At 62.2% G+C, this 43704-nt stretch carries 42 protein-coding genes and 1 tRNA gene; 28 read left to right on the top strand and 15 right to left on the bottom strand.

Translation table 11 applies throughout. From position 1 onward, the window contains the following. Positions 1-11 precede the first annotated feature (11 nt). A tRNA-Asp gene (locus tag PG883_RS14265) sits at positions 12-88 on the top strand. A 1311-nt stretch (positions 89-1399) separates the two neighbouring features. On the opposite strand, the gene PG883_RS14260 is transcribed toward PG883_RS14265, so the two are convergent. The 5 genes from PG883_RS14260 to PG883_RS14240 all read right to left on the bottom strand — a co-directional run bounded on the left by PG883_RS14260 (position 1400) and on the right by PG883_RS14240 (position 6484). Next, complete coding sequence (locus PG883_RS14260) at positions 1400-2386, bottom strand: helix-turn-helix transcriptional regulator (RefSeq protein WP_029313511.1); 987 nt, start codon at positions 2384-2386, stop codon at positions 1400-1402. A gap of 286 nt (positions 2387-2672) precedes the next feature. Then, a complete protein-coding gene (locus PG883_RS14255; RefSeq protein ID WP_103858883.1) occupies positions 2673-3059 on the bottom strand; it encodes a SirB2 family protein in 387 nt (128 codons plus the stop codon). Next, positions 3056-4912, bottom strand: coding sequence for a monovalent cation:proton antiporter-2 (CPA2) family protein (locus PG883_RS14250; RefSeq protein WP_043154446.1), 1857 nt, complete (start codon positions 4910-4912; stop codon positions 3056-3058). Before PG883_RS14250 ends, PG883_RS14255 begins: the two co-directional genes overlap by 4 nt. A 70-nt stretch (positions 4913-4982) precedes the next feature. Beyond that, positions 4983-5582 carry an NAD(P)H-dependent oxidoreductase gene (locus PG883_RS14245; protein WP_042015286.1) on the bottom strand — a complete coding sequence of 200 codons (600 nt, stop codon included), beginning with the start codon at positions 5580-5582 and terminating at the stop codon, positions 4983-4985. 59 nt (positions 5583-5641) lie between these two features. Next, positions 5642-6484 carry a LysR family transcriptional regulator gene (locus PG883_RS14240; RefSeq protein WP_042015287.1) on the bottom strand — a complete coding sequence of 281 codons (843 nt, stop codon included), beginning with the start codon at positions 6482-6484 and terminating at the stop codon, positions 5642-5644. Between the two features lie 140 nt (positions 6485-6624). Between PG883_RS14240 and PG883_RS14235 the strand changes: the two genes are divergently transcribed. The 6 genes from PG883_RS14235 to PG883_RS14210 all read left to right on the top strand — a co-directional run bounded on the left by PG883_RS14235 (position 6625) and on the right by PG883_RS14210 (position 14849). Continuing rightward, a complete protein-coding gene (locus tag PG883_RS14235) occupies positions 6625-7347 on the top strand; it encodes an SDR family oxidoreductase (protein ID WP_045522991.1) in 723 nt (240 codons plus the stop codon). A gap of 76 nt (positions 7348-7423) precedes the next feature. After that, the gene (locus tag PG883_RS14230; RefSeq protein ID WP_010672576.1) at positions 7424-7747 is read left to right on the top strand and encodes a hypothetical protein; all 324 of its coding nucleotides are present in this window, start codon (positions 7424-7426) and stop codon (positions 7745-7747) included. Positions 7748-7792: 45 nt separating this feature from the next. Then, complete coding sequence (locus PG883_RS14225; protein WP_049637322.1) at positions 7793-8224, top strand: DUF411 domain-containing protein; 432 nt, start codon at positions 7793-7795, stop codon at positions 8222-8224. Between the two features lie 288 nt (positions 8225-8512). Next, positions 8513-10678 carry a S9 family peptidase gene (locus PG883_RS14220; protein ID WP_270807337.1) on the top strand — a complete coding sequence of 722 codons (2166 nt, stop codon included), beginning with the start codon at positions 8513-8515 and terminating at the stop codon, positions 10676-10678. A gap of 547 nt (positions 10679-11225) precedes the next feature. Beyond that, positions 11226-12197, top strand: a complete 972-nt coding sequence (locus PG883_RS14215) for a TAXI family TRAP transporter solute-binding subunit (RefSeq protein WP_029313514.1) — start codon at positions 11226-11228, stop codon at positions 12195-12197. Positions 12198-12284: 87 nt separating this feature from the next. Then, positions 12285-14849, top strand: a complete 2565-nt coding sequence (locus tag PG883_RS14210) for a TRAP transporter permease (RefSeq protein WP_125117016.1) — start codon at positions 12285-12287, stop codon at positions 14847-14849. A gap of 88 nt (positions 14850-14937) precedes the next feature. Here PG883_RS14210 and PG883_RS14205 read toward each other — a convergent pair whose 3' ends face one another. Next, entirely contained in the window at positions 14938-15096 is a 159-nt protein-coding gene (locus PG883_RS14205) for a hypothetical protein (protein ID WP_005332188.1), read from the bottom strand. Between the two features lie 172 nt (positions 15097-15268). On the opposite strand from PG883_RS14205, the gene PG883_RS14200 reads away from it, so the two are divergent. Beyond that, positions 15269-15895, top strand: a complete 627-nt coding sequence (locus tag PG883_RS14200; RefSeq protein WP_045522987.1) for a lysoplasmalogenase — start codon at positions 15269-15271, stop codon at positions 15893-15895. Between the two features lie 60 nt (positions 15896-15955). Here the strand turns inward: PG883_RS14200 and PG883_RS14195 are convergent, their stop codons facing one another. Continuing rightward, complete coding sequence (locus PG883_RS14195) at positions 15956-17509, bottom strand: DHA2 family efflux MFS transporter permease subunit (RefSeq protein WP_125117017.1); 1554 nt, start codon at positions 17507-17509, stop codon at positions 15956-15958. Then, the gene (locus tag PG883_RS14190) at positions 17509-18561 is read right to left on the bottom strand and encodes an HlyD family secretion protein (RefSeq protein ID WP_039040403.1); all 1053 of its coding nucleotides are present in this window, start codon (positions 18559-18561) and stop codon (positions 17509-17511) included. The genes PG883_RS14195 and PG883_RS14190 overlap by 1 nt, the downstream gene beginning before the upstream one ends. A gap of 97 nt (positions 18562-18658) precedes the next feature. Between PG883_RS14190 and PG883_RS14185 the strand changes: the two genes are divergently transcribed. Next, a complete protein-coding gene (locus PG883_RS14185; RefSeq protein ID WP_010672586.1) occupies positions 18659-19561 on the top strand; it encodes a LysR family transcriptional regulator in 903 nt (300 codons plus the stop codon). A 272-nt stretch (positions 19562-19833) separates the two neighbouring features. Next, positions 19834-20148 (top strand): putative signal transducing protein, encoded by a 315-nt coding sequence (locus PG883_RS14180; protein ID WP_010672587.1) that lies wholly within the window; start codon positions 19834-19836, stop codon positions 20146-20148. Positions 20149-20163: 15 nt separating this feature from the next. Here PG883_RS14180 and PG883_RS14175 read toward each other — a convergent pair whose 3' ends face one another. Further along, a complete protein-coding gene (locus PG883_RS14175) occupies positions 20164-21447 on the bottom strand; it encodes a dicarboxylate/amino acid:cation symporter (protein WP_042881904.1) in 1284 nt (427 codons plus the stop codon). 208 nt (positions 21448-21655) lie between these two features. On the opposite strand from PG883_RS14175, the gene PG883_RS14170 reads away from it, so the two are divergent. Next, entirely contained in the window at positions 21656-21901 is a 246-nt protein-coding gene (locus PG883_RS14170; RefSeq protein WP_039040405.1) for a YecH family metal-binding protein, read from the top strand. A 101-nt stretch (positions 21902-22002) separates the two neighbouring features. Continuing rightward, complete coding sequence (locus PG883_RS14165; RefSeq protein ID WP_010672590.1) at positions 22003-22602, top strand: YhgN family NAAT transporter; 600 nt, start codon at positions 22003-22005, stop codon at positions 22600-22602. Positions 22603-22662: 60 nt separating this feature from the next. On the opposite strand, the gene PG883_RS14160 is transcribed toward PG883_RS14165, so the two are convergent. Further along, positions 22663-23640 carry a LysR substrate-binding domain-containing protein gene (locus PG883_RS14160; RefSeq protein WP_125117018.1) on the bottom strand — a complete coding sequence of 326 codons (978 nt, stop codon included), beginning with the start codon at positions 23638-23640 and terminating at the stop codon, positions 22663-22665. A gap of 292 nt (positions 23641-23932) precedes the next feature. On the opposite strand from PG883_RS14160, the gene tatA reads away from it, so the two are divergent. The 3 genes from tatA to PG883_RS14145 all read left to right on the top strand — a co-directional run bounded on the left by tatA (position 23933) and on the right by PG883_RS14145 (position 26048). After that, positions 23933-24097 carry a twin-arginine translocase TatA/TatE family subunit gene (tatA, locus tag PG883_RS14155; RefSeq protein WP_010672592.1) on the top strand — a complete coding sequence of 55 codons (165 nt, stop codon included), beginning with the start codon at positions 23933-23935 and terminating at the stop codon, positions 24095-24097. 10 nt (positions 24098-24107) lie between these two features. Next, on the top strand, positions 24108-24410 hold the full coding sequence (locus PG883_RS14150) for a YfcZ/YiiS family protein (protein WP_010672593.1): 303 nt from the start codon (positions 24108-24110) through the stop codon (positions 24408-24410). Between the two features lie 216 nt (positions 24411-24626). After that, complete coding sequence (locus tag PG883_RS14145) at positions 24627-26048, top strand: lytic transglycosylase F (RefSeq protein WP_270807336.1); 1422 nt, start codon at positions 24627-24629, stop codon at positions 26046-26048. Positions 26049-26053: 5 nt separating this feature from the next. Here the strand turns inward: PG883_RS14145 and PG883_RS14140 are convergent, their stop codons facing one another. Further along, positions 26054-26218: a hypothetical protein gene (locus tag PG883_RS14140; protein ID WP_158656233.1), complete on the bottom strand. Its 165-nt coding sequence runs from the start codon at positions 26216-26218 to the stop codon at positions 26054-26056. A 72-nt stretch (positions 26219-26290) separates the two neighbouring features. Between PG883_RS14140 and PG883_RS14135 the strand changes: the two genes are divergently transcribed. Next, positions 26291-27544: a phospholipase D-like domain-containing protein gene (locus PG883_RS14135; protein ID WP_069652330.1), complete on the top strand. Its 1254-nt coding sequence runs from the start codon at positions 26291-26293 to the stop codon at positions 27542-27544. A 469-nt stretch (positions 27545-28013) separates the two neighbouring features. Here the strand turns inward: PG883_RS14135 and PG883_RS14130 are convergent, their stop codons facing one another. Beyond that, positions 28014-29132 carry a fatty acid desaturase gene (locus PG883_RS14130; protein ID WP_039040410.1) on the bottom strand — a complete coding sequence of 373 codons (1119 nt, stop codon included), beginning with the start codon at positions 29130-29132 and terminating at the stop codon, positions 28014-28016. Between the two features lie 149 nt (positions 29133-29281). Between PG883_RS14130 and fabR the strand changes: the two genes are divergently transcribed. Both fabR and PG883_RS14120 read left to right on the top strand, forming a co-directional pair. Next, complete coding sequence (gene fabR / locus PG883_RS14125) at positions 29282-29902, top strand: HTH-type transcriptional repressor FabR (RefSeq protein WP_010672598.1); 621 nt, start codon at positions 29282-29284, stop codon at positions 29900-29902. Between the two features lie 19 nt (positions 29903-29921). Further along, on the top strand, positions 29922-30287 hold the full coding sequence (locus PG883_RS14120) for a YijD family membrane protein (RefSeq protein ID WP_010672599.1): 366 nt from the start codon (positions 29922-29924) through the stop codon (positions 30285-30287). A gap of 33 nt (positions 30288-30320) precedes the next feature. On the opposite strand, the gene PG883_RS14115 is transcribed toward PG883_RS14120, so the two are convergent. Both PG883_RS14115 and rsmD read right to left on the bottom strand, forming a co-directional pair. Then, positions 30321-30635 carry a DUF1145 domain-containing protein gene (locus PG883_RS14115; protein WP_010672600.1) on the bottom strand — a complete coding sequence of 105 codons (315 nt, stop codon included), beginning with the start codon at positions 30633-30635 and terminating at the stop codon, positions 30321-30323. A gap of 108 nt (positions 30636-30743) precedes the next feature. Beyond that, positions 30744-31373: a 16S rRNA (guanine(966)-N(2))-methyltransferase RsmD gene (gene rsmD, locus PG883_RS14110; RefSeq protein ID WP_042864572.1), complete on the bottom strand. Its 630-nt coding sequence runs from the start codon at positions 31371-31373 to the stop codon at positions 30744-30746. A gap of 110 nt (positions 31374-31483) precedes the next feature. On the opposite strand from rsmD, the gene ftsY reads away from it, so the two are divergent. The 10 genes from ftsY (at position 31484) to hutH (ending at position 43558) form a co-directional block, all read left to right on the top strand. Beyond that, positions 31484-33298, top strand: a complete 1815-nt coding sequence (gene ftsY, locus PG883_RS14105; protein ID WP_125117020.1) for a signal recognition particle-docking protein FtsY — start codon at positions 31484-31486, stop codon at positions 33296-33298. Positions 33299-33520: 222 nt separating this feature from the next. Beyond that, positions 33521-34189 carry a cell division ATP-binding protein FtsE gene (ftsE, locus tag PG883_RS14100; protein ID WP_010672603.1) on the top strand — a complete coding sequence of 223 codons (669 nt, stop codon included), beginning with the start codon at positions 33521-33523 and terminating at the stop codon, positions 34187-34189. Next, positions 34189-35142: a permease-like cell division protein FtsX gene (ftsX, locus tag PG883_RS14095; protein WP_029313524.1), complete on the top strand. Its 954-nt coding sequence runs from the start codon at positions 34189-34191 to the stop codon at positions 35140-35142. Before ftsE ends, ftsX begins: the two co-directional genes overlap by 1 nt. Before the next feature lie 453 nt (positions 35143-35595). Then, positions 35596-36450: an RNA polymerase sigma factor RpoH gene (gene rpoH / locus PG883_RS14090; RefSeq protein ID WP_029313526.1), complete on the top strand. Its 855-nt coding sequence runs from the start codon at positions 35596-35598 to the stop codon at positions 36448-36450. A 127-nt stretch (positions 36451-36577) separates the two neighbouring features. Continuing rightward, a complete protein-coding gene (gene can / locus PG883_RS14085; RefSeq protein WP_010672606.1) occupies positions 36578-37237 on the top strand; it encodes a carbonate dehydratase in 660 nt (219 codons plus the stop codon). A 10-nt stretch (positions 37238-37247) separates the two neighbouring features. Then, positions 37248-37952 carry a histidine utilization repressor gene (gene hutC / locus PG883_RS14080; RefSeq protein ID WP_010672607.1) on the top strand — a complete coding sequence of 235 codons (705 nt, stop codon included), beginning with the start codon at positions 37248-37250 and terminating at the stop codon, positions 37950-37952. Positions 37953-38108: 156 nt separating this feature from the next. Continuing rightward, a complete protein-coding gene (hutI, locus tag PG883_RS14075; RefSeq protein ID WP_010672608.1) occupies positions 38109-39344 on the top strand; it encodes an imidazolonepropionase in 1236 nt (411 codons plus the stop codon). Then, a complete protein-coding gene (hutG, locus tag PG883_RS14070) occupies positions 39337-40275 on the top strand; it encodes a formimidoylglutamase (protein ID WP_048208866.1) in 939 nt (312 codons plus the stop codon). Before hutI ends, hutG begins: the two co-directional genes overlap by 8 nt. 45 nt (positions 40276-40320) lie before the next feature. Beyond that, positions 40321-42024, top strand: coding sequence for a urocanate hydratase (gene hutU, locus PG883_RS14065; RefSeq protein ID WP_049637316.1), 1704 nt, complete (start codon positions 40321-40323; stop codon positions 42022-42024). A gap of 1 nt (position 42025) precedes the next feature. Continuing rightward, positions 42026-43558: a histidine ammonia-lyase gene (hutH, locus tag PG883_RS14060; RefSeq protein WP_010672611.1), complete on the top strand. Its 1533-nt coding sequence runs from the start codon at positions 42026-42028 to the stop codon at positions 43556-43558. Between the two features lie 64 nt (positions 43559-43622). Here the strand turns inward: hutH and PG883_RS14055 are convergent. Continuing rightward, on the bottom strand, positions 43623-43704 hold an 82-nt coding region (locus PG883_RS14055; protein ID WP_244077648.1), incomplete at its 5' end, for an IS3 family transposase.

Below are 43704 nucleotides of genomic sequence, written 5' to 3'. Positions count from 1 at the left end.
TAACCGAATGCGGAGCGGTAGTTCAGTCGGTTAGAATACCGGCCTGTCACGCCGGGGGTCGCGGGTTCGAGTCCCGTCCGCTCCGCCACTAAATTGAAAGGCCTTCCCTATTGGGAAGGCCTTTTTGCTACCTGACATTTACCCAGTCTCTCATCCTCAGTAGCAGGTAGCTTGGTTGGGTTATCACCCATCCCTACGGCAATCTCCGCCCTATAGAATGGCATTCATGCTTCATTCGTGGTCACACATATAGACAGTTCAGGGATGACTCAACAATCTGCCTGGCTGAGCAGAAGTCAGTGGCCATCGTTACCTGGAGTTAGTCGCCAGGAAATATCCTGGCTTGTTGGTTGCGGCTGATCTGCTGCGTTCTGAGGGCCTAGTGGATGTCGCTGAGCATAGACGAGGGAGGGCGCAGGAAAGGTAAGGTGCGCTACTGTGGCTGAATCTGATGGGGTTATCCAGGATGCAGAGGATATCTGGTAAAAGCGTGATGTTGTAGGACCGCTCAGGCTGATTCCATTTTCTGTTGTGTCGCGAGCATGGGGTGCACAAAGAAAAGGGGACAGCAGATGCTGTCCCCTCAAGTCATTTCGTCCATTCCCTGAACTGCCATGCTCCCTGCAATCCTTGACGCTATCCTTTCCTTTGGAAATTCCCCTTCCCAATCCGTTGGGGTGTCCTGTGGCCTTCCTAGCCTGGCAATCTGTCCTGATTGCTTCACCCTCTCCTTCCTGGAGGTGTCCATTACCACATCCCGTGGTGTTCCTGCGTCATCCTGACTGATAACCATCCTTGCTATCACGCTTCATCTTGAAGCTGTTCCTGACCGCGTCTTGCGGTGTCCTTTCATCCTTGATGAGCGACAATCCGTGCCACTCAACCTCATCCCGAGGTATCCAACTACCGCATCCTGCGGTTGTCCTGTCGATCCTTGTGATAACCATCCTGGCTATCAACCCCATCCCGAGGTGTTCCTTGCCCACATCCTGCAGGCTATTCCTTGTTTATGCGCTGTTTCTGCATCCTGCCGAATCAGCTCGTCCTTGTGAGACCCATACTAAGGCAATTGCAGGCTCGAACAAGGTGTGCATTCGGCTTGGGTTCCGTGACTCGCGGTGCAGAAATGGATTGGTGTGGGATATTGTTCATTATTATCAATGCGTTAGTTAGTTTCTGTGGAAAGCATACCCAATGCGGGATGGCTTCACGTACGGTTCAACACAGAGGGGTCTTACAGGGGGAATGGCAGATCTCTTACAAGCAGAAATCGGTAGGAAAACGATGGTACAGCCGCTTCAATCAGGGGTGTAAGAGTTCAAAATTAATTGAATACTTATGCTTTAAAAGTAGACAAAAGCCGAGATAAATCTCGGCTTTGTATTGTCTGCTGGTTTCTTTAGCTGACCCTTGTCCCAGGAGTCGGGTAGGCCTTGCGCAGTGATTCGGGTGCAAGCACCTCCAGGTTGCCGCTCATGTTGTTCAGCCAGGAGCGGAACTCGGGCGTATCCTGCACTTCGGTCTCCACCACCACGCTGCGCTTGTCGTAACGGGTCATGCGCGGGTTATGCCCCGGGATTTGTCCATCGATCAGGGTCGGGCAGTTGGCATCGATGCGCCCGACGAAGCGGATCGGACCGCTGACGTCCTGATAACCCTGGTCGCGGATCAGCTTCTGGATATTGAAGTCCTTCGGCTGGGTCGCGCTGAAGTTGGTCAACTCCACGTTCTTGATGTGATCGAACGGGATGCCGTAGACCTTGGGATCCAGCTCGGAGAGGGTACAGAGCAGGATGGGGCCATCGGGTTGGTTCAGGATGCCGAGGGGATTGATGCGGTCATAGCAGAGCCAGACAGTACGCTCCTTGATGACACGCTGGATCTCGGCGCTGAATTTGCGACCACGCCAGAGGGCGTCGCGGATCAGGGTGCTGCGGCGGATCTCCGGATTGCCGGCGAAGGGGCGAGGTGACTGGTGCACGCTCTCCAGCCAGCGCTCGGCCAGTTCGCTCTGGCTGTCGCGGATCACCTGACCAGCCTTGTCGATCAGCGGGTTCAATTCGGTCAGCACGCTTGCCGGCAACAGTTGGCTTGCCTGGTCGCTCCAGGTTTTCAGGGCCACTGCCAGCGAGAGCGGCATGATGTTGGCAAAGTCATTGAGACCATGGCGCTCGAAGCACCAGCCATGAGGCTTGCTGCGCTCATCGGAGGTGAGGTCGAACAGTCCCATGCCGGACATCTCTTCCAGGTCCCGTTGCACGGTACGGAGACTGACGTGAATGCCTTCCTCTTCCAGTTTTACCTGGAGTTGGCTGGCGGTCAGCTTGTAAGGGCGGTGCGGGATGCAACGCGCCAAGGTCAGTTGTCGTAACAGCTTCTTACTCATGGTGCATGCCTTCACTGGTTTAGCGTTGAGTGTATCCTAGCCATGGCCTGCGACAGTCTATGTCGCAAGTTTTGCTGCGACAACTGTCGCCATTTTCATACATGAAGAATCAAGCCATTGATAAATAAAACAAAACAACAAGCAAAAGGGGTTGTTTGAGCCCTTTTTTTATTGAAAACAAGCCTTGCGAGAATGCTTGCGACCAGGGTGACTGGAAGGAAATGGAAGCAATATGGAGGGGGAGGTGGGAAGGAGGTGAGGGACGGGCCCCCACCTCGACACGTCGTTATGCCAGCCAGGACCAGGCTGATTTGGTGATGGCTGCGCCCACCATGTAGCCGAATACTGCGAGAGCGGCCACTCCGGCCACCAGCTTCTGACCGCGGGCAGGGCGCTTGAGCGCCATGACGCCCAGGCCGATGTAGATCACCAGGGCAATCAGCTTGGCCATCAACCAGGGCTGCTGGCCAGGGCTCATCTGCAGGGCCACCGCCAGCAGCACGCCAAACAGCAGCAGGAAGGTGTCGTTGATGTGGGGCAGCACCTTCAACCATTTCTGTTGCAGCCGCCCGCTGCCCGCCAGCGCCAGGCTCCAGCGGTAGAGGAAGAGCAGCAGGCTGACCAGGGCCAGGGTCATGTGAAGGTGTTTGAGCATGGGGTAATAGGCAATCATGTTGCTTCCTTGTCGTTGTCGGGCAGACCGCTGTTCCATTGATGGGCGTGGGTACGCTCCTGTCCTTCCTGATCGTCTTGCAGCAGGTCGGAGAGGATGTCGCGGTATTGCAGGCTCTTGTTGATATAGGTGTGCTCGTCGTCCAGGTAGTTGACCTGTTCCCGCAGCAGCCGGTTGTCATACTGCTTGAACATCTGCCCCGCACGCCAGGCCTGATTGGCCCTGAATCCCAAGAGGGTGAGTGCTTCTACCCCAAGATCCACGGCCGACCCCAGGGTTTCGCGGTGCACGCTGTCTATCCCGTGGCGCAGGATCTCGTGGGCATGGGGTCTGTCCTGGGCACGGGCCAGTATTCTGAGGTGCGGGAAGTGCTTTTTCACCATCTCGATCACTTCGAGGGAGGTGGCCGGGTCATTGAGGGAGAGCACCAGCAGTTTGGCCTTGTGGGCGCCGGCCGCGTGCAGCAGGTCGAGTCGGCTGGCATCCCCATAAAACACCTGGTAGCCGTACTTTCTCAGCATCTCTATCTGGCTGGCATCCTGCTCTAGGATGGTGGTGCCAATACCATGGCCGTGGAGCAGGCGCCCCACTATCTGACCGAAGCGACCGAAGCCGGCGATGATGACCGGGTGTTCCACCAGCTCGGGCTGTTCATGTTCGGGGGTGTCACTCTGGTTGCGGTAGTCGAACCAAGGCTGGATCACCCGATCGTTGAGGATAAGCAGCAGCGGTGTCAGCGCCATGGAGAGGGCGACGACCAGAGTCAGCAGTGAGATGGTGCTGCCCGGCAGTACCTTGTTCTGGGCGGCGAACGAGAACAGCACGAAGGCGAACTCCCCGCCCTGGGCAAGGGCCAGGGCGAAGGTCCAGCGCTGGTTCGGGGAGAGGCGAATGACAAAGCCGAGCCCCATCAGCACCAGCCACTTGAGCACCATCAGACCGATCACCAGTGACGGGATCAACAGGGGATGGGCGGCAAAGAGGCTGAAGTCGATGCCGGCACCCACCGACATGAAGAAGAGGCCGAGCAGCAGCCCCTTGAACGGCTCAATGTCCGCTTCCAGCTCGTGGCGGTATTCGCTGTCCGCCAGTACCACGCCGGCGAGGAAGGAGCCGAGGGCGGGGGAGAGGCCGACGGATTCCATCAGCACGGCGATGGCGATCACCAGCAGCAGGGCGGCAGCGACGAAGATCTCCCGCATGTGGGACTGGGCGATGGCGCGAAACACCGGCCGCATCAGGTAATGGCCACCCAGCACGATGCCGGCGATGGCGGCCACCACCAGCAGGCCGTGCTGCCAGCCTGCCAGCTCCGAACTGCCGCTGCTGGCGACCGGCGCGATGGCCAGCAGCGGCAGGATCGCCAGGATGGGGATGACGGCGATGTCCTGGAACAGCAGCACGGCGAAAGCGGAGCGGCCGCTCTCGCTCTGCATCAGTTTGCGCTCCTGCAGGCTCTGCAGCACGATGGCGGTGGAGGAGAGCGCAAGAATGAGACCGATGGCGAGCCCCTGCTGCCAGGGCAGACCCAAAAGATAACCCACCCCGGTCAGGGCGACACTGGTGAGCAGCACCTGCAGACCACCGGTGCCGAGGATGGGCCCTTTCAGTTGCCACAACAGGGCCGGGCGCAGCTCCAGACCGACCAGAAACAGCATCAGCACCACCCCGAACTCGGCGAAGTGCATCACGTCTTTCTGCTCGCCCACCAGACCAAGCAGGAAGGGACCTATGATGATCCCCGCCAGCAGGTAGCCAAGGACGGAGCCCAGCCCCCACCGCTTGGCCAGCGGGACGGCGATCACCGCCGCCGAGAGGTAGATCAGGGCATCAAACAGCAATCCATGTCCCATCAGCGGCTCCTCCTTAACATGATGAATGCCGGTGAGGGCTGGCCGGGCCTGCGCCCGGATCGAGTGTGTGTCATGGGAGTACTCCCAGCAGATCGCGCAGATAGGGGCTCTCGGCCAGCTGGGCCGGGGTCAGCTGCTCGTCCCGCAGGGCGCACAGCAGTTGGCGATAGTCCTGGCCGCAGCGGCGCAGCGCCTCGGGATCCTCGATCTTGTGGAAAGAGTGCAGCACGAAAGGGGGCAGCCAGCGCATGCCGCACAGCTGTGCGGTCTGCTGGAAGGGGAGCAGGAAGTCGAGCAGCGGGCGCTGGTTGTAGCCGGCGCGGCAGTAGGACTCCGGGCCGCCCCCCGTGGTGATGGCGCTGAGCCACTGCTTGCCGTTGAGGGCGTGGGCCTCGGGGCCGTAGGCATAGCCGTACTCCAGCACCAGGTCCATCCACTCTTTCATGATGGCCGGGCAGGAGTACCAGTAGAAGGGGTGCTGGAAGACGATGATGTCGTGCTCCGCCAGCAGGGCCTGTTCCCGTTTCACGTTGATGAACATGTCCGGATAGCGTTGGCAGAGATCGTGCAGGGTGATCCCCTCCAGCCCCTCGATGGCGTGCAGCAGTTGCTTGTTGGCCCGGGAACTCTGCAGCGCCGGGTGTGAAAAGATGACCAGAATGCGTTTCATGGGATTCCTGAAGAGGGTCTGCTGCCGGCACATGCGACAGACTGTGAGCTGAAACGTTATCAAGAAGCTCCCTGGCCCGCCAGTTCCGGGATCAGTGCGCGCAGCGCCGGATTCAGGGTCTGGTGGGCGGGGTAGCAGAGGCCGATGCGGCGGAACATCCGGGGGCCGCTCACGGGCAGGGTGCACAGGCCCGCTTCGTCCTCCACCAGCCCGTCGGGCAGGAAGCTGATGCCCACCCCGGCCAGCACCAGCGCCATCACCAGCCCCTTGCTCTCGGCCTTGGCCACCAGATTGAGGGTGAGCCGGTCACAGGCCAGCAGGCCTATGGTTTGCTGATGGGCTTCGCAGGGTGGGCACTCAATAAAATCATAATGTTGCAACTCAGCCAGCTCGATACGCGCCCTGCCCGCAAGAGGGTGTCCCCTGGGAACGCACAGCACGTACTCCTCTTCCCAGAGCGGCAGGAAGATCTCGTCCTCCCGGCGCAGGGCATCCAGGGTCAGCCGGCAGTCGGCCGGGGTGCCGTAATCGGAGAGGGTGAGATCCAGCTCGGGCAGCACCCCCTGCACCCGCCGAAGCAATCCCGCCAGCCGACGGCGGCTGAGGTCGGGCATGATGGCCATGTTGAGTCTCGCACGCGTCGCCTTCTGGCGAAACAGAGTCGGCAGGCGACGCGCCTCTTCCACCAGCTTGACGGCGTGGGGATAGAGATAGTGGGCCGGATCCTTCGCTTCTACCCCCTTCTTGCCCCGGATGAAGAGGCTGTCCCCCAGGCTCTCTTCGAGCTGGCGAAGGCCGGCGGAGAGGGAGGGTTGGCTCACGTGGCAGCGGGCTGCCGCCGCCGTGATGTTCTTCTCTTCATAGATGGCGATGAAGAAGCGCAGCAATCTCAGGTCCAGCATGGGGATACCATAGTTAATTCAGATGATAACCAGCGGAAAACTATATTTATCGCCGATGGATGTAGCGACTATAGTGACTGGGTCCCGTGCTGGCCAGCCCTTGTTTGACGCCCATTTCAACGCATCAGAAGGAAAACTCCATGTCCAAGTCCCTCGTGGTGATCACCGGCGCGTCCGCCGGGATCGGTGCCGCCATTGCCCGCGCCTTCTCCACCGCCGGCCATCCGCTGCTGTTGCTGGCCCGCCGGGTCGAGCCCATGCAGGCGCTGAACCTGCCCGATACCCTCTGCATCGGGGTCGATGTCACCGACACCGCCGCCATGAAGGCCGCCGTGGCGCAGGCGGAGGCGCAATTCGGCCCGGTGGGATGTCTGGTCAACAATGCCGGCGTCATGCTGCTGGGACAGGCCGACGTGCAGGATCCCGCCGAGTGGCAGCAGATGCTCAACATCAACGTGATGGGGGTTCTGAATGGCGTGCATGCGGTACTGGCCGGCATGAAGGCCCGCCGCAGCGGCACCATCATCAACATCAGCTCCATCGCCGGTCGCAAGACCTTCCCGAACCATGCCGCTTACTGCGCCACCAAGTTCGCCGTTCACGCCCTGACCGAGAATATCCGGGAAGAGGTGGCCGATGTCGGCGTGCGGATGGTGACCATCGCTCCGGGCGCGGTGGAGACCGAGCTGCTCAGCCACACCACGGACGAGAGCATCAAGGCGGGCTATCACGACTGGAAGGATCAGATGGGAGGCGTCATTGCACCCGAGGTGATCGCCGACGCCGTGCTCTACGCCTGGCACCAGCCGGCCAACGTCTGCGTGCGGGAGATCGTGCTGGCGGCCACCCGCCAGCAACCCTGATGCAGACGGGGGAGGGGTTGACCCTCCCCCTGGGCCAAGGGTTACCATAGGCCCTCTTTCGTCATTGAGTCGTCTCATGGTCCTGACCCGTCGCCAACTCGCTCGCGCCCGCCGCTGGCTCCCACTGTGGAGTCTGGTGCTGGTGCTGATGTCGTTTGGCAGCCGTGCGGCCACCGATCTCTGTACCCTGACGCCCCATTGCAGCCAGAGCGAGCGTACCCTGGAAAAAGCCATGCCCTGCGGCAGCTTCACCTCGGCGCTCGCCATGACGGTGCTCACCAGCGACAGCCTGACGGTTGCCCGGCTTGAGCCCGACAGGCCGACATACCTCTCTCCCTCTCTGTTCATGCCGGAGGCGCCCCTGAAGCGTCTCGAGCGTCCGCCCCGTCACCACGGCTGAGTCGAGTTTCCCTTTCCGGGCATTTCTTCTTAACCGAGGTGAGATATGTACAAGTCCCTTTTACTGGCCGTGCTGGCCGGTACCGTCAGTGTTTCTGCTCTGGCAACCGGGCAGATGACCGTCTACAAGTCCCAGTATTGCGGTTGCTGCAAGACCTGGATCAAGCACATGGAAGAGAACGGCTTTGAGGTCAAGGTCGTGGAAACCGAGCAGCTTGACCCGATCAAGCAGCAGCATGGCATCACTCCGCAGCTGGCCTCCTGCCACACCGGGGTGGTGAATGGCTATGTGGTGGAGGGGCATGTGCCCGCTGCCGACGTGCAGAAGTTGCTCAAGGAAAAACCGGCGATCCGCGGTCTGACCATTCCGGGGATGCCCCAGAGTGCGCCGGGCATGGATATTCCGGGTCAGCCCTATCAGGTGCTGAGCATCAGTGACGAGGGCGCGACCAAAGTCTGGTCGAGCTACCCCGGCTGATGGATGCTGACCGTGAGCAGACACACTTCCATCATGTGAGGCACACCTGAGCGAACCCGTGTCGCCCACGGTCAGGGAGGAGGGCCGCCATCGCGAGATGGCGGCCCTTTTTCGTCGATTTGGGGGGTAATGTCCGGGGAGCCCTTGCAACCCCGGGCGACAAGGGGCAGATTGATCGCCAATTTTTATTTTCTCAGGGACGCTTTTCCTGCTGCCTGCCGGTGTGCCGTCTGGATGCGTGCAGCACCAGCGGGAGGGGCTGCCCTGTGACAGCGCAAAGGATGCGACATGTTCACCTTTTCCCGGGGGTTGCTGCTGGCTTGCCTGCTTGCTGCGCCCTGTTCCCATGCCAACGAAGAGTCCGCCATGCCTACAAGCGATACTTCCACCCAGCCTGTCATTGTCCCCCCGGTGGCTGCCAAGCACCCCCATACCCTGAAAAAACACGGGGACACGCGCGTCGACAACTACTACTGGCTGCGTGACGACGAGCGGCAGAAGCCCGAGGTGCTGGACTATCTCAAGGCCGAGAATGCCTACACCGAGGCCATGCTCGCACCGATCAAGCCGCTGCGCGAGCAGCTCTACAAGGAGATGGTGGCCCGTATTCCCCAGCAGGACGAGTCTGTCCCCTATGTGAAGAACGGCTACCGCTATCAGACCCGTTACGAGCCGGGCAAGGAGTACGCCATCTACTCCCGCAGCAAGGTGGAAGGGGACGGGGCGCCCACCCTGCTGCTGGATGGCAACCAGCGCGCCGAAGGCCACGAGTTCTATGCCCTGGGGGCGCTCGAGGTGAGCCGCAACAACCGCTGGCTGGCGGTGGCGGAAGATTATCTCTCCCGCCGTCAATACAGGATCCAGTTCCTCGATCTGGAGAGCGGCGCCTGGGCCGCCGACACCCTCGAGAACACCTCCGGCAACCTGGTGTGGGCCAACGACAGCAAGACGGTCTTCTACGTGCGCAAGCACCCCAAGACCCTGCTGCCCTACCAGGTCTATCGCCACGAGCTGGGCACGGATCCCGCGAAGGATACCCTGGTCTACGAGGAGAAGGACGACTCCTTCTATGTGAGCCTCTACGCCACCACCTCGGAAGATTTCATCGTCATCTCCCTCTCCAGCACCACCACCAGCGAGGCCCGCCTCATCGATGCCAATGTGCCGGGCCAGACGCCACGCCTGTTCCTGCCCCGTCAGGTGGATCACGAATACAGCCTGGATCACTACCGCGGTCGCTTCTATGTGCGCTCCAACAAGGACGGCAAGAACTTCGGCCTCTATGAGACCAAGGAGAGCCCGGTGGATCGTTGGAAGGCGGTGATCGCCCCCAATCCGGACGTGCTGCTGGAGAGCTATGCCCTGTTCAGGGACTGGCTGGTGCTGGAGGAGCGCAGCCAGGGGTTGACCCGGTTGCGTCAGGTCAACTGGCAGAGCGGCGAGCAGAAGGAGATCGCCTTCGACGATCCCGCCTATGTCACCTGGCTTGCCTACAACCCGGAGCCGGACACCAGCGCCCTGCGCTATGGCTACTCCTCCATGACCACGCCGTCCTCCACCTACGAGCTGGACATGGACAGCGGCAAGCGGACTCTGCTCAAGCAGCAGCCGGTGGCAGGCTTCGTGCCTGCGCAATATGCCAGCGAGCGGCTCTGGATCACCGCCCGTGACGGCGTGGCTGTGCCGGTGTCGCTGGTCTATCGCAAGGACAAGTTCAAGAAGGCAGGGGGTGGTGCAGGCACCAATCCCCTGCTGGTCTACGGCTATGGCTCCTACGGCGCCAGCATGGACCCGGACTTCAGCAGCTCACGCCTGAGCCTGCTGGACCGGGGCTTCGTCTACGCCATCGCCCATATCCGGGGTGGCGAGGAGCTGGGCCGCACCTGGTATGAAGAGGGCAAGCTGCTCAAGAAGCAGAACACCTTCAACGACTTCATCGACGTGACCGAGGCGCTGGTGGCGCAAGGCTACGGTGCCAGGGATCAGGTCTATGCCATGGGGGGCAGCGCCGGCGGCCTGCTGATGGGGGCCGTCATCAACCAGGCGCCCCAGCTCTATCGCGGCGTGGTGGCCCAGGTGCCCTTCGTCGACGTGGTCACCACCATGCTGGACGAGTCCATTCCCCTCACCACAGGGGAGTATGACGAGTGGGGCAACCCGAACAAGAAGCGCTATTACGACTACATGAAGGCCTACAGCCCCTACGATCAGGTCAAGACCCAGGCCTACCCGAATCTGCTGGTGACCACGGGGTTGCACGACTCCCAGGTGCAATACTGGGAGCCGGCCAAGTGGGTGGCCAAGCTGCGTGAGTTGAAGACGGACGACAACCAGTTGCTGCTCAGCACCGACATGGAGGCCGGTCATGGCGGCAAGTCGGGCCGTTTCAAGGCCTATGAGGACATCGCCCTGGAGTTCGCCTTCATTCTGGAGCTGGCCGGCAGCAAGGCGTGATGGCCGGGCCCAAATGAAATCAGCTTGTTACCAAACCCCGTTCCGGCAGCCCCGGATCGGGGTTTTTGCATCTTGGCGACAAAAGCGTCATTAACGTCGTGTTTATGCTGTTCAGTAAGCACTTCGCAATATAACGGACCAGGTTTCTAATCCTTGCCAGTCAAGGGTTGCGAAAGAATCTGGGCGTGCTTTTTATTGCTTCCCTTTAATAGTTCATGTAATTAATCTGCCCTTGAGAAATGAATGATCCGCTTCAAACTTCTCGCTATTTAAATCCGCCATTTTGCTGTTTTGTTTGATTTATGTTGGTGTTATGTGCTTAATCGGAGCGTTAATGCTTTTGAACTGACCCGTTTCTGGTCAGATCACCTCCGATCGGCATGACGCTGATTATCTCACCGCAGGATGATGGTGGCTTCTGGAAGGGCGCGTGCCGCTCGACCATTTCCTCGTACGAGGTCGTATAGGCGAACCCAGTCTTGGTGCGGGTCTGTCTCATATTCTCCCGGGAAACGGGTGAAATAAATCAATGAAAAGGATGAAGAACATGAAAGGATTATCCTTGGCGTGCGCCTTGTCGGCGGCTCTGGTCGGTGTGTCGTTTGGTGGTCCGGTGCAAGCGCAGGAGCGCTTCGTGACCATAGGCACCGGCGGTCAGACCGGCGTCTACTACGTGGCGGGCCAGTCCATCTGCCGCTTCCTCAACCGCGGCGCCGCCGATCACCAGATCAAGTGCAACGCCCCGGCCAGTGGCGGCGGTGTTGCCAACGTCAACGGCATCCGCTCCGGCGAATTCAACTTCGGCATCATGCAGTCCGACCACCAGTACAAGGCGATGAAGGGCGTCGAGCCGTTCAAGGCCGAAGGTCCGATGGATGACATCCGCGCCGTCTTCTCCCTGCAGAGCGAAGTGTTCACCATCCTGGCCCGCAAGGACGCCAAGGTAGCCAGCTTCGACGACCTGAAGGGCAAGCGCGTCAACATCGGCAACCCGGGTTCCGGTCAGCGTGACACCTTTGAAGAGATCATGACCGTGAAGGGCTGGGACAAATCCGCCTTCAGCCTGGTCTCCGAACTGAAACCCGCCGAGCAGGCCTCTGCCCTGGGTGACAACAACATCGACGCCATGAGCTACTTCGTCGGCCACCCGAACGGCGCCATCCAGGAAGCCTCCACCACCACGGACACCGTGCTGGTACCGGTCACCGGCCCCGAGATCGACAAGCTGCTGGCCGAGAAGAGCTACTACAGCAAGGCCGAGATCCCGGGTGGTCTCTACAAGGGCAGCCCGAACCCGACCCCGTCCATCGGTGGCAAGGCGGTGCTCTCCACCAGCGCCAAGGCTGACCCGGAAGTGGTCTACCAGCTGGTCAAGTCCGTGTTCGACAACCTGGACCGTTTCAAGCGCCTGCACCCGGCCTTCGCGGATCTGAAGGAAGCCGACATGATCAAGGTGGGTCTCTCCGCTCCGCTGCATGAAGGCGCTGTGCGTTACTACAAGGAACGTGGCTGGATGTAATCCGGCTGCGTCTTCGGATGTGCCCCGGACTCGCTCCTCCTTCGGGGGAGCGAGTCTCATTTATTGCAGTACCTACAGAGTCACACTATGCAGCAAACACAACAACAAGAGGCGCTCTCGGCCGAGGAGCTGATCGCCCAGGACGTCGGCGCCAGGCTGCCCGTCGGCCCCATGAGCTGGATCATCGCGGGTCTTGCGCTGATCTGGTCCCTGTTCCAGCTCTGGATTGCCTCGCCGCTGCCCTTCTCCCTCGGCATCGGCGTCCTCAACGACACTGAAACACGCTCGATTCATCTGGCCTTCGCCATCCTGCTCGCCTACCTGGTGTTCCCCGCCATGCGCAGCTCACCGCGAGACAGGGTTCCCCTTGCCGACATCGCCCTCGGCCTCGTCGGTGCCGCCGTCGCCAGCTATCTGTTCGTCATGTACCAAGAGCTTGCCCAGCGTCCTGGCAACCTGACCACCATGGACTTCGCGGTGGCCTGCGTCGGCATCCCGCTCCTGCTGGAAGCGGCCCGCCGTGCCCTGGGCCCGGCCCTGGCGGTCATCGCCATCGTCTTCCTGGCCTACAGCCTGGCCGGTCCCTGGATGCCTTCCCTGCTGGCCCACCGCGGGGTGAGCCTGCATGCGCTGGCCAACCACCAGTGGATCACCACCGAAGGGGTGTTCGGCATCGCCCTTGGGGTCTCCACCAGCTTCGTCTTCCTGTTCGTGCTGTTTGGCGCCCTGCTAGAGCGCGCCGGTGCGGGCCATTACTTCATCCAGCTCGCCTTCAGCCTGCTGGGTCACCTGCGCGGCGGCCCGGCCAAGGCGGCCGTGGTCGCCTCGGCCCTGACCGGCGTCATCTCCGGCTCCTCCATCGCCAACGTGGTGACCACGGGCACCTTCACCATCCCCATGATGAAACGGGTCGGTTTCTCCAAGGAGAAGGCCGGCGCGGTGGAAGTGGCCTCTTCGGTCAACGGCCAGATCATGCCGCCGGTCATGGGGGCTGCGGCCTTCCTGATGGTGGAGTACGTGGGCATCCCCTATGTGGAGATCATCAAGCACGCCTTCCTGCCGGCGGCCATCTCCTACATCGCCCTGCTCTACATCGTGCACCTCGAGGCGCTCAAGCTCGGGATGCAGCCCATCGGCAACCGTCAGCCGCGCCCCTGGCTGCGTCGCCTGACCGGCTTCGCCTTCGGTGCCGCCCTCATCAGCGGACTCTCCATGGCGGTCTACTACGGTCTGGGCTGGCTCAAGCCGGTGCTGGGTGACTATGCCCTGCCGGGGATCAGCGTGCTGCTGGCCGTCGCCTACCTGGGACTGCTGAAGATCGCCGCCAGCAACGCGCCGCTGCCGGCGGAAGACCCGGACAAGCCACTGGACGAGCTGCCCGAGACCCGCGCCGTGCTGCTCTCCGGCCTGCACTTCCTGCTGCCCGTGGTGGTGCTGGTGTGGTGTCTGATGGTGGAGCGCCTCTCCCCCGGGCTGTCGGCCTTCTGGGGGTCGGTGATGCTCATCATCATTCTGCTGACTCAGCGACCGCTGCTGAACTGGCTGCGCACCGACGGCAAGCATGACTACGGCTCCTTCACCGATGGCGTAGTGGACCTGCGCGAGGGGCTGATTGCCGGTGCCCGCAACATGATCGGCATCGGCATTGCCACCGCCACTGCCGGCATCATCGTCGGGGCCGTCTCCCAGACCGGCGTCGGCCTGGTGCTGGCGGATCTGGTGGAGTTCCTCTCCATGGGCAACCTGCTGCTCATGCTGATCCTCACCGCCCTGCTGAGCCTCATCCTCGGCATGGGGCTGCCGACCACTGCCAACTACATCGTGGTATCGAGCCTGCTGGCGCCGGTGATCGTCACCCTGGGTCAGCAGAACGGCCTCATCGTGCCGCTCATCGCGGTGCACCTGTTCGTCTTCTACTTCGGCATCATGGCGGACGTGACCCCGCCGGTGGGGCTGGCCTCGTTCGCCGCGGCCGCCGTCTCCAAGGGGGATCCCATCAAGACCGGGATCACGGCGTTCTACTACAGCCTGCGTACCGCGGCGCTGCCGTTCCTGTTCATCTTCAACACCGATCTGCTGCTCATCAACGTGGACTTCGCCCACGGCGTACTGATCTTCATCGTGGCCACCATCGCCATGCTGATCTTCGCTGCCGCCACCCAGGGCTTCTTCCTGGTGAAGAGCCGCTGGTACGAGAGCGTGCTGCTGCTGCTGGTGGCTTTCACCCTGTTCCGTCCTGGCTTCTGGATGGATCTGCTGCACGACCCGTATCGCGACACCGCCCCGGCCGAGCTGGTCCAGACCATGGGGCAGGTGGAGGCCGAGAGCACCCTGCGCCTGCGGATGGAAGGGGAAGATGCGGTGGGCAAGTTGCGCCGCTTCACTGTGTTGCTGCCGGTGCCGGATGGTGCGAGCGGTGAGGATCGTCTGACCAAGCTGGGGATCCAGACCTATGAGCAGGACGGCAAGATCCTGATCGACACCGTCACCTTCGGTAGCCAGGCGGCCGATCTGGGGCTGGAGATGGATCAGCAGATCCTGAGCGTCAAGGCGCCCACCGAGCGCTGGCCCAAGGAGCTGATGTGGCTGCCGGGCTTCCTGCTGTTCGGGGCCGTGGTCTGGCTGCAACGCCGCCGGGTCGCTCGACCCTGATCATCACCCAATAAAAAACGGCGCCTTCGGGCGCCGTTTTTTATGCTGGACTGTGATGCCGGCCGCTTCGGGCCATCAGTCCAGGGCATCAGTTGGACTGGGTCTGCTTCTGTTTTTGCAGTTGGTCGAGGGTCTGCTGCTCCTGCGGGCTGAGGCCAAGCTGCTCGCAGGCCTGTTCAAAGCTGATGCCAAGATGGCACATCATGATATCGATAGCGGGCAGGTAGTTGGTCATAGCGTCTTCCATGGTGATCCTCCAGAACTGTCTCTTATGCCCGAGGGCGGGGATGGGGGCAATTAGACTTTAGGTGTAGGGTGCCATCTGCTTCAGCCTCTGCCACTGGCCGGGGGAATTTGCTACTCTTGCGGGCACTAAAGAGGTTGCCGCCCCAGGGTGAGCAGCCGGTGAGGAGCAGGGCATGTTATTGAGTTTCTTGATCATCGCATCGGGCTGGTGGCACATCCGCGCGGCTTACGGCTCAGACTCCCGTCAGTTCTACATCAGCAAACCCCTGACCATGCTGTTCATCATCGCCCTGGCGTTTGGCTACCAGGGCGACGATCACAACGGCTCCCACGCCTGGATCCTGCTCGGTCTCTGCCTGTCGCTGGCGGGTGACGTGCTGCTGATGCTGCCACGGGATCGCTTCATCCAGGGGCTGGCGGCATTTCTTGTCGCGCACCTCTGCTACATCGTCGGGTTCGCCCAGGGGCCTCTGGTGCTCAAGCTGGTGGACGGTCTGCTGCTTCTGTTGGTGGCCGGCATGGTGTTCGGGCTCCTGTGGGGCCAGCTCGGCGAGATGAGGATCCCCGTCTTCTGCTACATGTTGGTGATCATCGCCATGGCCTGGGTAGCTGCCGGTGCCTGGCATGCCTCTCTCACTGCCGGCAGCGCCGCCGCCCTGGTGGGGGCGCTGATGTTCCTCTTCTCCGACAGCATGCTGGCACTGGACCGCTTCCGCCGCCCCTTCCCCCATGCCACGGCCTGGATCATGAGCAGCTACTTCGCGGCCCAGTTCCTGATCGCCGCCTCCCTGGCGGGCTGACCAGCGGGCATCCATGAAAAACGGGCCTTCTGGCCCGTTTTGCTATGTGATCCCCACCTTTCACGCCTCGACTGGTTCTGCGTCAGGGGCCCTCGGGGCCGGCTGCTTGAGCAGCAGCATCAGGGCGCTGGCGACGAGCAGGAAGATACCCATCACGTAGAACACCTGGTTGTAGGCCATGATGGCCGCCTCGCGGCTGATGGTGTTCGACAGCATGGCCCGGGCCTGCAACTGGGCCTGCTCCGGCCCGGCTCCCTGGGCCATCATGGTCTGGGCCAGCTGCATCAGATAGGCCTGCCCCTCGATGCTGGTGGCGGCCAGGGTGCTGCCGATCTGGCTGACATGAGTCCGGGTGTCGTTGTCGATCAGGGTGGCGATGATGGCGATGCCGAAGGCGCCCCCCAGGTTGCGCAGCACGTTGAGCAGGGTCGAGGAGGAGGGGATCTCGTCCGGCGTCAGGCTGGCGGTCGCCACCAGGGAGAGGGGCACCATGATGAAGGGCTGTCCCAGGGCCCGCACGATGAGGGACTGGATCAGCTGGGGCCCGGCGTAGTCGGCATTCATGTTCACGTTCATGACGCAGCTGATGGCGAAGATCAGAAAGCCGAAGCTCACCAGATAGCGCGGATCTATCTTGTGGGTCAGCTTGGGGACCAGGGGGAGCACCAGCAACTGGGGCAACCCCATCCACATCAGCACTTCACCGATTTCCAGGGCGTTGTAATTGTGGATCTGGGTCATGTAGAGGGGCAGCACATAGATGGATCCCATCAACCCCATACCGAGCACTAGATAGGCGAAGCAGGCCAGGGCGAAGCGCGGGTTGTGCAGCAGCCGCAGGTTGACCAGGGGGTGGCGGCGCAGCAACTGGCTGATGACGAAGAACACCAGGGCCACCACCGAGATGACGGTGAGCCGTACGATGAAGCTCGAGCCGAACCAGTCCTCCCGGTTGCCCTCTTCCAGCACCACCTCCAGGAGGCCGAGCCCCACCGCCATGGTGAGGATACCGATGAGATCCACCCGCTTGATCACTTCCCAGTCCACCGGCTTCCTGTCCAGTCCGTGGGCCAGCATGGCCATCACCAGCAGGCCGGGCGGCACGTTCAGATAGAAGATGTAGTGCCAGGACATCTGCTCCGTCAGCCAGCCCCCCAGGGTCGGGCCGATGGCGGGGGCGAAGGTGGCGCACAGGCCGAACAGCGCCATGCCGGTGGCTCGCTTGTGCAGCGGCAGCAGGCTGACAATGAGGGAGAAGGCCATGGGGATCAGGGCCCCGCCGGTGAAGCCCTGCAGCGCCCGAAAGACGATCATGCTGGTGAGGTTCCAGCTGAACGAGCAGAGCACGGAGGCGACGATGAAGGCGCCCGTGGTCCACAGCAGGTAGCGCCGCACGCTCAGTCCTCGGCTCAGCCAGCCGCTCAGCGGAATGGCGATCATCTCCGCCACCAGATAGGAGGTGGAGATCCAGGAGCTCTCGCTCAGGGTGGCCGAGAGTGCCCCCTGAATGTCTTTCAGGGAGGCGTTGGTGATCTGGATGTCGAGGATGGCCATGAAGGCGCCGATGAGGCCCCCCATGACCGCGATCCAGTTGCGGCGTGGTATGGCGTCCATCAGTGGGCGGCCACCACGGGATCAGGGGTGCGGGTGTCGACGATCACCTCGGTGGAGAGGCCGGGCAGCAGCTTGCCCGCCAGGGCGCCCGGATCCGGGATGCGGATCTTGACCGGCACCCGCTGCACGATTTTGGTGAAGTTGCCGGTGGCGTTCTCCGGCGGCAGCAGGGCGAACTTGGCGCCGGTGGCCGGAGAGAGGCTGTCGATGATCCCCTCGACCGGTTGATCCGGATAGGCATCCAGGATCACCTCCACCTTCTGGCCCGGCTGCATGTGCTGCAGCTGGGTCTCCTTGAAGTTGGCCTCGACCCACACCTGGCTCAGGGGCACCAGGCTGGCCACCTGCATACCGGACTGGACGTAGAGCCCTTCCCGCAGGCTGCGCTTGCCGATGATGCCGTCAGCCGGGGCTCGCAGCTCGGTGTAGCCGAGTTCCAGCCTGGCTTGTTCAAGCTGGGCCTCGCTCAATGCCAGCCTGGCCTGGTTCTGCTTGGCTTCGGCATCCAGCACCAACAGCCGCTCGCGGGCGGCCTGCAAGGCTGCCTTGGCCTCCAGTGCCTGGGCCTGGTTGACCTGCAAGCCGGCGCGCACCTCGTCCAGGCTGTCCTGGGAGCTGTAGTGACGCTCATTGAGCTGGCTGACCCGGCGCACCTGCTGCTGGGCCCGGACCTGCTCGGCATTGGCCGAGCTGACTTTTGCCTCGGCCTGGCGGATGAGGCTCAACTGCTGGATACGGGTGGCGGCAAGGTTATCCGCCGTCGCCTGGTTGAGGTGCAGATCGGCCTCGGCCTCCGCCACCTTGGTCCTGTATTCGCGGTCGTCGAGCCGGGCGATGAGCTGGCCGGCCTTCACCGCCTGGTTGTCGGTCACCAGCACTTCGCTGATGTAGCCGGAGAGCTTGGAACCGATGCCGGTCACCTCGCTTTGCAGGTAGGCGTTGTCGGTGCTCTCGAAGTAGCGGCCATGCAGATACCAGTAACCGGCAAACAGCAGGCCGAGCAGGGCCAGCACCAGGGCGGCCAGCAGGGGGATCTTCTTGTGTTGACTCATGATATTGGTTTTCCTGAACTGTGGCGGGCAGGCTAACATCGTGCAACTGTTTCGATTAGTATCCATTCATGAGATATACAGTTTCACTGGTGAAACAATGGACCTGAATGCTGCCTTAATCCTCGTTCGTATCGTCGACAAGGGCTCCTTTACCGCCGCTGCCCAGGAGCTGGGCATGACCAAGGCGACGGTGAGCCGCCGCATTGCCGAGCTGGAGCAGCGTCTCGGCGCGCGGCTGCTCTATCGCTCCACCCGGCAGCTCACCCTGACGGAAGCCGGTGAACAATATTATCTACGCTGCAGCAAGGCGGTGGAGGAGCTGGCCCAGGCCGAGCTGATGCTCAGTGCCAGCCAGCAGGAGGTGACAGGGACCCTCAAGCTGGCGGTGCCCATCGAGACGGGACAGCTGGTGGTGGGCAGGCTGGTGGCGAACTTCCTGCAAGCCTATCCGGGCATGAAGGTGGAGCTGGAGCTGACCAACCGCATCGTGGATCCCATCAGCGAGGGGCTGGATGCCATCGTGCGGGTCGGCGACATGAGCGACTCCAACCTGGCGGCGCGGCGTCTCTGGAGCACCGAGCGGCTGCTGTGCGCCAGCCCGGACTATCTGGCGCGCCACCCGGTGATCCAGAGGCCCGCCGATCTGGTGCATCACGAGCGGATCGCGGTCAGCACGGGGTTCCTCGCCTCGCACTGGTGTTTCGAGCTGGATGATCGTGAAGTGCTGGTGGATCCCCCGTCCCGCTTCCAGGTCAACAACATCACCTGTGCCAGGGAGGCGGCGAAGGCGGGGCTGGGGCTGGCTTCCCTGCCCGCCATGCTGTGCCATGATGAGCTGGCGAACGGGACGCTGGTCTCCTTGCTGCCGGAGTGGCAGCAACCCAGGGTACCCATCTACCTGCTGTTTCCCGAGCGGCGCCTGATGCCGCGCAAGCTGAGGGCATTCATCGATTTTCTGGTGGCCAACGGCCCGGCTTACGGCATCGACAAGCTGCTGTGAAGAGCCCGATGCGGCGATGATTGAACTGGCAAGGGTTTCGAGGACAACGTATGGAGCGGTGGATGAATCTGTATCGGGCATCTCACTCCCGGAAGATGCTCGCCCTGGAATGATGGTAGTGCTGGTGATGACGGCACTGGCAAGGGTTTCGAGGACAACGTATGGAGCGGTGGATGAATCTGTATTGGGCATCTCGCTCCCGGAAGATGCTCGCCCTGGAATGATGGTAGTGCTGGTGATGACGGCACTGGCAAGGGTTTCGAGGACAACGTATGGATCAGTGGATTAACTTGTATCGCGCCTCTCACTCCCTGGAGGCGCATGCCCTGAAAGGGGCCTTGGAGGTAGAGGGAGTCAGGGTGCGCCTCAGCGGCGAAGGGCTCTCCGGCGCGCTCGGGGAGCTGCCGGTGGATCTGCTGCAAGTGACCCTGATGGTGAACGAGCGGGATCGTCAGCGGGCGGGCCGGATCATCGAGCGCTACCAGCAGCGCCAGGGCAACGGCTGGCTGTGCGGCCAGTGCGGGGAGGAGAACGGCGCCAACTTCGATATCTGCTGGCGCTGCCATCACGATCCCCAGGATCATTGAACGCCCCTCGCGCCCTCAGCGCAGGGTGAAGTCGATGTCATCCCCCGCATGGGCATCGTGGTAGGTGGCGAGATCCAGCTCCTTCTCGCTGCGGGCGATGAGCACGGAGACCAGGATGTCGCCGGAGACGTTGACCGTGGTGCGCGCCATGTCGAGGATCCGGTCTATGCCGGCGATGAGCGCCACCCCTTCCAGCGGCAGTCCCACGGCAGTGAGGGTCAGGGTCAGCAGCATCAGCCCGGTACCGGGTGTGCCCGCCGTGCCGATGCTGGCCAGCGTGACGATGCTGATGATGGTCAGGTAGTCCACCAGATGCAGATCCACCCCGAAGGCCTGGGCCACGAACAGGGCGGTGACTCCCTGATAGAGGGCGGTGCCATCCATGTTGATGGTGGCGCCGATGGGCAGCACCTTGGCGGTGATGGCGGGGGAGACCCCGAGCCTGCGTTCGGCGCAGGCCAGGCTGATGGGCAGGGTGCTGTTGCTTGAACTGCTGGTGAAGGCCACCGCCTGGGCATCGACGATGCTCTTGAAGTAGTGCAACGGGTTGAGGCGCGCCATCAGGAGCAGCAGGCTGCTGTAGACGCCGAGCACGTGGAGCAGGCAGCCGAGGTAGACGGCGCCGATCACCTTGAGCAGCGGCAACAGCAGGCTGACGCCGTACTTGCCGGTCATCCAGGCCATCAGGGCGCAGACGCCATAGGGGGCCAGGGCCATCACCATCTGGGTCAGCTTGAACATTCCCTCCGCCAGAGAGGTAAAGAACAGGATGGCGGGGCGGCCGCGTCGCCCGGTGGCGTTGAGGGCGAGAGCGAGGGCCACGGCGAACACGATCACCTGCAATATCTTGCCATCGCCCATGGCCTGCACCGGGTTGCGCGGCACCAGGTGGCTCAGCACGCTGGCCAGGGTAGGTTGCTGCGCCATGGCGCCCCGTTCATAAGGACCCATATTGGCGCCCATGCCCGGCTCCAGCAGCCAGCCCATCATCAGGCCGATGCAGATGGCGACGGCGGTGGAGCAGAGATAGAAGCCGATGGCCTTGCCGGCGATGCGGTCGAGCCGCTTGCCCTTGAGCAGGGCGGTGAGGCCTGCCAGGACGGAACAGAAGATGAGGGGCACCATCAGCATCTGGATGGTGTTGACGAACAGGACGCCGATGGGCTTGAGCAGCAGGGCCTGCTCGCTGAAGCAGAGTCCCAGACCTATCCCGGTCAGCATGCCGAGCAGAGTCTTCAACCAGAGCGGGCGACGGGTCCAGATCCGCCAGGGTTTGAAGACCAATCCATGGAACAGCATGACGCCAATGTCCTTATTTTCTGTCTGCGGTGGCAAAAAGGGGCGACAGTGTAGCCATCCCCCCGTCAGGTTGCCACATTATCGACAAAGCGGCGCTCACGACCAGCCCGCTGGCGTTAAAAAAGGCGTTTTGTTGGCCTATATCAAGAACCCTCTCCGGGCTTCGGGCTTTAATTGTCATCTGACATGATGATTAAAGAGGTTCGAGATGTCCCAATCGATACACGGTCACGAAGTGATGGAGATGATGCTGGAGCAGGAGAGTCCGTTTACCCGGGCCAGCCTCAGGGCGGCGATCGCCTCGCGCTTCGGTGCCGAGGCCCGGTTCCACACCTGCAGCGCCAGCGAGATGGACGCTGACGCCCTGATCGACTTCCTGGCCAGGCGCGGCAAGTTCATCGACTCGGAGTCAGGGTTCCAGACCCGCGCTGACAAGATCTGCAACCACGGATGATCGCCAGCGGCGAGCGCGGTTGGGCGCTCGCCGAATCCCGCCACCTTTGTTATATTTCGCCCTCCTTCCCCTCTTGTTGAAAGGTTCTGCCCGGGCGCTCTATGGACACATTCTCCGCTGCCGTCATGCTGTTTCTGATCATGGATCCGCTGGGCAACCTGCCGGTCTTCCTCTCCATCCTGCGCCATGTCGACCCCAAGCGTCGACGCAAGGTAATGCTGCGGGAGCTGTTGTTTTCACTGGTGATCATGATGGGCTTCCTGTTCGCCGGTCAGCAGATCCTGAGCTTCCTCAACCTGCGTCAGGAGGCGGTCAGCATCGCGGGGGGCATCATCCTCTTCCTCATCGCCATCAAGATGATCTTCCCGAGCCCCGGTGGCGTGACCGGGCTGGCGGCGGGGGAGGAGCCCTTCCTGGTGCCCATGGCCATCCCCATGATTGCGGGCCCCTCCATCCTGGCTTCCCTGCTGCTTCTGGCCAACCAGGAGCCGACCCGGATGGTGGACTGGTCATTGGCCCTGCTGATGGCCTGGGGGGCCAGCGCCGTGATCCTGATGTTCTACGAGCTGTTCAACAAGCTGCTGGGTGAGCGAGGACTCACCGCGGTGGAGCGGCTGATGGGCATGCTGCTGGTGATGATCTCGGTGCAGATGCTGCTGGACGGGGTGCACCATTATCTGGCGGTGACGGGTCAGAACTGACGGGGCGAATGCTGATGTCAACGTGAAACGGGGCTTCTTGAGCCCCGTTTTTTTTGCGCGTCAGGCGGCAGCGGCCGGACCATCCGCCGAGGTTTCCAGCTTGCCCATGATGAGGGCGAGCAGGGTCTCCCGCAGCCAGCGGTGGCCCGGATCCTCCTCGTGGCGCTGATGCCAGATGAGCAGGTGGGAGATGCTGTCCAGGGCGATGGGCAGCGGCAGCGGCACCAGGGGATAGACCTCGGTGGCGTGGCGGGCGTAGAGGCGGGAGAGGGTCACTATCATGTCCGAGTGCATGCCCATGCGCAGGGCCGCCTCGAAGGAGGGGACGGTCGCCTCGATCCGGCGATAGAGATCCTGCTCCGCCAGCTTGTGATCCAGCATCCAGCGATCCCGCCCCTCGCAGTAGGTCTGCACGTGGGGGTAGGCGAGGTAACGGGCGAGATCCCACTCGGGCTCCTGCAAGGCGGGGTGATCCCGCTGCACCAGGCAGGTGAGATCGTCGATGGTGAGCAACCGCTGGCAGATGGCGTTGGGCAGGGTGTCGAGGCGAAAATCCGAATTGATGCAGTTCTCCCGCACCGTGAAGGCGATATCCACCTGGCCCTGGCTCATCTCGGTCAGGCTGTGCTCGGTCCACTCCTCGTAGCGCAGGCGGATGCCAGGAGCCTGACGCTTCAGCTCGCTCAGGTAGAGGGGGGCAAACAGGGTGAAGGCGCTGTCCATGCTGGCAATGACGAACTCCCGCTCCGTGCTGGCGGGATCGAAGTCCGGCGGCTGGATCAGGTTGTCCAGGGAGAGCAGTATGGGCTGCAGTTGCTGCTGGAGATCCAGGGCGCGCGGAGTGGGATCCATCCCGTAGGCCGAGCGCACGAACAGGGGATCGTCAAAGGTCTCCCGCAACCGTCCGAGGGCCTTGCTGACGGCGGACTGGCTCAGGTGCAAACGGCGTGCAGCCCGGCTGCCGTTGCGCTCTTCCAGCAAGACTTGCAGGATTATCAACAAATTAAGGTCTATGCGTGCAAGCTGTTCCAGCAACATGATATGAATCCTCTTCAATTCCTAGATGAATATATACCATTTGTTTTCATATCTTGGCGATCCTATGCTCGACGGGTCTCTCGCCCTGGTGGCGGCTGGTACAGGATGTAGCGGTTGAGGGGACAAGTAGCACCGACTCATACGGCGGCCCATGGTCGCCGTATTTTTTTGCGCCTCGTCGCCGTTTTTGCGCGATTTTTTCGCCAACTTGCACCTGCCTTGATTTTGCCCAACAATCGATACGCTTTCTTTTGATACAACCTCCAGGTATCTAACAGTCAGGAGTCTCCCTATGGGACTGGGTGGCATTCATATCTGGCATCTGCTGATCCTGCTCGTGGTCGTCGTCGTGGTGTTTGGCAGCAAACGCCTGGCTGGCGCCGGTGAGGATCTGGGCACTGCCATCAGGGATTTTCGCAACGCCTTGCGCGACGATGACAATATCCGGAATAAGTAGGAGTAAACGTATGTCTGTAGACGAGAAAGTGGAACTGAACGAGACCTGTGACAGTTGCGGCTGTTTTGCCGAAATTGGCACCATCATCGGCGAAGGTGACGACGTCATGGAGCTGGTGATCGAGGCCGCTGCAGAAGCCGACGCCCGCGAGAAATTTGCAGCTTACGAGGCGCTGGCCAAGCAGGTCACTGCCGAAGCAAAAAGCAGCAGCGAGCTGAGCCGGGGCCCGGATGGCGTGATCCTGAAGGCCCGCCTGCAATTCACCTGCACCGCCGAGAAGCTGATCTTCGAGATGCGCGCCCGCTCCCTCTGAGATCGTGATGACACGGCAGGCTTGCCTGCCGTCTTGCTCTGCCCCTCGCTTTTTCCCTCCCTTTGCGTTGTATAGTGAGTTATCCCACGGACGATCCGTTTTCCGTCCGGCATGCGCCGATCGGCAGAAGATCCCGCGACGCCCCATGACTTGGCGCAGGCGCCTTCTGCGACAGACCCGACGGTGCGCACCGGCCCACAGCGAGGTGGTTAAATCATGATGCGGCGATGGATCTGGGCCCTGCTGGCTCTCTGCTCTCTCCCTCTGCTGGCGGCGGATCTCAAGCCGCAGTTGCTGCCCCAGGCCGGTGATCTCGAACACATCCTGCAAAAAACAGAGCTCAGGGCCCTGGTGGTCTATGAGCGGGGGTTTTTCTTTTTCGACAAGGGAGCCCAGTACGGCATCCTGGTCAATCAGCTTCAGGGATTCGAGCGCTGGTTGAACCAGACCTACCTGGCCAAGGAGAAGCTCAAGCTCAAGATCATTTATATCCCGGTGCGCCAGGACAAGCTGCTGGACTATCTGGCCGAGGGGCGCGGGGATCTGGTGGCTGCCAACCTGACGGTCACCCCCACCCGGCGCGAGCAGGTGACCTTCTCCCAGCCGCTGATCGCCCCCATCGAGGAGTGGGTGGTGAGCCAGCGGGAGCTCCCTGCCTTCAATCGCATCACCCAGCTGTCCGGCCGGCGGATCTGGGTGCGAGCCAGCTCCAGTTATTTCGAGAGCCTGCACCAGCTCAACTGGCTGTTTCGGGAGCTGGGGTTGCCCCCGGTCTACATCGAGACGGTTCCCGAATACCTGCAGGACGGGGACCTGCTGGAGATGGTGTCAGCCGGGATCATTCCGCTGACGGTCACCGACAGCTTCAAGGGGCGGATCTGGCTCGACATGATTGGCGGCCTCAAGGCCCACAGGCTGATTCCGCTGCGGGACAAGGGGCGCAGCGCCTGGGCCCTGCGCAACAACAGCCCGGAGCTGCTCAAGGCGGTGAACGCCTACATCTCGGAGTCGAGCAAGCGGACCCTCTACAGTGACATGACATTGCGCCGCCTGCTGGCGCAGAGCGACCGCATGAGCAACATACTGGCGCCGGACCCGCTGGGGCGACTGTCGACCATTCGCAAGGTACTGGAGGCCCAGGCGGACAAGTATCAGCTGGACTGGCTGATGCTGGCCGCGCTGGCTTACAAGGAGTCGGGGCTCAATCCCAATGTCGGCTCTCACCGGGGGGCCGTCGGCATCATGCAATTGCTGCCGAGCACCGGCAAGGAGGTGGGGATCCGAGGCGCCAGACTCACCAGTCTGGAGGGCAATGTGGAGGCGGCCTGTCGCTACATGCGGCTCATCCTGGACACCTACTTCAATGATCCCGGGATGGACAGGCTCAATCGCCATCTGTTCGCCCTGGCCGCCTACAATGCGGGTCCGAACCGGGTCCAGGCATTGCAGGCCAAGGCGGCCGACAAGGGGCTGGATCCGAACGTCTGGTTCGGCAATGTGGAGCAGCTGGTGGCCAACGACGTGGGCCAGGGGCCCATCAACTACGTTGGCACCATCTACAAATACTACGTGGCCTACCGTTTCAGCCTGCCCCAGCTGGAGGGCAAGTCAGAGGCCATCGAGGCGGTGCAGCCCTGAGCCTGTCAATGCTGGCCGGGGAGGGGATCCTCGTGATGCTGCGCAAGGGGTTCCCAGCCCAGATCCCGGTGCTGCTGGTACCAGGGCATCAACAGCCTGGCCGGGGTGGGATCCGGTTGGCTGGCATGAGGTCTCTGACTGAGGGAGGGGTGGTCGCGCAGTTCCATCATCGGCTCCTTGACACTGGGCTATCGGGGCGGTTGTCTGGGTTATGCCACCACCAGATGACAGGGAGATGACCCTTGATCCCCGCCGACTTTGCCTTGCTCGCCGATCCCGGCGCCGCCCTGAAGGCCCGATGCCAGTTGATCCGCCAGGCTCGCCACCGGATCCTCGCCCAGTATTACAGCTGGGAAGAGGACGGCAGCGGCAAGCTGCTGCTGGCGGAGCTGGTGCGGGCGGCCCGGCGCGGAGTGGTAGTGCAACTGCTCATCGATGATCTCTACGGCGGGGAGAACCGCTTTCTGGAGGCGGTGGCGGCGGAACCGGGCATCGAGGTGCGCCTGTTCAACCCCTTCTGGCTGCGGGGCTGGCGTCCCCTTACCTTGCTGCTGGAAGGGGTGCTGAGCTTTCGCCGCATCAATCACCGGATGCACAACAAGCTGCTGCTGGTGGATGGCAGCCAGGCGGTGATCGGCGGGCGCAATATTGGTGATCGTTACTTCGGGCTGGGGATGCCGCCTCACTTCATCGACCTGGATCTGGTCTGCCGCGGCCCCCTCTGTCAGCAGGCCGAGCAGGGGTTCGCGCTGTTCTGGCACAGTCGCTGGAGCCACCCGGTCCGTCGCCTGTTGAGACGCCCCTTGCTGCCAGCCGAAACCCGGGCCCTGAACGATTTCCTGCTGACCCTGACCGACCCCGCCATGGCGGCCGCCTATGATCTGCCGGCCACTCTGTTTGATGAGTGCCCCGTTCCCCTTTGCTGGCATCCCGGGCGAGGGCAGTGCTGGTTCGATCGCCCCGGCAAGGGGCTGGTCGCCCGGCCGACCACGGCGCCCCTGCTGGGACGCATGCTGGCGAGCAATCAGGGGGCCCTGAGGTTGGTGAGCCCTTACCTGATCCTGACACGGGGGCTGCGTCGCCGGCTCAAGGGGCAGCGACGGCAGGGGGTCGACATCGAGATCCTGACCAACTCCCTGGCCAGCACGGACGTGCCCCTGGTCTATGGCGCCTATCGACGTCACCGCCCCTGGCTCGAGCGTCAGGGGGTCACCCTGTTCGAGCTGACGACGGAGGCGTTCAGTCTGCATGCCAAGCTGATCCTGATGGGGAAGGAGGAGGCGCTGCTCGGCAGTTTCAACTTGGATCCCCGCTCCCTGATGCTCAACACCGAGTTGATGCTGCACCTCCATAGCCCGAGGTTGTGCGACGAGTTGCAGCAACTCATTGATGGCTGGTTGCAGCAGGCCGTGCACCCGGTGGCGGCGTCCCCCTCTGCATGGCGGCGCCTGCTGGCGCAATTGAGCGATTGGTTACCTTTGCACCGTTGGTTGTGAGTGGGATCCGCCTTGTGCGAGATCTCGCAAAGCCTTGTGCGCCTTCGAGGATAACGTTTGCCATCCAAAGACGGGACTGGATTGTATAGTATTGTTTTTAATCGATTTATATTAAGAGCGGAGTAACAATCCAGGGGCCTCGACTGCATAGAGGTGCGTGTAGAACGGTTTTTTATTTTATTTAACTGCGTAGTATCTCGAGTGCAAGGACAAACACGGCGGCTGGTCTGCCGTGTGGGTGACGGCAACAGGGGAAATGGGCCAACCGGATTGCTCCGGCAGGCGAGGCGGATCGGGAGCGGAAACCCGTGATGCCAGACAGACCCCCGTGGTTGCGGGAGCCCAATATGGAACATGCTATTTGCGAGGGGGTGACATGCGAATGTTGCCCCATTTTTTTATGCCCGCCGTCCGTTTGCCCAATCAAAAAGACCGCCTGCTGGCGGTCTTTTGCGTGATGTCTCGGCGATCAGGCGAGGCCCGCCAGCAGACGACTCCAGTTGCGCTTGGCAACGAGGAAACCGTCTCGCAACGTGCGGTACTCCAGTTGCAGCCTGAGCCTGTCGTAGCGTGCGAGGGCTGTGCGCTTGCGCTGCTCCAGCAGTGACTTGCGGCTGGCATAGTAGTGCTGGATCTGCAGGCTCAGCTTGTCGTACTCCTCCTGCAGCAGTGCCTGCCAGCGTTCCCTGTCGTCCTGTTTGTGCACTCTGGCCTGGGCGCGCTTGAGTTGCATCTCCAGCCTTGCCTGTTCGATGCGTTCCTCCGGGCAGGATCTCAGGTCTTTGGCGAGCCCGCACCAGGCGGCGGTGCGGATCAGCCACTTGGTGGGATCGAACTGCCACCACTGAATACCGTTGCGGTAGTCGTTCTCGAACAGGTGATGGAAGTTGTGATAGCCCTCGCCAAAGGTGAAGAAGGCCAGGATGCCGTTGTCCCGGGCGCTGTTGCGATCCGTGAACGGCTGGCTGCCCCAGATGTGGGCCAGGGAGTTGATGAAGAAGGTGGTGTGATGGGTCATCACCATGCGCAGCACCCCGGCCAGCAACATCATGCCGAGCAGATCCCCGTGCAGGAGGCCGAGCAGCAGCGGAATGCCGATGTTGGTGACCAGAGCCAGGGCCAGATAGTGCCTGTGCTGGAAGGCGACCACGGGGTTGTTTTGCAGGTCGCGCACATTGCTGTAGTCGTGGTAGGTATCGCGCTGGTATTCCCGCAGCATCCAGCCGATGTGGGAGTACCAGAAGCCGCGACCCGCACTGTAGGGATCCTTCTGGTTGTCATCCACGTGGCGGTGGTGGCGGCGATGATCCGAGGACCAGTGCAGCGCCGAGTTCTGCAGGGCGAGCGCGCCTCCGATGGCGAAGATCCATTGCAGGGCCGGGTGCGCCTTGTAGGCCTTGTGGGACCAGAGCCTGTGGTAGCCGGCGGTGATGGAGATGCCGCAATAGCAGAACAGCAGCAGGAAGCAGAGCCACTGCCAGAGGTCGTAGCCCTGGCTCAGTCCATACCAGGGGACCGCTATCAGTGCCGTCAGCCCGGAGAGGGCGAACAGCAGGGTGTTGGTCATGATGATCGGGGGGCGGTCCATTTCACTCGGCTCCTTTCAGCGAACAGCTGTTCACTATTCTCCATTGAGCCGGAATGCGGGTCAATGGTAAAAAAGTCGGAGACAAACCTGATCCCGGCCCCGCCTTCGGGTTATCATCTGGCCTCGCTAATCTCAAGGTGACTGTTTTCGTGGGTATTCGCGCGCAACAAAAAGAAAAAACCCGGCGTACGCTGATCGAGGCGGCGTTCAGTCAACTCTGCGCCAACCGCAGTTTCTCCAATCTCAGCCTGCGGGAAGTGGCCAGAGAGGCGGGCATAGCGCCGACCTCCTTCTATCGCCACTTTCGGGACATGGAAGAGCTGGGGCTGACGCTGGTGGACGAGGGAGGGCTGACCCTGCGCCAACTGATGCGCCAGGCGCGCCAGCGCATTGCCGGTGGTGGCAGCGTCATCAGCACCTCGGTGCAGACCTTCATGGAATTCGTCGAAAACAACCCGAACATCTTCCGGCTACTGCTGCGCGAGCGCTCCGGCACCTCGGCTGCATTCCGTCAGGCGGTGGCCCGGGAGATCCAGCACTTCATCGCCGAGCTGACCGATTATCTGGAAGCCACCACGCAGGCGCCACGGGAAGAGGCCTATATCCAGGCCGAGGCCATGGTGACCATCGTCTTCAGCGCCGGTGCAGACGCCCTCGACATGACTCCGGAAGAGTGCAAGGCACTGTCGGAGCGCACCATCAGCCAGTTGCGGATGATCGCCATGGGCGCCGAGGTGCAGAACCGCAAGCGCCACGAATCTCTCACATAACGCAAGGATGGACAGCCTCATGCATGAACCGAACGCGATTCCGAAGAAGCCCCTGGTGCTGGCCCTGCTGATCGGTATCTGTGGCGATGCCTTCCTGTCGGCCTTGACGGAGTCGGTCGTCCCCTTCTCCTTCTACCCCCTCATCGCCCTGTTGCTGGCGGCCAGCCAGCTCTATCAGCACTATCGCCATGAGCCCATGGTGGGCAACACACCCAGCTGCATTCTGCTCTGCTTCTTTATCGGCGTGTTCGGCCATTCTGCCCTGGTCAAGGTGCAGTACCCCGAGCTTGGCAGCAACTTCTTCTCCCTCATTGCCATGCTGCTGCTGCTCGCCGCTCTCTCCATCAAGCTGGGAATCAGCCTCGGAAAAACGCAAAAGGAGTGACGAATCACTCCTTCTGGTCGGGCCGGGGGTGGCCTAGTCGGCCCTGGGGGGAGTCTCTCCCTTCTTCCTGGCGTCTATGATGGCCTGCAGCTTGGTGCGGATATCCATCATGCCGAACACCCCGAAGATCAGCACCTGGGTGAATTCGAGACGAGTGACCGCGAAGTAGGGTTTGCAGGCCGCCTTGATCATGCTGGCCTGTACCCAGTGCATCAATATCACGATGACGCCGCACACCGGCAGAAAGCCGTTCAGTTTGCCCGGCAGGGTGCCCAGCAGGGCGAGTGCCACACCGAACCAGAAGAACAGCAGCACCCCCATCGCCAACAGATTAAACACCCGCTTCATCGTTTACCTCCCGTACATAGAGTTGATAGCAGGCCTGATGTGATCGACCTGCTTGTCCTTGAGCCGTTGTCCAAATTGACGGAGAAGGGGACTGTGCCCATCTCCCCTTTAAACCGCTGCGTCATGCTTGGTGTCCCGCAGATAGAGCTGATAGCAGACCTGACCAGCCTGCTTGTCCTTGAGTAGTGTCCAGCTGGCGGGCAGCGCCAGATCGGCCATCTCTTTTTCCCGCTCCAGATAGATGAGGGCATCGGATGCCAGCCAGCCGCGCTGCTCGAGCAGCTCGCACACCTGGGGCAGCAGCTCGCGACGAAACGGTGGGTCCAGAAAGACCAGGTCGAAGGGGGTGGCCGGGCCTTGCAGCCAGCTCACGGCATCCGCCTGGATCACCTGCCCCTGGCTGCTGCCCAGGGTCGTCAGGTTCTTCTTGAGCTGGTCGGCGGCGCCTCTGTCCATCTCGATCAGGGTGACCTGTTCGGCATAGCGGGACAAGGCTTCCAGCCCCAGCCCGCCGCTGCCGGCGAACAGATCCAGGCAGCGGGTACCGCGCACGTGGGGAGCCAGCCAGTTGAAGATGGTCTCCTTGACGCGATCCGTGGTGGGTCTGAGCCCTTCCACATCCCTGACGGGGAGTTTGCGCCCCTTCCATTGGCCGCTGATGATTCGTACCACGCCCGCTCGCCCCTGGGGGGCTGGGCTCTTGCTCGGGCTGTTACGGCTGGATTTCACTCTGGGCATCGCGTTTCGTCGTCAGAAAATAAAGTGATAGTATAAGGCGGTTCATTTTTATGCCGACCCGCCGAGGGACGGCTATCTTAGCAGTCAGCCTTTGATGTGAGTATTTTTAGATGGCAAAAGGTTTGTTTTCCTGGCTGGGTTTCGGCCGCAAGAAAGAAGAGGCTGAGGCCGTTCCATCGCAGGCGCCCGACGCTACCCCGGCGGTAGTCGAGTCGGAGGCCGCCGCTGTTCCCGCGCCTGTCGCCGATGTTGCCCCGGCTGATGCCCCTGCCGCCAAACCCGAAGCGCCGCTGAGCGGCCCTGACGAAGGCCCCCTGGTTGTGGAAGAGCCGGAGGGCGAGCTTGAGCCCGTTATCGTCAATGAGGCCTTGATCGCCACCGAAGCTCAGGTCGCAGAAGAAGCCATTGTCGCCGCCGAAGCCCGCGCTTTGGAAGAGGCCCTTATTGCCGCCGAGGCTCGCGCCGCAGAAGAAGCCCGTATTGCCGCCGAGGCTCGCGCTGCGGAAGAAGCTCGTATTGCCGCCGAGGCTCGCGCTGCGGAAGAAGCTCGTATTGCCGCCGAGGCTCGCGCAGCGGAAGAGGCTCGTATTGCTGCCGAAGCCCGCGCTTTGGAAGAGGCCCGTATTGCCGCCGAGGCTCGCGCCGCAGAAGAAGCCCGTATTGCCGCCGAAGCCCGCGCCGCAGAAGAGGCCCGTGTGGCCGCCGAGGCTCGCGCCGCAGAAGAGGCCCGCATTGCCGCCGAAGCCCGCGCAGCGGAAGAGGCTCGTATTGCTGCCGAAGCCCGTGCCGCAGAAGAAGCCCGTATTGCTGCCGAAGCCCGCGCTGCGGAAGAGGCTCGTATTGCCGCCGAAGCTCAGGCTGCCGAGGAAGCTCGTGTCGCCAAAGAGGCCCAGCGAGCGGAAGATTTGCGTCTGGTCGCCGCGATGGAGGCTGAGGCCGCCGCTCTGGCCGCTCTGCCACTGGCCGCCAAGGTGGACGACGACACTCAGGAGAAGCCGCAGCGGGAGGGCTTCTTTGCCCGCCTCAAGCGAAGCCTGGTGCGTACCAGGGAGAATATCGGTTCCGGTTTCTTCGGCCTGTTCAGCGGCAAGAAGATCGATGACGATCTGTTCGAAGAGCTGGAGACCCAGCTGCTGACCGCCGATCTTGGCGTCGACACCACCACCCGCATCATCGAGGGGCTGGTACAGCACGCGGATCGCAAGCAGCTCAAGGACGCCGAGGCGCTCTACGGTCTGCTCAAACAGGACATGGGCGAGATGCTGGCCAAGGTCGAGCAGCCCCTGGTGATCGACACCAGCAAGAAGCCTTACGTCATCCTGATGGTTGGCGTGAACGGCGTCGGCAAAACCACCACCATCGGCAAGCTGGCCAAACAGTTCCAGGCCGAGGGCAAGAGCGTGATGCTGGCCGCTGGCGATACCTTCCGTGCTGCGGCGGTCGAGCAGCTGCAGGTGTGGGGTCAGCGCAACAACATTCCGGTGATTGCCCAGCACACTGGTGCCGACTCCGCCTCCGTCATCTATGACGCCATCGAGGCAGCCCGCTCCCGCGGGGCTGACGTGCTGATCGCTGATACCGCCGGCCGCCTGCAGAACAAGAGCAACCTGATGGAGGAGCTCAAGAAGGTGGTGCGGGTGATGAAGAAGCTGGACGATGCGGCACCCCACGAGATCATGCTGACTCTGGACGCAGGCACCGGCCAGAACGCATTGAGCCAGGCCAAGCTGTTCAGCGAGGCGGTGGGCCTGACCGGCATCACCCTCACCAAGCTGGACGGTACCGCCAAGGGGGGCGTCATCTTCGCGGTGGCCGACAAGTTCCAGATCCCGATCCGCTACATCGGGGTGGGCGAGGGGATCGACGATCTGCGCCCGTTCGTCGCCAACGACTTCATCGAGGCGCTCTTCAGCCGCGAAGAATAAATCCGGCCGACATGAGTCGGCCCGGCCGTGACGAGCACGTGTTCCATACCCCGACTCCGGTCGGGGTATGTCACTATGAGAGCGCAGGTATGGCTCATCCGGGCAAGGATGACATGCGGCATGGTTGCGACCGGTGTTGTCATCCAGGTGTTGTGCCGGTACGGGGGAGTGAGCGCCCCATGCTTTATCCCGGTCGGGGTTTGTCAATCTCAGGGAACCGTTATGATTCGTTTTGACAAGGTCAGCAAGGTCTACAGTGGCGGTCATCAAGCGCTGCAAAAGGTCAGTTTTCACCTGCGCAAGGGGGAGATGGCCTTCCTGACCGGCCATTCGGGGGCGGGCAAGAGTACCCTCCTCAAGCTCATCAGCGTGATGGAACGACCGACCGACGGCCGCGTCTTCTTCCACGGCGATGACGTCAGCCACATCCAGCGCAGTCAGATCCCCTACGTGCGCCGCCAGATCGGCATGATCTTCCAGGATCACCGCCTGTTGATGGATCGTACCGTGTTCGACAACGTCGCCCTGCCCCTGGTGATCGATGGCTACAGCCATGGGGACATCAACAAGCGGGTGGCGGCGGCGCTCGACAAGGTCGGGCTGCTCGGCAAGGAGCGCTACCAGCCGCGCATGCTCTCCGGCGGTGAGCAGCAGCGGGTCGGCATCGCCCGCGCCATCGTCAACAAGCCGCCCCTGCTGCTGGCGGACGAGCCGACCGGCAACCTGGATCCCCAGCTTTCCATGGACATCATGCGCCTGTTCGAGGAGTTCAACCGCTTCGGCGTCTCCGTGCTGATTGCCACTCACGATCTGGGGCTGATCGCCCGGATGCGCTACCGCACCCTGACCCTCAAGGCGGGTCGCATGTATTCGTCCGGGGAGGATCGCTGATGGCTATTGTTCGTCATAAACAGCCGCCGTTGCGTCGTTTGATGATGTATGGGGTGGATCACGTGCGTCAGGCCTTTGCCAGCCTGGGTGAGCTGTGGCGCAACCCGCTCGCCTCCCTGATGACCCTGGCGGTGCTTGGCGTGAGTCTGGCGCTGCCTTCCTGTTTCCACGTATTGCTGAAGAATGCCGAAGTGGTGGAGGGGAGCTGGCAGACCAGCTCCCAGATCTCTCTCTATCTGCGCAAGGATCTGCCGGAGCAGAGCATCCTCGACATGAAGCAGCGGATCCTGCTCTATCCGGAAGTGGAGTCCGTCACTTATATGAACCGTGACGAGGCGCTCAGGGAATTTCGGGAGATCTCCGGTTTCGGTGATGCCCTAGATTATCTGGACAGCAACCCGCTGCCGCCGGTGCTGAGCGTGATCCCGGATCCGCGCTGGCAGAATCCCGAAGGGGCCGCCGAGCTGCTCGCCAAGCTGGAGAACGAGCCCGGTATCGAGCAGGGCAAGCTGGATCTGCAGTGGTTGACCCGGTTGCAGGGGATCATGAACCTGCTGCGCCACACCATTACAGGTATCGCGGTGTTGCTGCTCTCCGCCGTGTTGCTGATCGTGGGCAACACCCTGCGCCTGAATATCCTCAACCAGCGTTCCGAGATTGAAGTGCTCAAGCTGGTGGGCGCGACCGATGCCTTCATCCACCGTCCCTTCCTCTATACGGGCATCTGGTTTGGGGTCATCGGCGGCATGCTGGCCTGGTGGCTGACCGAGGTGATGGTAATCTGGAGCGAGGGGGTGGTGAAGGAGCTGGCGGGGCTTTACAACAGCAACTTCCGTCTGGTGGGGATGGGGGCGTTCGACGGCTTCAATCTCATACTGCTGGGCGCCCTGCTGGGGTTGATCGCCTCCTGGTTCTCGGTGCACAGGCACATTCGCGACATAGAACCGTCCTGATTAATTTGTCAGCATTTTAAAGCGCTGGATTTTGCGAACTGGATCAAGTAAAAGAGTGGCCCGTTTCTGGCACGGGCCACTTTCTCAGAGTAATCTGAATGGTGTCTGCGCCGAGGATCATATGTGGATCCTCTGAACCTTTTGATTTATCAATGGTCTACTGACTGCAGCAGAATGAATACGGGTATGGCCCCTATGCCTTGCTCGTCTGACTTGGCAAGCATGTGAAGGTTGCGAGCTCCGCAACAATGGACTTAGCATGCTACTTTTCAGGGGTCCTTTACTGTGACCCCTTTTTTTTTGACTGTTCATTTATGATTCATGCCGTCAGCCTAAGATAGACCGGGTTCATGCTGGGGTGATGTATGATGCAGCACGCAGAATGATACCTGGTCAGTAGACACGTCTTCTCAGGGTGTTAGACTGATTCGATTGAAAAGTAAGAGGTAGAACATGGGAACTTCATTGCAACGCACTATGGCTCTGATTCCGCAAGGTAGTCTGGAAGGCTATATCCAGGCCGTCAACTCGATCCCTGTGCTGAGCGCAGAGGAAGAGCGCGAACTGGCGATGCGTCTGCAGCAGGATGGCGATCTCGAAGCTGCACGCCAGCTCGTTATGTCGCACCTGCGTTTTGTCGTTCACGTGGCCAAGAGCTACTCCGGCTATGGCCTGCCTCAGGCCGATCTGGTGCAGGAAGGCAACATCGGCCTGATGAAAGCCGTCAAACGCTTCGACCCGAGCGTGGGCGTGCGTCTGGTCTCCTTCGCCGTGCACTGGATCAAGGCCGAAATCCACGAATATGTGTTGCGCAACTGGCGCATGGTCAAGGTGGCGACCACCAAGGCCCAGCGCAAGCTGTTCTTCAACCTGCGCAAGTCCAAGAAGCGTCTGGGCTGGCTGAACCACGAAGAGGTGCAGGCCGTGGCTGCCGACCTCGGAGTATCCGCTGCCGACGTCACCGAGATGGAAGCGCGCATGAGCAATTACGATCAGGCCTTCGATCTGGTCGGTGACGATGAAGACGAGGGTGGCTTCGCTCCGGTGCACTATCTGGAAGACAAATCTTCCGATCTCGCGGCGAACATCGAGAACGACAACTGGGACAGCCATGCCACCCGTCGCCTGAGTGCGGCCATGGCGACCCTGGACGAGCGCAGCCAGCACATCATCCGTGCCCGCTGGCTCGATGACGAGAGCAAGACCACCCTGCAGGAGCTGGCCGATACTTACGGCGTCTCGGCCGAGCGGGTGCGCCAGCTTGAGAAAAACGCGCTCAAGAAGCTGAAAGATGCCATGGATGCCTGACGGCCTCCTCCGGTAAGAAGCAGGGCCTGATGGCCCTGTTTTTGTTTTGCGGGGATCTGGTCGGCCTTGCCTTGGTTACCCTTGTGTATGGTATGTTGCCGCCACTGCCACAGTAGGGAGAGCAGAAGTGAAACTGTTGAACGACTTGTTTACCAACAACCGTGAGTGGGCGGAACGGATCAAGGCCGAGGATCCCAATTTCTTCGCTACCCTGTCCGCCCAGCAGGCACCCGAGTACCTCTGGATCGGCTGTTCCGACAGCCGGGTTCCCGCCAACCAGCTGATGGGGCTCTTGCCGGGGGACGTCTTTGTCCACCGCAACGTCGCCAACCTGGTGGTGCACACCGACTTCAACTGCCTCTCGGTGCTGCAATACGCGGTGGAGGTGCTCAAGGTGAAGCACATCATCGTCTGCGGCCACTATGGCTGCGGTGGGGTCAAGGCTGCGATGCAGAACCAGGAGCTGGGTCTCATCGACAACTGGCTGCGCAACATCAAGGACGTCTACTTCAAATACGGCGAACAGCTCGAAGCCATCGAGGATGAGCACGAGCGCTTTGACTACCTGTGCGAGCTGAACGTGGCCGAGCAGGTCGCCAACGTCTGCCACACCACCATCATCCAGAATGCCTGGCGCAAGGGGCAGGAGCTGGCGGTGCACGGCTGGATCTACGGCATCAAGGATGGCCTGCTGCACGATCTCGATCTCTGCATCAGCGGCCCTGACCAGATCCCGGACGTCTATCGCGCCTGGCCGGACATGCGTCCGCCCCATCGTCGCCGCTGAGGACCAGCCGGTGGCTCCTGCGCTCTACCTTCAGATAAAGCAGCACATCCTGGACGGGATCCGCGAACGCCACTATCAGGCGGGCGACCGGATCCCGACCGAGGCCGCCCTGTGCGAGCAGTTTGCCGTGAGCCGCATGACGGTGAACAAGGCGCTGCGTGAACTGGTGGCCGAAGGCTGGCTGGTGCGCACCGCCGGATCCGGCAGCTTTGTGGCCGACAGGCGCACCGAGTCGCCGCTCTTGGCGATTCGCAATATTGCAGACGAGATCGCCGAGCGGGGCAGCGAGTACAGCGCGCGGGTGATTCGGCTGCAACGTCAGGCCGCCGACGAGAAAGTGGCGGTACGTCTGGGCCTGCGGGTCGGGGCGCCCACCTTTCACAGCCTCATCGTCCATCAGGCCGATGGGGAGCCGCTGCAACTGGAGGAGCGCTTCGTCGATGCCGAGCGACTGCCCGGCTATGGCGAGCAGGATTTCACCCAGCAGACGCCAAACAGCTATCTGATGGAGATCTGCCCCCTCTCCGAGATGGAGCACGTGGTAGAAGCCGTGTTGCCGAGTGCTGGTGAAGCCGGACTGCTGCAAGTGAGGGTCGACACCCCCTGCCTGCTGCTGCACCGGCGCACCTGGTCAGACGGCTTTCTGGTCTCCTATGCCAGATTGTTGTCGCCGGGTTCCCGCTACAAGCTGAGCTCCAAGACGCGTCTCGCATAATTGTATATACATATTAAGCATTTAAAAGCCCACCTCTCGGTGGGCTTTTTTGTGCTTACACTCTAATAAAGCTGCTGTTATCAAGATGTGAACTTGATCCTTTCTTTCTTTTCAGAGATCGGCTATAAATTATTGTATATACATTTAGAGGTCGGTATGAACAAGGAACTGTTGAACTGCGAGCGGGTCTGGCTCAACGTGACACCCGCCACCCTGCGCCCCGATCTGGCGGACTACGGCCTGCTGGAGCCCCATGCCCTTGGCGTGCGGGATGGCAAGATCCACGCTCTGGTCCCCATGCAGGATCTCAAGGGCCCCTATGCCGCCTCCTGGCAGGACATGAAGGGGAAGCTGGTCACCCCCGGTCTTATCGATTGTCACACCCACCTCATCTTCGCCGGCAGCCGCGCCGAAGAGTTCGAACTGCGCCAGAAGGGAGTCCCCTATGCGGAGATTGCCCGCAAGGGGGGCGGTATCATCAGCACGGTGCGCGCCACCCGGGCAGCCAGCGAGGAGCGGCTCTATGAGCTGGCGTTGCCGCGGATCAAGTCCCTGATCCGGGAAGGGGTCACCACAGTCGAAATCAAGTCCGGCTACGGCCTCACCCTGGAAGACGAGCTCAAGATGTTGCGGGTGGCCCGTCGTCTGGGAGAGACGCAGCCCATCCGGGTCAAGACCACGCTGCTGGCGGCTCATGCGGTGCCGCCGGAGTATCGCGACGATCCCGACTCCTGGGTCGAGACCATCTGCCAGGAGATCATCCCGGCGGCGGCCGAGGCAGGTCTCGCGGATGCGGTGGATGTCTTCTGCGAGCACATCGGCTTCTCCCTTGCCCAGACCGAGCAGGTCTATCTGGCGGCGGATCAGTACAACCTCGCGGTGAAAGGGCACATGGATCAGCTCTCCAACCTGGGGGGCAGCACGCTCGCCGCCCACTTCGGCGCCCTCTCGGTGGATCATCTGGAATATCTGGATCAGGACGGGATCCAGGCGTTGGCCCACCGTGGCGTGGTCGCCACCCTGCTGCCCACCGCTTTCTATTTCCTCAAGGAGACCAAGCTGCCCCCGATCGCTGCCTTGCGCAAGGCGGGGGTACCCATGGCTGTCTCTTCCGACATCAACCCGGGCACGGCTCCCATCGTCTCCCTGCGCATGGCCATGAACATGGCTTGCACCCTGTTTGGCCTGACCCCGGTGGAGGCCATGGCCGGGGTGACCCGCCACGCCGCCAGGGCGCTTGGCGAGCAGGAACGGCTGGGGCAGCTCAAGGTCGGCATGCTGGCGGATTTCCTTGTCTGGAACTGCGGCCATCCGGCCGAGCTCAGCTACCTCATCGGTGTCGATCAGCTGGTGAGCCGTGTGGTCAACGGGGAGGAAACCCTTCATGGATAAGTTCAACGGGATCGACATGTCGGTCTGGCAGGGGCGTCAGGATCCCGAAGACGGTGAGTTGGCCCTGCGCTGGCACGATAGGGTGCAACCCTGGCAGGGGAATCGCGAACCCGGCGTGGTGCTGCTCGGCTTTGCCTGTGACGAAGGGGTGCGCCGCAACAAGGGGCGGGTCGGTGCGGCCGGTGCACCGCTGGCGGTGCGCAAGCTGCTGGCCAACACGGCCTGGCATCTGGGCGCCCCCGTCTATGACGGCGGGGATCTGGCCTGTGAGGACGGCGATCTCGATGCCGCTCACGGGCGCTTGGCCGAACGGGTGGCGAGTGCGCTGGATCAGGGACACTTCCCCCTGGTGCTGGGAGGCGGCCACGAGGTGGCGTTTGGCAGCTGGAGCGGCCTGAACCGTCATCTTGGCGGCGAAGGGCGGGTCGGGATCATCAATTTCGACGCCCACTTCGATCTGCGCATGAAACAGGAGCAGGCGAGCTCGGGCACCCCCTTCTTCCAGATTGCCGAGCAGTGCGCTGCCCAGGGCACTCCCTTTCACTATGCCTGTCTCGGGGTGGCCGAAACCGCCAATACCGCGGCGCTCTTTGCTCGCGCCGAGGCGCTGGGAGTCTGGCACGTGCTGGACGAAGCGATGACGCCGACCGAGCTGCCAGCCTTGCTAGGCGGGCTGGATGCCTTCATCGCCCGTTGCGACCACCTCTATCTCACCATCGATCTCGACGTGCTGCCGGCGGCGGTGATGCCGGGAGTGAGCGCTCCCGCCGCTCGCGGCGTGGAGCTGGCGGTCATCGAACCGCTTATCGCCCATATCCGGGCCAGCGGCAAGCTCAGGCTCGCCGATCTGGCCGAGTACAACCCGAACCTGGATCAGGACAACCGCAGTGCCCGCGTGGCCGCGCGCCTGGTTCACCAGTTGACCAAGTAGTGGCGCACCGCGCCGCCTGACTGCATCGCTAAACAAGGAGTGTCTATGTCTGTACAACACCAGGATCCCCGCCACGATCCGAGCCGCGTGATCCGTGCTCCCCACGGCACCCAGCTGACCGCCAAGAGCTGGCTCACCGAAGCGCCACTGCGGATGCTGATGAACAACCTGGATCCGGATGTTGCCGAGCATCCCCAGTCCCTGGTGGTGTACGGCGGCATCGGCCGCGCCGCCCGCAACTGGGCCTGCTATGACAAGATCGTCGAGGTACTGACCCGGCTCGAGGACGATCAGACCCTGCTGGTGCAATCCGGCAAGCCGGTCGGGGTGTTCCAGACCCACAAGGATGCGCCGCGGGTGCTCATCGCCAACTCCAACCTGGTGCCCCACTGGGCCAACTGGGAGCACTTCAACGAGCTCGATAAAAAGGGTTTGATGATGTACGGCCAGATGACCGCTGGCTCCTGGATCTACATCGGCACCCAGGGCATCGTGCAGGGCACCTACGAGACCTTCTTCGCGGTGGCGAACCAGCACTTCAACGGCGAGCCCAAAGGCCGCTGGATCCTGACCGGGGGCCTGGGTGGCATGGGCGGTGCCCAGCCCCTTGCCGCCACCATGGCCGGTTTCTCCATGATCGCCGTGGAGTGCGACGAGACCCGTATCGATTTCCGTCTGCGTACCCGCTACGTCGACAAGAAGGCCCACAGCCTGGATGAGGCGCTGGCCATGGTCGAGGAGGCCAAACGCAGCGGCACCGCCGTCTCCGTCGGCCTGCTCGGCAACGCCGCCGACGTCTTCGCCGAGCTGGTGGCTCGCGGCATCACGCCGGACGTGGTGACCGACCAGACCTCCGCCCATGATCCGGTACACGGCTACCTGCCTCAGGGCTGGAGCGTGGCCCAATGGCGCGATCTGCAAAAGAGCGCACCGGACGAGGTCAACGTGGCGGCTCGCCGCTCCATGGCCCGTCAGGTCGAAGCCATGCTGACTCTGCAATCCCGCGGCGCCGCCACGCTCGATTACGGCAACAACATCCGCCAGATGGCGCTGGAAGAGGGGGTCAAGAATGCCTTCGACTTCCCGGGCTTCGTGCCGGCCTATATCCGCCCGCTGTTCTGCGAGGGCATTGGCCCGTTCCGCTGGGTGGCGCTCTCCGGCGACCCGGAAGACATCTACAAGACCGACCAGAAGGTGAAGGAGCTGATCCCGGACGATCCCCACCTGCACAACTGGCTCGACATGGCCCGCGAGCGCATCGCCTTCCAGGGCCTGCCGGCGCGGATCTGCTGGGTTGGCGTCAAGGATCGGGTGCGCCTGGGCCTGGCCTTCAACGAGATGGTGAAGAATGGCGAGCTGAAGGCTCCGGTCGTCATCGGCCGTGACCACCTGGACTCCGGCTCGGTGGCGAGCCCGAACCGCGAGACCGAATCCATGATGGATGGCTCCGACGCCGTTTCCGACTGGCCGCTGCTCAATGCCCTGCTCAACACCGCCGGCGGTGCGACCTGGGTCTCCCTGCACCACGGTGGCGGGGTCGGCATGGGCTTCTCCCAGCACTCCGGCGTGGTGATCGTCTGTGACGGCACCGACGATGCCGCCAAGCGGGTCGGCCGCGTGCTGCGCAACGACCCGGCCACCGGGGTGATGCGTCACGCCGACGCCGGCTACGAGATTGCCATCAACTGTGCCGTTGATGCGAAACTGGATCTGCCGATGATCGACGCCACCGGCAAAGGGGTGAAATAAGATGTTCGAACTCAATCTGCAACCGGGCAAACTCTGCCTCGCCACCCTGCGTCGTGTCAGCCGCGAGCCGGTACACGTCAGTCTGGATCCGGCTGCCCTGGCGGGGATCCACGCCTCCGCCGCCGTGGTCACCAAGGTGATCGAGCAAAACCGGGTGGTCTACGGCATCAACACCGGCTTTGGCCTGCTGGCCAACACCCGCATTCCGGTGGAGCAGCTGGACGAGCTGCAACGCTCCATCGTGCTCTCTCATGCGGCAGGGATTGGCGAGTACATGGATGACGCCACCGTGCGGTTGATGATGGTGCTCAAGGTCAACTCGCTCGCCCGTGGCTTCTCCGGCATCCGGCTGACGGTGCTCGAGGCCCTGATGACCCTTATCAACGCCGAGGTCTACCCCGTGGTGCCGAAGAAGGGCTCCGTCGGCGCTTCCGGCGATCTGGCGCCCCTGGCCCACATGAGCTGCCTGCTGATCGGTGAAGGCAAGGCCCGTCACAAGGGCGAGCTGATCGACGCCGCCACTGCCCTGAAGATTGCAGGACTGGAGCCCATCGCCCTGGCGCCGAAAGAGGGGCTGGCCCTGCTCAACGGCACCCAGGCGAGCACCGCCTTCGCGCTGGAAGGGCTGTTCCATGCCGAGGATCTCTACGCCGGCGCCATCACCATCGGTGCCATGAGCGTTGAAGCGGCGCTGGGCAGCCGCCGGCCGTTCGATGCCCGCATCCACGAGGTGCGCGGTCAGCGCGGCCAGATCGATGCGGCCGCCTGCTACCGCCACCTGCTGGTGGACGGCAGCGAGATCGGCATGTCCCACCACAACTGCGAGAAGGTGCAGGATCCTTACTCCCTGCGCTGTCAGCCCCAGGTGATGGGTGCCTGCCTGACCCAGATCCGTCAGGCCGCCGAGGTGCTGGTGTGCGAGGCCAACGCGGTCTCCGACAATCCGCTGGTGTTTGCCGAGGATGAGGAGATCATCTCCGGCGGCAACTTCCACGCAGAACCCGTGGCCTTTGCCGCCGACAACCTGGCCCTGGCCATCGCCGAGATCGGGTCGCTGTCCGAGCGGCGCATGGCGCTGCTCATCGACTCGCGCATGTCCGGCCTGCCGGCCTTCCTGGTGAACAACGGCGGGGTGAACTCCGGTTTCATGATCGCCCAGGTCACCTCGGCGGCCCTGGCCTCCGAGAACAAGACCCTGGCCCACCCGGCCTCGGTGGACAGCCTGCCCACCTCGGCCAACCAGGAGGACCACGTCTCCATGGCCACCTTCGCCGGTCGCCGGCTGGCGGACATGGCGGAGAACACCCGTGGCATCCTGGCGGTGGAGCTGCTCGCCGCCGCCCAGGGTCTGGACTTCCGCGCCCCCCTGCGCAGCACCGAGCTTATCGAGCTGGCCAAGGGCCGGCTGCGGGAAGAGGTCAGCTTCTATGACAAGGACAGGTACTTTGCACCGGACATCGAGGCGGCCGCCGCCCTGCTGGGCCGTGCCAGCTACAACGACCTGATCCCGGCCGGGACCCTGCCCAGCCTCTGAATTGGAGCCTGAGCAACCATAAAAAAGACCGCCCATGTGAAGTGAACCCCATTTATTGGACACGTTAGCTGGCGGATGACATGGCCTGAGTTCGGTACTGTACCGGGCTCAGGCCGTTTAGTTTTACTTTGAGCCGTTCATGGTTG

Origin of the sequence: Aeromonas sp. QDB25 (assembly GCF_027707725.1) — a bacterium.
Taxonomy (GTDB): Bacteria; Pseudomonadota; Gammaproteobacteria; order Enterobacterales; family Aeromonadaceae; genus Aeromonas; species Aeromonas caviae.
The sequence above is the reverse complement of the archived record's forward strand: the minus strand, read 5'-3'. Positions and strand labels throughout refer to the sequence as shown.

Coding starts and splice junctions, on each gene's coding strand:
- PG883_RS14260 (WP_029313511.1), bottom strand. CDS start 2,386: ATGAGTAAGAAGCTGTTACGACAACTGACCTTGGCGCGTTGCATCCCG.
- PG883_RS14255 (WP_103858883.1), bottom strand. CDS start 3,059: ATGATTGCCTATTACCCCATGCTCAAACACCTTCACATGACCCTGGCC.
- PG883_RS14250 (WP_043154446.1), bottom strand. CDS start 4,912: ATGGGACATGGATTGCTGTTTGATGCCCTGATCTACCTCTCGGCGGCG.
- PG883_RS14245 (WP_042015286.1), bottom strand. CDS start 5,582: ATGAAACGCATTCTGGTCATCTTTTCACACCCGGCGCTGCAGAGTTCC.
- PG883_RS14240 (WP_042015287.1), bottom strand. CDS start 6,484: ATGCTGGACCTGAGATTGCTGCGCTTCTTCATCGCCATCTATGAAGAG.
- PG883_RS14235 (WP_045522991.1), top strand. CDS start 6,625: ATGTCCAAGTCCCTCGTGGTGATCACCGGCGCGTCCGCCGGGATCGGT.
- PG883_RS14230 (WP_010672576.1), top strand. CDS start 7,424: ATGGTCCTGACCCGTCGCCAACTCGCTCGCGCCCGCCGCTGGCTCCCA.
- PG883_RS14225 (WP_049637322.1), top strand. CDS start 7,793: ATGTACAAGTCCCTTTTACTGGCCGTGCTGGCCGGTACCGTCAGTGTT.
- PG883_RS14220 (WP_270807337.1), top strand. CDS start 8,513: ATGTTCACCTTTTCCCGGGGGTTGCTGCTGGCTTGCCTGCTTGCTGCG.
- PG883_RS14215 (WP_029313514.1), top strand. CDS start 11,226: ATGAAAGGATTATCCTTGGCGTGCGCCTTGTCGGCGGCTCTGGTCGGT.
- PG883_RS14210 (WP_125117016.1), top strand. CDS start 12,285: ATGCAGCAAACACAACAACAAGAGGCGCTCTCGGCCGAGGAGCTGATC.
- PG883_RS14205 (WP_005332188.1), bottom strand. CDS start 15,096: ATGGAAGACGCTATGACCAACTACCTGCCCGCTATCGATATCATGATG.
- PG883_RS14200 (WP_045522987.1), top strand. CDS start 15,269: ATGTTATTGAGTTTCTTGATCATCGCATCGGGCTGGTGGCACATCCGC.
- PG883_RS14195 (WP_125117017.1), bottom strand. CDS start 17,509: ATGGACGCCATACCACGCCGCAACTGGATCGCGGTCATGGGGGGCCTC.
- PG883_RS14190 (WP_039040403.1), bottom strand. CDS start 18,561: ATGAGTCAACACAAGAAGATCCCCCTGCTGGCCGCCCTGGTGCTGGCC.
- PG883_RS14185 (WP_010672586.1), top strand. CDS start 18,659: ATGGACCTGAATGCTGCCTTAATCCTCGTTCGTATCGTCGACAAGGGC.
- PG883_RS14180 (WP_010672587.1), top strand. CDS start 19,834: ATGGATCAGTGGATTAACTTGTATCGCGCCTCTCACTCCCTGGAGGCG.
- PG883_RS14175 (WP_042881904.1), bottom strand. CDS start 21,447: ATGCTGTTCCATGGATTGGTCTTCAAACCCTGGCGGATCTGGACCCGT.
- PG883_RS14170 (WP_039040405.1), top strand. CDS start 21,656: ATGTCCCAATCGATACACGGTCACGAAGTGATGGAGATGATGCTGGAG.
- PG883_RS14165 (WP_010672590.1), top strand. CDS start 22,003: ATGGACACATTCTCCGCTGCCGTCATGCTGTTTCTGATCATGGATCCG.
- PG883_RS14160 (WP_125117018.1), bottom strand. CDS start 23,640: ATGTTGCTGGAACAGCTTGCACGCATAGACCTTAATTTGTTGATAATC.
- tatA (WP_010672592.1), top strand. CDS start 23,933: ATGGGACTGGGTGGCATTCATATCTGGCATCTGCTGATCCTGCTCGTG.
- PG883_RS14150 (WP_010672593.1), top strand. CDS start 24,108: ATGTCTGTAGACGAGAAAGTGGAACTGAACGAGACCTGTGACAGTTGC.
- PG883_RS14145 (WP_270807336.1), top strand. CDS start 24,627: ATGATGCGGCGATGGATCTGGGCCCTGCTGGCTCTCTGCTCTCTCCCT.
- PG883_RS14140 (WP_158656233.1), bottom strand. CDS start 26,218: ATGATGGAACTGCGCGACCACCCCTCCCTCAGTCAGAGACCTCATGCC.
- PG883_RS14130 (WP_039040410.1), bottom strand. CDS start 29,132: ATGGACCGCCCCCCGATCATCATGACCAACACCCTGCTGTTCGCCCTC.
- PG883_RS14120 (WP_010672599.1), top strand. CDS start 29,922: ATGCATGAACCGAACGCGATTCCGAAGAAGCCCCTGGTGCTGGCCCTG.
- PG883_RS14115 (WP_010672600.1), bottom strand. CDS start 30,635: ATGAAGCGGGTGTTTAATCTGTTGGCGATGGGGGTGCTGCTGTTCTTC.
- rsmD (WP_042864572.1), bottom strand. CDS start 31,373: ATGCCCAGAGTGAAATCCAGCCGTAACAGCCCGAGCAAGAGCCCAGCC.
- ftsY (WP_125117020.1), top strand. CDS start 31,484: ATGGCAAAAGGTTTGTTTTCCTGGCTGGGTTTCGGCCGCAAGAAAGAA.
- ftsE (WP_010672603.1), top strand. CDS start 33,521: ATGATTCGTTTTGACAAGGTCAGCAAGGTCTACAGTGGCGGTCATCAA.
- ftsX (WP_029313524.1), top strand. CDS start 34,189: ATGGCTATTGTTCGTCATAAACAGCCGCCGTTGCGTCGTTTGATGATG.
- rpoH (WP_029313526.1), top strand. CDS start 35,596: ATGGGAACTTCATTGCAACGCACTATGGCTCTGATTCCGCAAGGTAGT.
- hutI (WP_010672608.1), top strand. CDS start 38,109: ATGAACAAGGAACTGTTGAACTGCGAGCGGGTCTGGCTCAACGTGACA.
- hutG (WP_048208866.1), top strand. CDS start 39,337: ATGGATAAGTTCAACGGGATCGACATGTCGGTCTGGCAGGGGCGTCAG.
- hutU (WP_049637316.1), top strand. CDS start 40,321: ATGTCTGTACAACACCAGGATCCCCGCCACGATCCGAGCCGCGTGATC.
- hutH (WP_010672611.1), top strand. CDS start 42,026: ATGTTCGAACTCAATCTGCAACCGGGCAAACTCTGCCTCGCCACCCTG.